At 62.9% G+C, this 57,671-nt stretch carries 48 protein-coding genes and 2 pseudogenes (1 of these 50 running past the window's edge); 23 read left to right on the top strand and 27 right to left on the bottom strand.

Annotation, left to right across the window (positions count from 1 at the left end; translation table 11 throughout):
• Together PHO31112_RS13260 and hpnC are read right to left on the bottom strand one after the other, a co-directional pair.
• Positions 1-886 carry the 5' portion of a DMT family transporter gene (locus PHO31112_RS13260; RefSeq protein WP_246178141.1) on the bottom strand. The gene continues 65 nt to the left of window position 1, outside the view, so 886 of the gene's 951 nt are visible here — the first part of the coding sequence; it begins with the start codon at positions 884-886; the stop codon falls past the left edge of the window.
• 172 nt (positions 887-1,058) lie between these two features.
• On the bottom strand, positions 1,059-1,922 hold the full coding sequence (hpnC, locus tag PHO31112_RS13255; protein WP_150620934.1) for a squalene synthase HpnC: 864 nt from the start codon (positions 1,920-1,922) through the stop codon (positions 1,059-1,061).
• A gap of 177 nt (positions 1,923-2,099) precedes the next feature.
• Here hpnC and hpnD point away from each other — a divergent pair, with 177 nt between their 5' ends.
• The 4 genes from hpnD (at position 2,100) to PHO31112_RS13235 (ending at position 7,103) form a co-directional block, all read left to right on the top strand.
• On the top strand, positions 2,100-2,948 hold the full coding sequence (hpnD, locus tag PHO31112_RS13250; protein ID WP_150620933.1) for a presqualene diphosphate synthase HpnD: 849 nt from the start codon (positions 2,100-2,102) through the stop codon (positions 2,946-2,948).
• The gene (gene hpnE, locus PHO31112_RS13245) at positions 2,948-4,201 is read left to right on the top strand and encodes a hydroxysqualene dehydroxylase HpnE (RefSeq protein WP_150620932.1); all 1,254 of its coding nucleotides are present in this window, start codon (positions 2,948-2,950) and stop codon (positions 4,199-4,201) included. The genes hpnD and hpnE overlap by 1 nt, the downstream gene beginning before the upstream one ends.
• A 228-nt stretch (positions 4,202-4,429) precedes the next feature.
• Positions 4,430-6,394 (top strand): squalene--hopene cyclase, encoded by a 1,965-nt coding sequence (shc, locus tag PHO31112_RS13240; protein WP_150621084.1) that lies wholly within the window; start codon positions 4,430-4,432, stop codon positions 6,392-6,394.
• Between the two features lie 13 nt (positions 6,395-6,407).
• Positions 6,408-7,103, top strand: coding sequence for a phosphorylase (locus PHO31112_RS13235; RefSeq protein ID WP_150620931.1), 696 nt, complete (start codon positions 6,408-6,410; stop codon positions 7,101-7,103).
• Between the two features lie 116 nt (positions 7,104-7,219).
• On the opposite strand, the gene PHO31112_RS13230 is transcribed toward PHO31112_RS13235, so the two are convergent.
• The 5 genes from PHO31112_RS13230 to PHO31112_RS13210 all read right to left on the bottom strand — a co-directional run bounded on the left by PHO31112_RS13230 (position 7,220) and on the right by PHO31112_RS13210 (position 12,526).
• Positions 7,220-8,422: a glycosyltransferase gene (locus tag PHO31112_RS13230; RefSeq protein WP_150620930.1), complete on the bottom strand. Its 1,203-nt coding sequence runs from the start codon at positions 8,420-8,422 to the stop codon at positions 7,220-7,222.
• Positions 8,419-9,414, bottom strand: a complete 996-nt coding sequence (gene hpnA, locus PHO31112_RS13225; RefSeq protein WP_150620929.1) for a hopanoid-associated sugar epimerase — start codon at positions 9,412-9,414, stop codon at positions 8,419-8,421. The genes PHO31112_RS13230 and hpnA overlap by 4 nt, the downstream gene beginning before the upstream one ends.
• On the bottom strand, positions 9,415-10,536 hold the full coding sequence (gene hpnH, locus PHO31112_RS13220; RefSeq protein WP_150620928.1) for an adenosyl-hopene transferase HpnH: 1,122 nt from the start codon (positions 10,534-10,536) through the stop codon (positions 9,415-9,417).
• Between the two features lie 23 nt (positions 10,537-10,559).
• The gene (gene ispH, locus PHO31112_RS13215; RefSeq protein ID WP_150620927.1) at positions 10,560-11,519 is read right to left on the bottom strand and encodes a 4-hydroxy-3-methylbut-2-enyl diphosphate reductase; all 960 of its coding nucleotides are present in this window, start codon (positions 11,517-11,519) and stop codon (positions 10,560-10,562) included.
• Positions 11,520-11,878: 359 nt separating this feature from the next.
• Entirely contained in the window at positions 11,879-12,526 is a 648-nt protein-coding gene (locus tag PHO31112_RS13210) for an MlaC/ttg2D family ABC transporter substrate-binding protein (protein WP_150620926.1), read from the bottom strand.
• Positions 12,527-12,765: 239 nt separating this feature from the next.
• Here PHO31112_RS13210 and hpnN point away from each other — a divergent pair, with 239 nt between their 5' ends.
• Entirely contained in the window at positions 12,766-15,399 is a 2,634-nt protein-coding gene (gene hpnN / locus PHO31112_RS13205; protein WP_150620925.1) for a hopanoid transporter HpnN, read from the top strand.
• Positions 15,400-15,470: 71 nt separating this feature from the next.
• On the opposite strand, the gene dxs is transcribed toward hpnN, so the two are convergent.
• The 8 genes and pseudogenes from dxs to PHO31112_RS28035 all read right to left on the bottom strand — a co-directional run.
• Positions 15,471-17,387, bottom strand: coding sequence for a 1-deoxy-D-xylulose-5-phosphate synthase (gene dxs, locus PHO31112_RS13200; RefSeq protein WP_150620924.1), 1,917 nt, complete (start codon positions 17,385-17,387; stop codon positions 15,471-15,473).
• 22 nt (positions 17,388-17,409) lie between these two features.
• Entirely contained in the window at positions 17,410-18,483 is a 1,074-nt protein-coding gene (locus PHO31112_RS13195) for a 2-aminoethylphosphonate aminotransferase (RefSeq protein WP_150620923.1), read from the bottom strand.
• Between the two features lie 42 nt (positions 18,484-18,525).
• Positions 18,526-19,716, bottom strand: coding sequence for a phosphonopyruvate decarboxylase (gene aepY, locus PHO31112_RS13190; RefSeq protein WP_150620922.1), 1,191 nt, complete (start codon positions 19,714-19,716; stop codon positions 18,526-18,528).
• Positions 19,709-21,418, bottom strand: coding sequence for a phosphoenolpyruvate mutase (aepX, locus tag PHO31112_RS13185; protein ID WP_150620921.1), 1,710 nt, complete (start codon positions 21,416-21,418; stop codon positions 19,709-19,711). Before aepX ends, aepY begins: the two co-directional genes overlap by 8 nt.
• A complete protein-coding gene (locus PHO31112_RS13180; RefSeq protein WP_150620920.1) occupies positions 21,415-22,179 on the bottom strand; it encodes a phosphocholine cytidylyltransferase family protein in 765 nt (254 codons plus the stop codon). Before PHO31112_RS13180 ends, aepX begins: the two co-directional genes overlap by 4 nt.
• Before the next feature lie 15 nt (positions 22,180-22,194).
• The gene (locus PHO31112_RS13175; protein WP_150620919.1) at positions 22,195-23,217 is read right to left on the bottom strand and encodes a flippase-like domain-containing protein; all 1,023 of its coding nucleotides are present in this window, start codon (positions 23,215-23,217) and stop codon (positions 22,195-22,197) included.
• A complete protein-coding gene (locus PHO31112_RS27415; RefSeq protein WP_425495190.1) occupies positions 23,218-23,967 on the bottom strand; it encodes a HalD/BesD family halogenase in 750 nt (249 codons plus the stop codon).
• 33 nt (positions 23,968-24,000) lie between these two features.
• Positions 24,001-24,615, bottom strand: a pseudogene (locus PHO31112_RS28035) (CDP-alcohol phosphatidyltransferase family protein); the annotation flags it as partial.
• 502 nt (positions 24,616-25,117) lie between these two features.
• Between PHO31112_RS28035 and PHO31112_RS13165 the strand changes: the two are divergent.
• Positions 25,118-25,873 (top strand): SDR family oxidoreductase, encoded by a 756-nt coding sequence (locus PHO31112_RS13165; protein WP_150620918.1) that lies wholly within the window; start codon positions 25,118-25,120, stop codon positions 25,871-25,873.
• Between the two features lie 127 nt (positions 25,874-26,000).
• On the opposite strand, the gene PHO31112_RS13160 is transcribed toward PHO31112_RS13165, so the two are convergent.
• The 7 genes from PHO31112_RS13160 to PHO31112_RS13130 form a co-directional block, all read right to left on the bottom strand.
• The gene (locus tag PHO31112_RS13160) at positions 26,001-26,348 is read right to left on the bottom strand and encodes a hypothetical protein (RefSeq protein ID WP_150620917.1); all 348 of its coding nucleotides are present in this window, start codon (positions 26,346-26,348) and stop codon (positions 26,001-26,003) included.
• Positions 26,349-26,501: 153 nt separating this feature from the next.
• On the bottom strand, positions 26,502-26,852 hold the full coding sequence (locus PHO31112_RS13155) for a cupin domain-containing protein (protein WP_150620916.1): 351 nt from the start codon (positions 26,850-26,852) through the stop codon (positions 26,502-26,504).
• Positions 26,853-26,911: 59 nt separating this feature from the next.
• A complete protein-coding gene (locus PHO31112_RS13150) occupies positions 26,912-27,751 on the bottom strand; it encodes a siderophore-interacting protein (protein WP_150620915.1) in 840 nt (279 codons plus the stop codon).
• Positions 27,751-28,398 (bottom strand): PadR family transcriptional regulator, encoded by a 648-nt coding sequence (locus PHO31112_RS13145; RefSeq protein WP_150620914.1) that lies wholly within the window; start codon positions 28,396-28,398, stop codon positions 27,751-27,753. Before PHO31112_RS13145 ends, PHO31112_RS13150 begins: the two co-directional genes overlap by 1 nt.
• Positions 28,399-28,758: 360 nt before the next feature.
• On the bottom strand, positions 28,759-29,556 hold the full coding sequence (locus tag PHO31112_RS13140; protein ID WP_150621082.1) for a transporter substrate-binding domain-containing protein: 798 nt from the start codon (positions 29,554-29,556) through the stop codon (positions 28,759-28,761).
• A 474-nt stretch (positions 29,557-30,030) separates the two neighbouring features.
• Positions 30,031-30,489, bottom strand: a complete 459-nt coding sequence (locus PHO31112_RS13135) for an HU family DNA-binding protein (RefSeq protein WP_150620913.1) — start codon at positions 30,487-30,489, stop codon at positions 30,031-30,033.
• 313 nt (positions 30,490-30,802) lie between these two features.
• On the bottom strand, positions 30,803-31,864 hold the full coding sequence (locus PHO31112_RS13130) for a hypothetical protein (protein WP_150620912.1): 1,062 nt from the start codon (positions 31,862-31,864) through the stop codon (positions 30,803-30,805).
• Positions 31,865-32,183: 319 nt separating this feature from the next.
• Between PHO31112_RS13130 and PHO31112_RS13125 the strand changes: the two genes are divergently transcribed.
• Positions 32,184-33,437, top strand: coding sequence for a sugar MFS transporter (locus PHO31112_RS13125; protein WP_150620911.1), 1,254 nt, complete (start codon positions 32,184-32,186; stop codon positions 33,435-33,437).
• Between the two features lie 22 nt (positions 33,438-33,459).
• Here the strand turns inward: PHO31112_RS13125 and pagP are convergent, their stop codons facing one another.
• Positions 33,460-34,122 carry a lipid IV(A) palmitoyltransferase PagP gene (pagP, locus tag PHO31112_RS13120; RefSeq protein WP_150620910.1) on the bottom strand — a complete coding sequence of 221 codons (663 nt, stop codon included), beginning with the start codon at positions 34,120-34,122 and terminating at the stop codon, positions 33,460-33,462.
• Positions 34,123-34,855: 733 nt separating this feature from the next.
• Between pagP and PHO31112_RS13115 the strand changes: the two genes are divergently transcribed.
• Both PHO31112_RS13115 and dmpG read left to right on the top strand, forming a co-directional pair.
• Positions 34,856-35,800: an acetaldehyde dehydrogenase (acetylating) gene (locus tag PHO31112_RS13115; protein WP_150620909.1), complete on the top strand. Its 945-nt coding sequence runs from the start codon at positions 34,856-34,858 to the stop codon at positions 35,798-35,800.
• 34 nt (positions 35,801-35,834) lie between these two features.
• Positions 35,835-36,854, top strand: a complete 1,020-nt coding sequence (gene dmpG / locus PHO31112_RS13110) for a 4-hydroxy-2-oxovalerate aldolase (RefSeq protein ID WP_150620908.1) — start codon at positions 35,835-35,837, stop codon at positions 36,852-36,854.
• Between the two features lie 85 nt (positions 36,855-36,939).
• Here dmpG and PHO31112_RS13105 read toward each other — a convergent pair whose 3' ends face one another.
• Together PHO31112_RS13105 and PHO31112_RS13100 are read right to left on the bottom strand one after the other, a co-directional pair.
• Entirely contained in the window at positions 36,940-37,731 is a 792-nt protein-coding gene (locus tag PHO31112_RS13105) for an IclR family transcriptional regulator (RefSeq protein WP_174995701.1), read from the bottom strand.
• Positions 37,731-38,672 carry a flagellar brake protein gene (locus PHO31112_RS13100; protein ID WP_150620907.1) on the bottom strand — a complete coding sequence of 314 codons (942 nt, stop codon included), beginning with the start codon at positions 38,670-38,672 and terminating at the stop codon, positions 37,731-37,733. Before PHO31112_RS13100 ends, PHO31112_RS13105 begins: the two co-directional genes overlap by 1 nt.
• A 480-nt stretch (positions 38,673-39,152) precedes the next feature.
• Between PHO31112_RS13100 and PHO31112_RS13095 the strand changes: the two genes are divergently transcribed.
• Together PHO31112_RS13095 and PHO31112_RS13090 are read left to right on the top strand one after the other, a co-directional pair.
• Positions 39,153-40,691 (top strand): hypothetical protein, encoded by a 1,539-nt coding sequence (locus PHO31112_RS13095; RefSeq protein WP_150620906.1) that lies wholly within the window; start codon positions 39,153-39,155, stop codon positions 40,689-40,691.
• A 304-nt stretch (positions 40,692-40,995) separates the two neighbouring features.
• Positions 40,996-42,057 carry a porin gene (locus PHO31112_RS13090; protein WP_150620905.1) on the top strand — a complete coding sequence of 354 codons (1,062 nt, stop codon included), beginning with the start codon at positions 40,996-40,998 and terminating at the stop codon, positions 42,055-42,057.
• A 126-nt stretch (positions 42,058-42,183) separates the two neighbouring features.
• On the opposite strand, the gene PHO31112_RS13085 is transcribed toward PHO31112_RS13090, so the two are convergent.
• Complete coding sequence (locus tag PHO31112_RS13085; protein ID WP_150620904.1) at positions 42,184-43,122, bottom strand: LysR family transcriptional regulator; 939 nt, start codon at positions 43,120-43,122, stop codon at positions 42,184-42,186.
• 114 nt (positions 43,123-43,236) lie between these two features.
• Here PHO31112_RS13085 and PHO31112_RS13080 point away from each other — a divergent pair, with 114 nt between their 5' ends.
• The 6 genes from PHO31112_RS13080 to PHO31112_RS13055 are packed head-to-tail and all read left to right on the top strand — an operon-like array spanning position 43,237 to position 50,911.
• Positions 43,237-44,088: a fumarylacetoacetate hydrolase family protein gene (locus PHO31112_RS13080; protein WP_150620903.1), complete on the top strand. Its 852-nt coding sequence runs from the start codon at positions 43,237-43,239 to the stop codon at positions 44,086-44,088.
• A 27-nt stretch (positions 44,089-44,115) separates the two neighbouring features.
• Positions 44,116-46,218: a hydantoinase/oxoprolinase family protein gene (locus PHO31112_RS13075; RefSeq protein ID WP_150620902.1), complete on the top strand. Its 2,103-nt coding sequence runs from the start codon at positions 44,116-44,118 to the stop codon at positions 46,216-46,218.
• Positions 46,215-47,996, top strand: coding sequence for a hydantoinase B/oxoprolinase family protein (locus PHO31112_RS13070; RefSeq protein WP_150620901.1), 1,782 nt, complete (start codon positions 46,215-46,217; stop codon positions 47,994-47,996). The genes PHO31112_RS13075 and PHO31112_RS13070 overlap by 4 nt, the downstream gene beginning before the upstream one ends.
• A gap of 8 nt (positions 47,997-48,004) precedes the next feature.
• Positions 48,005-48,376, top strand: coding sequence for a hypothetical protein (locus PHO31112_RS13065; RefSeq protein ID WP_150621080.1), 372 nt, complete (start codon positions 48,005-48,007; stop codon positions 48,374-48,376).
• Between the two features lie 58 nt (positions 48,377-48,434).
• The gene (locus tag PHO31112_RS13060) at positions 48,435-49,853 is read left to right on the top strand and encodes an MFS transporter (protein WP_150620900.1); all 1,419 of its coding nucleotides are present in this window, start codon (positions 48,435-48,437) and stop codon (positions 49,851-49,853) included.
• Positions 49,850-50,911, top strand: a complete 1,062-nt coding sequence (locus PHO31112_RS13055; RefSeq protein ID WP_150620899.1) for a CobW family GTP-binding protein — start codon at positions 49,850-49,852, stop codon at positions 50,909-50,911. The genes PHO31112_RS13060 and PHO31112_RS13055 overlap by 4 nt, the downstream gene beginning before the upstream one ends.
• Before the next feature lie 20 nt (positions 50,912-50,931).
• Here PHO31112_RS13055 and PHO31112_RS13050 read toward each other — a convergent pair whose 3' ends face one another.
• Positions 50,932-52,134: an ammonium transporter gene (locus PHO31112_RS13050; RefSeq protein WP_150620898.1), complete on the bottom strand. Its 1,203-nt coding sequence runs from the start codon at positions 52,132-52,134 to the stop codon at positions 50,932-50,934.
• A gap of 337 nt (positions 52,135-52,471) precedes the next feature.
• On the opposite strand from PHO31112_RS13050, the gene PHO31112_RS13045 reads away from it, so the two are divergent.
• From PHO31112_RS13045 to PHO31112_RS13020, 6 genes and pseudogenes are all read left to right on the top strand, one after another.
• Entirely contained in the window at positions 52,472-52,771 is a 300-nt protein-coding gene (locus tag PHO31112_RS13045) for an antibiotic biosynthesis monooxygenase family protein (protein WP_150620897.1), read from the top strand.
• Positions 52,772-52,924: 153 nt separating this feature from the next.
• The gene (locus PHO31112_RS13040) at positions 52,925-53,656 is read left to right on the top strand and encodes a FadR/GntR family transcriptional regulator (protein ID WP_150620896.1); all 732 of its coding nucleotides are present in this window, start codon (positions 52,925-52,927) and stop codon (positions 53,654-53,656) included.
• 49 nt (positions 53,657-53,705) lie between these two features.
• Positions 53,706-55,118, top strand: coding sequence for an FAD-binding oxidoreductase (locus tag PHO31112_RS13035; RefSeq protein ID WP_150620895.1), 1,413 nt, complete (start codon positions 53,706-53,708; stop codon positions 55,116-55,118).
• Positions 55,119-55,228: 110 nt separating this feature from the next.
• Positions 55,229-56,119, top strand: coding sequence for an amidohydrolase family protein (locus PHO31112_RS13030; protein WP_150620894.1), 891 nt, complete (start codon positions 55,229-55,231; stop codon positions 56,117-56,119).
• A 137-nt stretch (positions 56,120-56,256) separates the two neighbouring features.
• Entirely contained in the window at positions 56,257-57,486 is a 1,230-nt protein-coding gene (locus tag PHO31112_RS13025) for an MFS transporter (RefSeq protein WP_150620893.1), read from the top strand.
• A 78-nt stretch (positions 57,487-57,564) separates the two neighbouring features.
• Positions 57,565-57,671: pseudogene (locus PHO31112_RS13020) on the top strand (electron transfer flavoprotein subunit beta/FixA family protein); the annotation flags it as partial.

Raw genomic sequence — 57,671 nt, 5'->3', positions numbered from 1 at the left:
CGACGATCAGAACAAGGGCAAGCCAGACGTCCCATCCCAGCGACTCGCGCAGGATGAGGGCCGAGGCCAGCGTACCGACGACCGGTACGCCGAGCAATCCGAGCGAAGTGACGCCCGCCGGCAACCGGCGCGTGACTACGCCGGCAAGCCAGTACGCAATGCCCCCACCGATCACCCCGCCGTAGGCGAGCAATCCCGAGAACCCGCGCCAGCCGGTGATATGCGGTGCGCCCTCGACCACGAGCGCGAGCGCGCACATCACGCCGCTGGCGAGCAGCAACTGCCACGGGCTGAGTTCGAACGGGCCGTTGACCCAGCGGTGCGCTCGCGCGTGGACGATGGCCACCGCCCAGGCGAAGGCCGCCGCCAGCACCAGCGCGTTGCCGAACACCGCCTGGCGGTCGTGCCAGTCGAATGCGAGCGGGTTGAACATCACGGCCAACCCCAACAGGCCGCACGCGAGTCCGAGCACACGGCGCGGTGTGAGCGCTTCGCCCAGCCACACGCGTGCGGCCGGCATCACCCAGAGGGGCGTAGTGTAGGCGAGCACGGCAGAGCGTCCCGCGCTGACGTATTGAAGACTCAACGCGACGAGCAGTGAGAACACCGTCATGTGCAACAGGCCCACGCTCAGGATGACGGGCAAATCGCCCCGGCGCGGCAGCACGAGACGCCGGGTGAGGGCGCAGATGACGAAAAGCGTCGTCATGCCGATGACCGAGCGCAGCGCCGCGCTCCACCATGGCGAGACATGCAGGAGCAACGCCTTGCTCACCGGCCAGTTCACGCCCCACGCCACGATGACGATGGCAAAGAGCACGCCGGCGTGCGAGCGCACGGAGGAACGATTCGAGGCAAGACGTTGGAGACTGGCAGGCAGGTTCACGCGCACGGGCTTCCGGAGGTTGCAGATGGGCGTGCCGCGACAGACGGCACGCGCTATCCCGTCACGTTAGGACACCTGCGCAAGAGGGAGAAGCGCCAGAAGCGAGGCAATCGGTGGTGCCACGGTGCGCCGAACCCCGCGCGGCTAAGGGCCGCGACAGGGCGAAGCGGTATCAGTTGGCGCGCAACTTGGGCGGTGTGCCGCTCAGTTTCATACCGAGGCCGCGCAAGAACACGCGCAATCCGTCGGATTTGCCCAGTTGCGGGCGGTGGCGGAAGACGTCGTAGTTGGCCGTTTCGATCATGTCGAGAATGCGCAGGCCGCCATGCACCACGCAGCACAGTTCGAGCCCGAAACGCCCCGGCACCCGGTTGGCGAGCGGTGCGCCGCGCAGCATCATCTGACGCGCGAAGTCGACCTCGTAACGCATGAGCGCGCGCCAGCGGTCGTCGAACGTCTGCGCGCCGATATCGGCGTCGGTCACGCCGAAGCGGGCCATGTCGTCCTGCGGCAGATAGACGCGCGCCTTGCGCCAGTCGACCGCCACGTCCTGCCAGAAGTTGATGAGTTGCAGGGCGGAGCAGATATCGTCGGAGCGAGCGACGTTCTCGGGCGTGTCGAGCTTGAACAGACCGAGCATGATGCGCCCGACCGGGTCGGCAGAACGCCGGGTGTAGTCGCGCAAGTCGGCAAAGGTGGCGTAGCGCTTGACCTCGATATCCTGATCGAACGCCGAGAGCAGGTCGGAGAAGGGCTGAACGGCGAGGCGATGCTCGGCGATGACGCGCGCCAGGGCGGCGAACAGCGGCTTGTCGGGCGATGTCGGCTGTCCGGCGGCGATCTTGTCGAGTTCGGCCTGATAGGCGGCGAGGCCGGCGTGCCGCTCGGCGTTGGTCGCATCGCCCTCATCGGCAATGTCGTCTGCGGTGCGGGCAAAATTGTAGATCACACCGACCGGCGCGCGCATCTCGCGCGGCAGCAGGATACTGGCGACCGGGAAATTCTCGTAATGCTCGATCTTGGCGTCGGAAGTCATCGGGCTGGTGAGGCAATTGGGGCAACGCGGCTGCGCTGAGTGCCCCGAGATTCTATGCTATCGTTGCAAATTCTGGCGGGAAAGTCGCGCCAATCCCCGGTATACTTCCCTCCTTGCAAGAATCTCCTGAGTTTTTTCCGTGGTGTCACCCTGTTCCCCTGCACGACGAGGAGCCTCGTGAGCGTCGCCGAACCCATCGATATTTCGCCTGAGCAAAGCAGCGCACGTGTGGCGTCGGGCAGCAGCTTTTACGCTGCTATGCGCATCCTGCCGCCTGCGCAGCGCGAAGGCATGTTCGAGATATACGCCTTTTGCCGCGCCGTGGACGACATTGCCGACGACGGTGAAGACACGTCGGCGAGCCGTATGTCGCGTCTGGCCGCCTGGCGGCGCGATCTGGCCGATCTGTACGACGGCCGCCCCGCACCGTCGCTCGTGAAACTTGCCCGAGTGGTCAAGCAATTCGGTCTGAAGCACGAAGACTTCCTTGCCGTCATCGAAGGCATGGAAATGGACGCCTGCGGCCCCATCGTCGCGCCCGATCTCGTCACGCTCGATCTGTATTGCGATCGCGTGGCGAGCGCCGTCGGACGCTTGTCGGTCAAGGTGTTCGGTATGCCTGAGCAGGATGGCATCGACCTGTCTTATCACCTCGGCCGTGCCCTGCAATTGACGAATATTCTGCGCGATATCGACGAAGATGCCGGCATCGGCCGGGTCTATCTGCCGCGTGAAACGCTGGCCGACGCCGGTCTCGTGGGTGCGACACCCGAGATGGTCGTGGCCGCCAAGCTCGATCGCGCCTGCGCGCCGCTCGTGACACAGGCGCGCGAGCACTATGCGAAGGCGCGGGCGATCATGGTGCGGCATCCGCGTCGCAGGGTCGTCGCACCCGCCGTGATGGCCAAGGCCTACGGGGCGATTCTCGACAAACTCGTCGCGCGTGGTTTTGCCGTGCCTCGCGAGCGCGTGCGTGTGCCGCGTTGGCGTCTCATTCTGATGCTGCTGCGGCAGATGGCCTTCTGATGGCGGGCACGGTTCACGTCATCGGCGCCGGCCTTGCAGGGCTGGCCGCCGCGGTAAGGCTCGCCACGCGCGGTGTGCCTGTTGTGCTGCACGAGGCCGCGCCGCAGGCGGGCGGGCGTTGCCGCTCGTATTTCGACCGGCAGTTGAATGCCGTGATCGATAACGGCAATCATCTGGTGCTCTCGGGCAACACGACGATGCGCGAATTCACGCGCACCATCGGTTCCGAGCACACGCTGAGCGGCCCCGATCGCGCCGAGTTCGCGTTCATCGACCTCGATAGCGATGCGCGCTGGACCGTGCGTCTGTCGGAAGGGCGCCTGCCGTGGTGGATTTTTGATAAAGGGGCTCGCGTGCCGGGCACGACATGGTCGGACTATCTATCGCTCGCGCCGCTGCTGCGCGCCGGGCCCGACGCGACGATGACCGACGCCATGAATTGCCCGCCCACACTGTACAAGCGGCTGATTCACCCGTTGTTTCTCGCTGTGCTCAACGCCGATCCGGCGGAAGGCTCGGCGCAGATGGCCGCCGCCGTCATTCGCGAGACGCTCGCGGCCGGCGGCAAGGCTTGTCATCCGCTGATTGCGAGCGACGGTCTGGACGTGTCGTTCGTCACGCCTGCGCTCGCGTACCTGGAAGCGAAGGGCGCGTGCGTGATGATGCAGCACCGTGTGCGCGCCTTGGGCTATGCGCCGGACGGCAGCCGTGTCGAGTCGATCGATTTTGGCGACGGCCCGCAAGCGCTGGCGGCCGACGACGCCGTGGTGCTCGCCGTGCCGCCGAACGTGGCGGCTGCGCTGGTGCCGGAACTGACCACGCCGGATGAATACCGGGCCATCGTCAATGCGCACTTTCAGGTGCCGCCGCCGCCGGGCTGCCCGCCAATGATCGGCGTGGTGAACGGTGTGAGCGACTGGATCTTCGCGTTCGACGGCCGTCTGTCGGTCACGATCAGCGGTGCGGACCATTTGCTCGACGAATCGCGGGAATCGCTCGCGCTTCGCATTTGGGAAGAGGTCGCGCGCGCCTGTCAGGTGCCGTCCACGCCGATGCCGGTGTGGCAGTTGGTGCGTGAGAAGCGCGCCACGTTCGCGGCGACGCCGGCGCAGGACAAGCGTCGCCCAGGCACGCAGACACGCTGGCGCAATCTTGTGCTGGCCGGCGACTGGACGGCGACGGGACTGCCCGCGACCATCGAAGGTGCGCTGCGCAGCGGCAACCGGGCGGCCGACATGCTGCGTCCGGCTTGAGCCCTGCCGTATCGTCTTATGCGCCAGCCGGGCAGAAGAACCCGGCGCAATCGCAAGAGTGAATGTTTAACCGGCGCGTACCACGCGCCGCTCATACGCCTTTGAATAGGCAAGAACGCCATGGATACCATACGCGATGCTTCCGAAAAGGAAGCGCGACGCACGGCCACCGCCACGGCCGTGGACCTCAAGCTGCATACGGAGCTTGCCAAGAAGGTGAGCACGGCGATGGCCACGCAAACTCTCGAGACGGGAATCGACCGCTCGATCACGGCGCTGCTCGATCTGCAACAGGAAGACGGTCACTGGCTGTTCGAACTGGAAGCCGACTCGACCATTCCCGCCGAGTATGTGCTGCTTCGTCACCATTTGGGTGAGAAGGTCGACGCCGAACTCGAAGCGAAGATCGCTGCCTACCTGCGTCGTATTCAGGGCGAACATGGCGGCTGGCCGCTGTTTCACGACGGCAAGTTCGACATGAGCGCCAGCGTGAAGGCGTACTTCGCGCTCAAGATGATCGGCGAGCCGATCGACGCCCCGCACATGGTGCGGGCACGCGAGGCCATCCTCTCGCGTGGCGGCGCACAAAATTCGAACGTCTTCACGCGCATTCTGCTGGCGCTTTATGGCGTGCTCTCCTGGCGTGCAGTGCCAATGATGCCCGTCGAGATCATGCTGCTGCCGCAGTGGTTCCCCTTCCATCTGTCGAAGGTGTCGTACTGGGCGCGCACCGTGATCGTGCCGCTGCTCGTGTTGCAGGCCAAGCGTCCGCTCGCGCGCAATCCGAAGGGGGTCGGCATCGACGAATTGTTCATCGGCAGCCCCAAAGACGTGGGGCCGCCGAAGCGCGCCCCGCATCAGAGCCGTTTCTGGTTCACGTTCTTCTCGGGTGTCGATCATGTGCTACGTGCGCTCGATCCGTATTTTCCGAAGACGCTGCGCGAGAAGTCGATCAAACGCGCCGTCGATTTCGTCGAAGAGCGTCTGAACGGCGAAGACGGCCTCGGCGCGATTTATCCGGCGATGGCCAACGCCGTCATGATGTACGACGTACTCGGCTATCCGGAAGATCATCCGAGCCGTGCGATTGCCCGCAAGTCGGTCGAAAAGCTGGTGACGCCGGCCGATCACGAAACTTACGTGCAGCCGTGTCTGTCGCCAGTGTGGGACACCGCCTTGTCGGCGCACGCGTTGCTCGAAACCGGCGACAAGCGCGCCATCGAACTGGCGGGCAAGGGGCTCGAGTGGCTCATTCCGCTTCAGATTCTCGACGTGCGGGGCGACTGGATCTCGCGACGTCCGAATGTGCGGCCGGGCGGCTGGGCCTTCCAGTTCGCCAACCCCCATTACCCGGACGTGGACGATACCGCGGTGGTCGCCATGGCGATGGATCGCTACGAGAAGCTCGCAGGCATTTTCGAGAACGACAAGGTCGATGCGAGCACGCGTCCGATGCGCCATGCCATCGATCGCGGCACGGAGTGGGTGATCGGCATGCAGAGCAGCAACGGTGGCTGGGGCGCGTTCGAGCCCGAGAACACCCATCTGTATCTGAACAATATCCCGTTCTCGGATCACGGTGCGTTGCTCGATCCGCCAACGGTGGACGTCTCCGCGCGTTGTCTGTCGATGCTGGCGCAATTGCCGTCATCGCCGGAGCGCAAGGCATCTGCCGATCTGGCATTGAAGTACATCCTCGACGATCAGGAAGCCGACGGTAGCTGGTACGGCCGCTGGGGCATGAATTTCGTGTACGGCACGTGGTCGGCCATGTGCGGTTTGCAGGCGGCGGGTTTGCCGCCGGAGCATCCGGCGCTGGCCCGTTCGGCGCAGTGGCTCGTCTCGATCCAGAACGCCGATGGCGGCTGGGGCGAGGACGGCGACAGTTACAAGCTCGACTACAAGGGCTACGAGGCAGCACCGAGCACCTCGTCGCAGACGGCGTGGGCATTGCTCGGCCTGATGGCGGCGGGCAAGGCGAACGATCCGGCGGTCAAACGCGGTGTCGACTATCTGCTCAATACCCAGAATGAAGAGGGGCTGTGGGACGAGGAACGCTACACGGCGACGGGTTTCCCGCGTGTGTTCTATCTGCGTTATCACGGCTATCGCAAGTTCTTCCCGCTGTGGGCGCTCGCGCGCTACCGGAATCTGACGGTGCGCAACGATTGCCCCGTGCCCTGTGGCATGTAAGACGTAAGACGCCATGACCCCGCCCATCATCGTTGTGACCGGCATGCCTTTCGAAGCCCGCATTGCGCGCGGTGACGGCGTGCTCGTGGTCTGCGCGCAGAACGATACGCTTGCCGCAGACCTCGAAGCCGCAATGGCACACGGCGGTGCGCGCGGCCTCGTGAGCTTCGGTACGGCCGGCGGCCTGATTCCCGGCGTGAAGCCCGGTCAGTGGGTGATTGCGCACAAGGTGCTGGATATGCCTCAGCAGGCACGTGAGTATGTGTCGGCGATTGGTTGGGCGGATGCGCTGCGTCGCGCCATGCCGGGCGCCTTACGCGCCGATCTGGCCGGTGTGAGCGCACCCGTGGTGACCGCCGGGGACAAAGCCGCATTGTTCCGCGAGAGCGGGGCGGCGGCGGCGGATATGGAGTCGCATATCGTGGCGCGAGTGGCGCAGGCGCACGGACTGCCATTCGTTGCCGCCCGCGTGGTGATCGACCCGGCGGAGCGTTCGCTTCCCCCGGCCGCGCTCGCCGGACTTCGCAGCAACGGCTCGACTGACATTCTCGGCGTGCTGCGCTCGCTTGCCGTCAATCCGTTGCAACTACCAGCCCTGTTGCGCGTTGGGAAAGACGCGAGCCTCGCCAGGCAGGCCATGCGTCACGGACGTCAGATCGTTGCCCTCAAGCTGGGGGATGGATTCGGTGCGGTGGCCGCGGGCATCTGAGCGAGCGGTACTTCACGCGCCTGGTCAAACGCGGGTGTTACCCAAGAAAAAATACCAGCGCGTCTTCACAGACGGGCTGGCATTTTCATTTTGGGCAGATGCCCGTGTGTGTCGGATCACGCGTCCGACGATTGCTGTCCGCGCGCCTGAGCGCGTCCCTTCCACATGCCACCACGACCGCGCCAGTGTTGCAGCGCCGAGTCGAACGTGAAGACGGTGTAGAGCGCCGCGACGAGCGGCAGCAGCGGCCCGAAGCTCGACGGCTGACGATAGAAGCGCAGCATCGGCAGGTACGATAGCGTCATCGCTATCCAGGCGAAGAGCCCCAGCCACTGCGCAATGCCCGAGGCGAAGATCGTCATGGCCGGCGGCACGATGAACGTGAGCAGCAGCGACACGATGGTGCCCGCCAGCAGAACCGGCGAGTACTGCAACTGCGCGTACGCCGTGCGCGACACCATCTTGCGAATCTCGCCGAGGTTGTCGTACGGACGCACGCTTACCGCGCGCTCCGTCAGGCCTAGCCAGATCGCGCCTTGCTTCTTGAGCAGGCGTCCCATGGCGCAGTCGTCGATGATCTCGTCTCGAATGGCTTCGATACCGCCGCCGGCTTCGAGCGAGGCACGATGGATCAGCATGCATCCGCCAGCTGCCGCTGCCATGCGTTTTTTCGGATCGTTGACCCAGGCGAACGGATACAGCATCTGGAAGAACAGCACGAACGCAGGGATCAGCGTGCGCTCGAACCATGCCGTGCAGCGCAGCTTCGCCATGAGCGAGACGAGCACACGACGGTCGCCCGTGGCGCGGGTGACCAGCTGGCGCACGTTCTCGGGCGAATGCGCGATGTCCGCGTCGGTGTGCAGCAGGTAGTCGGGGGCGACGCTGTCGTCGTTCGTGCCGGGATCGCTGGCGAACGCTACGCCCTGGCGCACCGCCCACATCTTGCCAGTCCAGCCACTGGGCAGCGGCTGACCGCCGAGCACGTCCACGCGGCGCGTGAAACCGTCGGCCGCAGCGCGTGCGGCGGCTTCGCGGGCGAGATCGGCCGTGCCGTCCTGACTCTGATCGTCCACCACCACGATGCGTAGCCGTCCCGCATAGTCCTGGCGGCATAGCGATTCGACCACCTGTCCGATCGATTCGGCCTCGTTGCGCGCGGGAATGATAACGGCCACGGCGGGCCAGACATCGGGCACAGGCAAACGGTCTTCGTCCAGATCGTCGCGCTCACGCGCGCGCCAGAAGCCGCCCTGAGAACTCAGCAGATAGATCCAGATGGCCAGCGACAACGCGGCAATCCAGGCCAAAACAGTCATGACAGAAATCCGGCAGAACCGAACCAGGCGAGCGCATCGCGCAGGCCTTCGGGGTGGGGGCGGGTGGTGTAGCCGAGGTCGCGCTTCGCCTTCTCGGACGAGAAGAACATGTGATAGCGCGACATCTTCAGGCCATCAACGGTAACGAACGGCTCTTTGCCCGTGAAGCGCGCGACGCCTTGCGCTGCCATCGCGAGCGGATAGAGCGGCCAGCGCGGCAGGGCGATCGTCGGGGCCTTGCGGCCGACCAGGCCTGCAATGGTCGCGAGCATGTCGCGCAGCAGGACGTCGTCGCCGCCAAGAATGTAGCGCTCACCGATGCGGCCGCGTTCGAGGGCCAGCAGATGGCCTTCGGCGCAATCGTCGACGTGCACGAGATTCAGGCCGGTATCGACGAACGCGGGAATCTTGCCCTGTGCGGCTTCGACGATGATGCGCCCAGTCGGTGTGGGCCTGATGTCGCGCGGCCCGATGGGCGTGGACGGATTGACGATCACGGCGGGCAGACCGTCGTTCGCGATCATCCGTTCGACCAGACGTTCGGCCGCGACCTTGCTGCGCTTGTACACGCCGATGGTCGTGGCTTCGTCGTTCGGGGAGGTTTCATCGACGGGGCCAGCGGCGTCGTGCACACGCAGCGTGGCAACGCTGCTGGTGTACACCACCCGCTCGACGCCTGCGCGCAGCGCGGCCTCCATGACCGTGCGCGTGCCGACGATGTTGGCCCGCATGATGTCGTTCGGATCTTTCGCCCAGAGACGGTAGTCGGCGGCGACGTGGAGCAGGGCGTCCATCCCGGTGAGCGCGCGTTGCATCGATGCCGCGTCGCGCATGTCGCCTTCCACGACTTCCACGGGCAGGTCGGCGAGGTTCGCGCGCGGGCTGGTGCCACGCACCAGCAGGCGAACCTCGTGACCGCGCGCGAGCGCCGTGCGTGCCACTGCAGAACCGACGAACCCGGAGGCTCCGGTGACCAGCACACGCGAGCGCATTTACGCCTTGGCCCGGCGCAGTTCGTCGAGCTTGATCTCGACGTGCTTCGAGAACACGTACTCGGCCGGACGCTGCTTGGCGAACGAGACGTCTTCGGCCATCGGGCCATCGGTACGCACGCCCTTGAGCGCCACACCCAGCGCGCGCAGCGGACGCGTCAGCGTCTCGTTCACGGCCGTGGCTTCGAAACCGCTGTGCACCATGCAGTCGGCGCACTTCTCGTAGTTGCCCACACCGTACTTGTCCCAGTCGGTGGTGTTCATCAGTTCGGTGTACGTCTTGGCATAACCTTCGCCAAGCAGGTAGCACGGACGCTGCCAGCCGAACACGGTACGCGTCGGATTGCCCCACGGCGTGCAGTGGTACGAGCGGTTGCCGGCGAGGAAGTCCAGGAACAGGCTCGACTGGCTGAACGTCCAGTTCTTGCCGCCGTTGCCGCGTTTGAGAATGTCGCGGAACAGTTGCTTGGTCTTCGAGCGGTTCAGGAAGTGCTGCTGATCCGGCGCGCGTTCGTAGGCATAGCCCGGCGAGACGGTGATGCCATCGAGGCCCAGGTCTTTCGTCGAATCGAAGAACTTGGCGACCTTCTCCGGATCGGCGTTGTTGAACAGCGTGCAGTTGATGTTCACGCGGAAGCCGCGCGACTTCGCCAGCTTGATGGCCGACACGGCGCGGTCGTACACGCCTTCCTGCGACACCGCGGCGTCGTGCATCTCACGGTCGCCGTCGAGGTGAATCGACCAGACGAAGAACGGGCTCGGCTCGTAATCGTCGATCTTCTTTTCGAGCAACAGGGCGTTCGTGCACAGATAGACGAACTTCTTGCGCTCGATGATGCCCTTGACGATCTGCGGCATTTCCTTGTGCAGCAGTGGCTCGCCGCCGGCGATCGAGACCACCGGTGCGCCGCACTCGTCCACGGCGTCGAGTGAGTCCTTGAGCGAGACACGCTGATTCAGGATGGGGTCCGGGTAGTCGATCTTGCCGCAGCCCGAGCAGGCGAGGTTGCAGCGGAACAACGGTTCGAGCATCAGCACCAGCGGGTAGCGCTTGTTGCCCTTGAAGCGTTGCTTCATCAGGTAGGCGCCAACATACGCCTGTTGCAGGAAGGGGATGGCCAAGTTCGGCTCCTGTTCGTGTTGCGTTAGCCAGCGACCGCGTGTTGCGCGGCGACCGGCTCGTTTTTAATCAATTCCGACGGCAGGCGAAACTGGATGGTTTCCTCGATGCCGTCCATGAGAGTCACTTCGACGGTGTCGATACGACGCAGCGCGTCGATCACGTCTTCGACCATGCGCTCGGGCGCGGACGCCCCGGCGGTAATACCGATGCGGGCCTGGCCACGCACCCATTCAGGGTTCAACTCGGAGCCATCGGCCACGAGATAGCTCGGCAGCCCCATTTCGGAGCCGATTTCGCGCAGGCGGTTCGAGTTCGAGCTGTTCGTCGCCCCGACCACGAGCAGTACGTCCACACGCTCGCACAGCTCGCGCACGGCGGTCTGGCGGTTCTGCGTGGCGTAGCAGATGTCCTTGGTATTCGGACCAACGATGTTGGTAAAGCGACGTTGCAGCGCAGCAATGATACCGCGAGTCTCGTCGACCGACAGCGTGGTCTGGGTAACGTACGACAGCGGCGTATTGTCGGCGAGCGGCAATGCGTCGACATCTTCTTCGGTCTGCACGAGATGCACCGGACCGTCGATCTGGCCCATCGTCCCCTCGACTTCAGGGTGGCCGGCATGGCCGATCAGAATGACTTCACGGCCGGCAGACACATAATTCTTGCCTTGAATGTGCACCTTGGTGACGAGCGGGCAAGTGGCATTGAGCACCTTCAAGCCGCGCGCCTGCGCTTCCTGTTCGACGACGCGTGCGACGCCATGGGCGCTGAAAATGGTTACGGCGCCCGCAGGTGCTTCGGACAACTCGTCGATAAAACGCGCGCCCTTGGCCTTGAGCGAATCGACCACATGTTTGTTGTGGACGATCTCATGGCGAACGTAGACGGGGGCGCCGTATTTTTCCAGGGCGCGCTCCACGATCTCGATGGCACGTATGACACCCGCACAAAAACCGCGGGGTTGGGCAAGGAAGACTTGCATTCAGCTCTCCGGCTCAGGTCGGCCGGGATGGCGGTGCTATCGGGTGTCCATGTTGAGAAGCCATGGCCTCATGGAACGCGCGGCGCCAGTTTCGATGGCAAATCGCGCACACCCTCGGGGGGACCGCCGTCCGGTCGTTTGACAAGCAGCGATTGTAACCGCGGCAGCCAAATGTTGCTGACGACCTCCCATAGGAAGACGCCAGCGAGTGTTGCATAAATGCTGACGAATCGGCGTCTATCTGCCGCGGATCTGGGCCGAATCTGCCGATAAGTTGGCCCAGCCGCCGAGGGAGATGCCAGCGCTGACGTCCCCGGAGGAGCCCCGCCGGTCACGATGTCCCTCGTTAAGTTGTTGTTTTATTTGCCAAAACGATCGTTCTTCTCGCGTAGATAGGCGATCAGCCCGTCAATGCCGCCTTGAGCGATACGTGCCTTGAACTGCGGCTGATACAACTGGATGAGCCATGCGTCGGCTACGTTCTCACCCATCATGTTGATGTCGTAAATCTTCCAGCCCTTGTCGGTCTTGGCCAGACGATAGGCGACCGAAAGATTGTCGCCAGTCCCGCTGACCGTGGCGCCCACCATCACATCGGTGCTGTTCGCCGTGAGTTTGGCCGGGGCAAACTTGAATGAGATCTGCGTGCCGCGCACTTGCGAGAGTTGCAGTGCAAAGGTGTTCACGAGCAACTGCTGGAACTGCTCGAAGACCTGTTGCTGCTGGGCTGGCGTGGCGGTGTCGAATGCCTTTGCGCCCACGGCATAGCGCGTGGTGCGGTGGAAATCGGTGTAGGGTAGAAAATCGCGGGCTACGACACGTGCGGTTGCGGCGACATCGCCGTCGCGGGCGGCCGCGTCGGCCTTGGCATTCTTGACGACGGTCTCGACTGCCGTCTTCACCAGGTCGTTCGGATTCGCGCTGCTTGCCTGTGCCCAGGCGCTCGAGACGCTGCAGATGCTGCTCAATGCGACGGCGGCAGTTGCCGTCACCAGAAATTTGTTCATACCAGTTCGTCTTCGTCGGTTTTAGTCGGTTAAAACGAGTAGGCCCGTAGTGTAGTTCACGCGGCCTTGTATACTGCTGCGATTTCGTAAATTCACCGTTTCCTCGTTTTCCATGAACTGATCGACGGAATTTGTCCACGATTGGTTCCCCGGCGCATCGGATACATAGCGTTTCGTGACCTTATGAATCCAAGCGGCCGAAGGCGAGGGCGGCCTCCACTTTCTTTCGGAACCGCTACATGCTGACTTCGCTCGTCGTGCGCATCGTCCGTTTTTCGGCGAAGCACGCGTACCCAGTCATCTTCGCTTCGCTGCTCCTCGTTATCGCGAGTTCTGTGTACGTCGCCAAGCACTTTGCGATCAACACCGATATCTCGAGCCTGATCGATTCGAACACGCCCGCCGCCGAGCGCGGCCGTGAAATCGACCGTGCTTTCCCGCAGAAGGCCGACATCACGCTGGCCGTGGTGCAGGCCCCGGCCGTAGAGTTCGCCGACCGGGCTGCCGCCGAACTGGCCGAGAAGCTGTCGACCGAGACGGATGTGTTCCGCTCGGTGAGCCGCCCGGGATCGGGCGAGTTCTTTGCGCGCAACGCCCTGCTCTTCGCGCCGCTCGACGACGTGAAAACGCTCACCGGCAAGCTCGAAGACGCGAAGCCGCTGCTCAACCGTCTCGCACAAGATCCCAGCCTCACGGGCTTGTCGAATCTCCTGTCGGTCACGTTGCAGACGCCGCTGCTCACCGGGCAGGTGAAGCTGCCGGACATGGCGCGCCTGCTCGGCCGCGCGGCCGATACGACCGAGGCGGTGCTGGCGGGCCGTCCGGCGGGCATGTCGTGGCGAGCCCTCGTCGCGCCGGATACCGTGGCGCGCAGCTACGTGCAGGTGCAGCCCGTACTGGACTACGCAGCGCTCGAAGCCGGCGCCAACGCCGCATCGCGTATTCGCGATGCGGCAGCCGACCTGAAGCTCGCCGAGCGCTATGGCGCGACGGTGCGTCTGACGGGCCCGCGTCCACTGTCCGATGAGGAATTCGCGTCCGTGCGTCAGGACGCCGGGTCGAACGCCGTCATCACGCTGCTGGCCGTGCTCGTGGTGCTGTGGCTGGCGGTGCGCTCGGGCAAGATGATTCTCGCGGTGTTCATCACGTTGCTGGCGGGGCTGGTCGTCACGTTTGCGCTCGGCCTGATGATGGTTGGCGCACTGAACATGATTTCTGTGGCGTTTGCCGTGCTGTTCGTCGGCATCGGCGTGGACTTCGGGATTCAGTTCGGCGTGCGCTACCGCGAGGAGCGCCATCGTCTGGACAACGACGGCACGTCGTCGGCCGACGACGTGCTTCGCGGCGCGCTCACGGGGGCGGGTAAAGCGATTGCGATGCCGCTGTCGCTCGCCGCGGCGGCCACGGCGGCGAGCTTCTTCTCATTCTTGCCGACGGACTATCGCGGCGTGTCCGAGCTGGGGCTGATCGCTGGCGTGGGCATTTTGTGTGTGGCGTTCCCGTCGGCCATTACGTTGCTGCCCGCGCTTATCAGTGTGTTCAAACCGAAGGGCGAAGCCAGCCCGCCGGGCTTTCGCAGCCTCGGTCCGGTCGACGATTTCACCGACAAGTACCGCAAGCCGTTGCTGTACGGCACGCTCGCTCTTGTCATCGCGGGCCTGCCGCTGCTGGCGCATCTGCATTTCGACTTCAACCCGTTGCATCTGAAAGATCCGAAAACGGAGTCGATGGCGACGCTGCTGGATCTGGCCAATTCGCCGGAAGCCGGGGTGAACGACGTGCAACTGCTCGCCCCGAATCTCGACGCGGCCAATGCCGAGGCCGCGAAGCTGCGCGCTGTGCCCGAGGTTGGCCGCGTGGTCACGCTCACGACGTTTATCCCGGCGGAGCAGCCGGCCAAGCTCGCGCAGATCGGCACGGCTGCCGCGTCGCTACTGCCGGTGCTCTCGCAAACGCCGTTGGCCCCGGTGGCCGATGCGGCGCGGGTGTCGTCGCTCAAGACGGCGGCCGGCCAGTTGGAAGACGCCGCGCTCGATCATCCCGGCGAAGGGGCTAAGGAATCGCAGCGTCTGGCAACGGCCTTGCGCAAGCTCGCGGCGGCAGATGCTGCCACGCGCGACCGGGCGGATCGTGCGATTGCCGAGCCGTTGAAGCTCGCCCTCGGCCAATTGCGCAACGCGCTGCAACCGCGTGAGGTCACGCGCGAATCGCTGCCCAAGGACATTGTTTCGCAATGGGTCGCGGCCGACGGACGTGCGCTCGTGAACATCTCTCCGCATGTGGCGAAGGGCGCCGATCCGAGCGATGACGCGATGCTGCGCAAGTTCAGTGCGGCCGTGCTGGCGAGCGCGCCGGATGCCGTTGGCGGCCCGATCTCGATCCTGCGCTCGGCCGACACGATCATCCGCGCCTTCATCGAGGCAGGCCTCTGGGCGTTGCTTTCGATCACCGTGCTGCTATGGCTGGCGCTGCGCAACTTCGGCGACGTGCTGCGTACGCTGGTGCCGCTGCTGGTCTCGGCCGCCGTCACGCTTGAAATCACCGTGCTGATCGGCTTGCCGCTGAACTTCGCGAATATCATCGCGCTGCCGTTGCTGCTCGGCGTTGGTGTGGCGTTCAAGATCTATTACGTGATCGCCTGGCGAGAGGGGAAGACCCAGTTGCTGGCCTCGAGTCTGACGCAGGCGATTGTGCTCTCTGCTGCAACGACGGGCATCGCCTTCGGCAGTCTGTGGCTGTCGCACCATCCGGGCACGTCGAGCATGGGCAAGCTGCTGGCGCTCTCACTCGTGTGCACGCTGATTGGTGCGGTATTCTTCCAGCCGGTGCTCATGGGCAAGCCGCGCGAGAAGGAAGCGCCGGCGAAAGCCTGACAGCACCGACGCAATGAAAAACGGCACCGAAAGGTGCCGTTTTTCATTGTGAGCACGATGAAACGCGTTGCTCAGGGGGCCGACGGCACCGCCTCGACCTTGCCGCCAAGACGGTCGGTCAGTGCCCGGCGAATCGATGCCGCAATGCCCTGCGCGTCGAGCCCGACCGATGCGAGCTGCTGCGCGGCGGTGCCCTGATCGATGTACGTGTCGGGCAATCCCAGTTGCAGCACCGGAACCAGCACGCCATTGGCATTGAGGGCTTCGACACACGCCGTGCCGGCACCCCCCATCACAACACCTTCCTCGATCGTGACGACGAGGTCGTGCGTGCGGGCCATGTCGAGCAGCGTGGCTTCGTCGAGCGGTTTGACGAAGCGCATGTTGACCACGCTCGCGTCGAACTCGGTGGCCACCTGCTCACTCGGCGCCACCATCGAGCCGAACGCCAGAATAGCCACGCGACGACCTGCCGGGGCAGCGCTCCGGCGACGCACCTGGGCACGGCCCATGGGCAGTGTCGTCAAGCCGGCCTCGGTCTTCACGCCGGGGCCGGCGCCACGCGGGTAACGCACGGCACTGGGGCCGTCGATACCGAGCGCCGTCTGCAACATCTGACGGCATTCGTTTTCGTCGGCCGGGGCCATGACCACCATGTTCGGGATGCAGCGCAGGTAGGCGATGTCGTAAGCCCCTGCATGCGTTGCGCCGTCGGCGCCGACGAGACCGCCCCGATCGATCGCGAAGACGACCGGCAGGTTTTGCAGGGCCACGTCGTGAATTACCTGATCGTAGGCGCGTTGCAGGAACGTCGAGTAGATCGCCACCACGGGCTTGAGCCCCTCGGTCGCCAACCCGCCTGCGAACGTCACGGCATGCTGCTCGGCGATACCGACGTCGTAATAGCGCTCAGGAAAGCGCTTCTCGAATTCGACGAGCCCGGAGCCTTCGCGCATGGCGGGCGTGATGCCGACGACACGCTTGTCCGCTGCTGCCGCGTCGCACAGCCATTCGCCGAAGACCTGCGTATAGGTCTTGGCCGAGACCGTGCCCGGCGCGGCCGGGCGAATCCCTTCGCTCGGATTGAACTTGCCCGGGCCGTGATACAGCACCGGATCGGCTTCGGCGAGTTTGTAGCCGCGGCCCTTGCGCGTCACGACATGCAGGAACTGGGGCCCCTTGAGCGCCTTGATGTTCTCGAGCGCGGGGATGAGCGCGTCCAGATCGTGGCCGTCGATAGGGCCGAGGTAGTTGAAGCCGAACTCCTCGAACATCGTGCCCGTGGGCGAGACGATGGCCTTGGCGTGTTCCTCGAGCTTGTGCGCCAGTTCGCGCATGGGGGCGGGGGCATTGCGCAACAGATTGCGCACGCTCTCCTTGCCGGCCGAGTAGAACTGACCGGACATGAGTCGCGTGAGGTACTGATTGAGCGCGCCGACCGGCGGCGAGATCGACATGTCGTTGTCATTGAGCACAACGAGGAACGGCAGGTCTTCGTAGATGCCGGCATTGTTCAGGGCCTCGAACGCCTCACCGGCGGTCATCGCCCCATCGCCGATCACGGCAATCGCGTGCCGTTTCTCGCCCTTGACCTTGCTGGCCAGCGCCATGCCGAGCGCTGCCGAAATCGACGTGCTCGAATGCGCCGTGCCGAACGTGTCGTATGGCGACTCGTCGCGCTTCGGAAAGCCCGACAGGCCTTGCCATTGCCGAAGGGTCGGCATGGCGTCGCGGCGGCCCGTGAGAATCTTGTGCGGATAGGTTTGATGACCCACGTCCCACACAATGCGGTCGTTGGGCGTGTCGAAGACGTAGTGCAGCGCGATCGTCAGTTCGACGGTGCCCAGATTCGACGAGAGGTGGCCGCCGGTACGCGACACGCTGTCGAGCACACAGGCACGCAATTCGTCGGCCACGCGACGCAAGTCGGCGCGCGAGAGCGCGCGCAACTCGGATGGGGATTGGATGCTGGCTAGCAAATCTTTCATGGCTGAACGTCCGTCCCCGCGCTCACTTCACCAGCCTGGCGAAGGAAGCCAGCAGGCGATCGATGTCGGCGGCCGTGAGGTTGCCCATCGTCGAGATACGGAACAGCGCCTTGGACAAACCGCCTTGCCCCGCGTAGATCACAAAACCGTCGGCCTTGAGCCAGTCGTGCAGGCGCACGTAGTCGACACCCGCAGGCAACTTGTAGGCGCGCAGCACCACCGACGACTCACCCGGCGGCAAGACGCTGTCGATGCCCAGCGCGGCCAGACCGGCGCGCGCTTGCTCGGCGAGCGCGCCGTAATGGGTATGACGCTTTTGCCAGCCACCGGCGTCGTCGAGTTCGCGCAGTGCTTCGACCAGTGCGTAGTACGCGTGCACAGACGGCGTGAACGGCGTATTGCGCTCGGCCTGCAGCTTCGCGAGGCGTGCGATGTCGAGGTAATACGTGCGGCTGGCGGCCTTGGCGAGGGCGTCCTTGCGCACCATCACGAAGGACACCCCCGGCACACCGTGCAAGCACTTGTTCGCGGTAGCGGCAACGGCCACGATGCTCGAGTCGTCGAAATCGATGGCTTCGGCGGCGAAGCTGCTCACGCCGTCGACCAGCAGATCGATGCCGCGCTCGCGACAGGCGGCGGCGATACCGGCCAGATCGTTCAGGCGGCCTGTCGTCGTCTCGTGATGGATGATCGCCACGTTCGTGTACGGGCGGTCTCCCGCCGTGTCGAGCTTGTCGACGATCTGCGTCAGATCGGGCGCTTGCATCCATTCGAAGTGAATGACGTCGTGATCGATACGGTATTGCTTCGCAATCTGCGAGATGCGCTCGCCATACACGCCATTCTCGACGATCAGCAGGCGCCCGCCTTCCGGCACGAGACCTGCGGTCATGCTTTCGACGGCTGCCGTGCCCGAGCCGGTCATCAACACGGGGGCCCACACGGCCGGATCGAGGCCGTAGACCGCCGTCAGACGTGCGCGGGCTTCCTCTTGCAGATCGAAGAATTCGGGCTCGCGGTGGCACAGATCGGGTTGCAGCAGGCTCTTGCGGACGCGCTCGGTCAGGGTGACGGGGCCCGGATTCAGTAACAGCATGGCGAAGCTTCCTCGGCAGATTTCGTGAATGGGGGAGACCGCTCAGGCCGAAGCCTGTACGCGTTGTTGTGCAATATGGTCCATCAGGCGTGCCTTCACGGCTTCCGGCGTGATCTTCGGGCGCGGCAGTCCGTCAGGCGTGCCCGGACGCGTGATCAGGCAAGCGAAACGCGGACCCTCGCTCAACCCGGCGGTGCGGCTGTCGAACAACGGCTCGATGACGTCGAGCGTATCCCCTTCGAGCGCGAGCGCATAACCGCTTGCGGCAGCCACGCCCGCGAACGACACCGTCGGCGAGACCGTGGCCTGCGCGCCGGTCGAGTCGTGCGATGCGTTGTCGAGCAGCAGATGAATGAGATTCGACGGACCGTACGCGCCCAGCGTGGCAAAGGCGCCCATGCGCATGAGCGCGGCGCCGTCACCGTCGAGGGCGACCACGCGCAGGTCGGGGCGTGCCAAGGCGAGGCCCAGCGCCAGCGTCGTGACGCAGCCCATCGAGCCAACCATGTACAACTGGTTGGCGCGGTCGTCGAGCGCATACAGTTCGCGGCCGCAGAAGCCGGTCGATGCCAGCACGACAGTGTCTTCGAGCGGCGTGTGGGCGATCACACGGGCCAGCGCCTCGCGACGCGCTGGCAGCTCGGACGGGGAGACACCCTTCATGAGCGACACCGGCGCGGGCTGTACCGGACGCGCCGGGCGCTCGGCCGGTTGCAGCGGGTAGGGCGCCACGCTGCCTTTTTGCATCACGAGTGCGTAGGGGCGTCCGGTCTCGTCCATGTGACGGACCGCGCGCTCCAGCGCCGGCGCAATCGCCTCGGACTCGGTGGGGAACAACTCCCAGGGCACTTCCATCAGGTCGAGCATGGCCGGCGTGATCGGGCCCATGAGGGCGTGTTGCGGCTCATCGGTAATGCCCGGCTGGCCACGCCAGGTCACAATCAGCAACTGCGGCAGGCGGAAGGTCCATGTGAGCGAAGTCAGCGGGCTCACGGCGTTGCCGAGGCCCGAGTTCTGCATCATCGTGACCGAGCGTGCGCCACCGCCCTCACCGAGCGTGGCGCCGGCCGCGATGGCGACGGCGTCGCCCTCGTTGGCCGCCGACAGATAGTGCAGCGTCGGGTCTTGCAGCACGTAGTTGATGAACGGCGTGAGGAACGAACACGGCACGCCGGTGTACCAGGTGAAGCCGTGCTTGCGCGCGGCTTCGACGAACTGTCCGGCCTCAATCACCTTGGGCCTCCGGGGCGGCGCTGCTAAACGGCGTCTGACCATGGGCGAAGTCTGCCGCGCGGCGGAATTCCTCCATGTCGTTCACGCCACGCCAGTGGCCGTGCACGTATTGCACTTCGATCTTGGCGCCGTCCGCCGCGAGGGCGTTGATCAGTTCGGGTATGCCGAGCTGGTCGAAGTCTGGGCGTGCCTGCAATGCCGTGAAGACGCGTTGCAGTTGCGCACGGCCTTCGTCGCCACGCACACCGAGCAAGCCGATCCAGCGGCCATTGGGCGTGCGCCCGTCGTCCGCAGCGTTGCCGCTGATCTTCTCCAGCAGCACTTGCTGGCCAAACAGGCCACGGTCGTCGCCCGCCGAGCAGTACGCGAAGTCGCGCACGCTGGCGTTGGCGGCATTGGCCGTCGTCGCGGCCGTCGAGTCGACGACAACGGTGAAATCGGCGTTGCTCTCCACCAGATCGCGCACGATGTAGCTGCGGAACAGCAGGTCGCCGTAGGAGATCACCGTGTCGTGCGTGAAGGCATTAGCCACGCGGGCGAGTGAGGCGAGTTCGCCGGTTTCGGCATACCGTTCGTTGACGGCGAGCGTAATGCCTGCGGTCTCGATGGCGTCGGCGCGATAGCCGCCCACGACCGTGATGTCGTTCACATTCTGCTTCTTGAAACCGTCGACCAGCCAGCGCAGCAACGGCTTGCCAGCAACGGGCAGCATCACCTTCGGACGGTCGGTCGTCACGCTCTCGAGGTTCTTGCCACGACTGGCGGCGAGCACGATGGCCGAGCGCGGTGCGTTCGCAGCAGACAGGTAACGGTCTTCCGCTTCGGTGTATTCGTCGGCGTCTTGCAGGCGGAAGATCTCATCGACGGTCGCAATACGGTCTTCGACGTTGACGAGGGTCTCGCTGCGGTGGATTTCGGCGGCCACGGCCTGCATGGCCGACGTGGCGGAGCGAATCAGGTGGTTCGCCCAGATCACGACGCTGATGCCGGCTTCGCGGAACACATCGGTGGGCGTGCTGTAGTACTTGGTCGGCACGATCACCAGCGGGCAGCGGTTATCCCACTCGCGGGCGAATTGCACGATTTCGTCGGCACGCTTGAGTTTGCTGTGAATCAGGATGGCGTCGGCACCGGCCTGACGATAGGCTTCGGCCCGGCGCAGGGCTTCTTCCATGCCCCAGCCGGCGATCAGTGCTTCGACGCGCGCCACGATCGAGAAGTCGTCGTCGGCCTGCGAGTCCTTGCCTGCCTTGATTTTGCCGCAGAATTCGTCGATGTCCGCGAGCGGCTGGCGCTCGCCGCCGATGAAGCTGTTGGTCTTCGGGAATATCTTGTCTTCGATACACACGCCGGCCACGCCACGTTGTTCGAGCTTGCGCACGAGGCGTCGCATGTTGTTGAAGTTGCCATAGCCGGTGTCGCCGTCGAGCAGGATCGGAAGATCGCTGGCGTCGGCCATGAATTCGAGGTTCTCGACAACCTGCGTCCAACTGGCTTCGTTGTTGTCGCGCACACCGAACTGCGCCGAGATGGCAAGGCCCGATGCCCAGATGCCCTTGAAGCCTGCTTCACGCACGATACGTGCGGACAGGCCGTTGTGGGCTTCCATCAGGAATTCGAGTTGATTACTGCGCAGCATGGCGCGCAGTTGCGACGCGCGCGTGGCGGTCGGCGGCGGGGTGAATGCGTCGGGAGCGTTCATTCTGACACCATCGTGAGCGGTTCGAGTTGCGGCAGCACCTGTTCGGTGGCGCGCTTTACATCTTCAGGGTAGTCGATTTCGATCCACGGGAAGCCCGTGACATCGGCCGTTTCGAATTGCGCGCCGCGCTCGAGCAGCAGATCGCGCACGGCTTCTTCGTGCGGCATCTTGGCGCGGCTCGATTCGACGTAATCGCGGGCGATTTCCGCCAGACGTGTCGCCGTCGCTTCGTTGAAGCGGAAGAAGCCGACCGATTCGCCCACGGTGTCATATTCGAGACCGGCCATCACCTGTTTGCGCAGTTCGACGGGGACACCGTTGCGCAGGCACAACTTGACCGGCTCGTCGCCGACTTCGAAATCGCGGTCGATGAGCAGACGGTTCGCCGTCTCACCGGCCACCAGAGCGTTGAAGATGCGTTGGTCGTAGAGCACATCCGCGTCCATGACGAGCACGTCGCCGCCAGCGGTCATCGCATCGGCGGCCGTGTGCAGGGTCAGCACGCTGCCCAGATGGAACTCCGGGTTCAGACGGATCTGTGGACGCGGCGTCCAGTTCAGGCGATCGAGGGCTTCGCTCACTTGCTCGTGATGGAAGCCGAGCGCCAGCACGACATCGGTGATTCCCGCCGCCGCGAGCATGCGCAGGTGGCGCTCGAGCAGCGACATGCCGTCGAACGGCAGCAGGCACTTGGGCGACTGCTTATCTTCGGGCTGTAGCAAACGCAGGCCCATGCCTGCTGCGAGAATGATGGCCCGCATGATGAATATCCTTCTTTAGAGCGGTGCAGAATCCGTGGCGGCAGGCAGCGACACGCTTTGTTGCGAGGCACGCCGGCGGCGCCAGCCACGTTCGGAGAAATGCAGATAGACGAGGCCCGGCACGCCGAGCAGCAGCTCGCGCGTACGTTTGGCCAGGGAGAGAGCCAGCGCGGCGTCGGCCGGCAGACCCACGAGCGGGGCGAGCAGCAGGTAACCGCCTTCCTGCACGCCGAGCGAACCCGGCACGAAGAACGCGGCGCCGCGAATCGCCTGCCCGAGACTTTCGAGCAGCATCGCGTCGATCCAGCTCACCGGGTAGCCGATGAATTGCAGAATCAGCCAGACTTCCACTGTGCCGACGATCCAGCCAACAAGGCTGAGCAAAAAGCTTGCGAGCACCTGACGGCGCCGGCCGTACATCCGTTGCACGATTTCGTCGACGGCGTCCGCCCGGTCGAGCAGCGACGACCAGTCGCGCTTGGACGACATTCTGGCGAGCATACGGAATGCCCAGCCGAAGAGGCCGCGCCGTTGTGCGACGTAGAACGCGTAGAGCAGGGCGGAGATGAGCGCGGTGGCAAGCAGCATCGGCAGCCACAGGCTGTCACCGGCGCCTTGTGTCGCGCTGATGCCGAAGACGGCCAATCCCAGCAGCGCGAAAACGATCTGCGCCACCGCTTGCAGCGTTGTGCTCACGGTGATGGCGGCCGCCGCTTCGCGACCGGCCAACCCGCGTTGCTTCATTTGACGCACCATCGCGATCGGCCCGCCGATCTGACCGGCCGGCAGCAGGCTGTTGACCGACTCCCCAACCCAGCGCGTGAGCGTGGCGCGGCGCAGCGAACAGGATTTCGCCACCAGCACCTGAATGGCGGCGGCGTCAAGCACCAGCGGCACGAGGTGGAAGGCGGCGATAGGCAACAGTCCCCAGCCGGCGACCGCCAGCGTCGACATCACCGATCCCGTGCCCTGCCAGATGAGCAGGGCGACAAAAAGGGCGAAACCTAGGGTGAGAGATACGATGGCAGTCCGGTTCATTTAGCGTTTCGTCCGTCCTAATATCTGACGAAACACTTGGCGGAAACCGAAGTAGGCGATGGCATCTTTCATGTTCGAGATGAAGCGCTGCCACGTGCCCATACGCGGGTCGGTCACATACTCGAACGTGAGCGAGACGCGCTCCTCGTTTTCGCCGAGCGGCGTGATCCGGTGATGCAGTTTGTCCCCGTCGAAGAACACCAGCGCGCCGGGCGGATACGCCACTGCGCCTTCGACTTGCGCCACGCCGGGGTTGCGGGTGTGAAGCCGGTATTCGAGCTTGCAGCTCGATTGGTCCACCACGCCAAGCAGCAGCGTGTAGCGGCGGCCCTTGTAGTACGACGTGTCATAGTGCCAGCCGATGTGATCGCCCGGGCGCGTGTAGTAATACAGCGCATACGCGTGCGGGTCGTCTTGCGGCGACGGCAGCAGCTTTTCACCGGCCAGACGTTCCAGGAAGCGCATCAGGGCGGGCGAGCGGTACAGCTCGGCCACGAACGGGGCAAGCTCGTCGAGCGTATGGCGGCTCACGCTGCCGCCCTGTTTGTGACCGGGAAGGTAGTTGCGGTTGACGTTCGGTGTGACCGAACGGACCACGGCGATCAATTGTTCCGTGACCGTTTTCGGCAGGAACTTATCGAGATAGATGAATGCGTCCTGCGACTTGAACTCGCGGGTCGCGGCGTCGAAGTCGATGGCGTCCAGTGCACGTTCGATTTCGGCGTCTGCCGCGAACGCCGCAGGCGCCATCGGCTGGACTGCCTCGACTGCGGTGGCGGCCTCGGCCGTGGCGGCAGACTCGCCGGCCTCGACCGGCAGCGCGCGGCGCATGACGCGCACGTAGTCGGCGATCACGAGCAGTGCGAAGATCGGCGCGCCGATGGCGGCGGCGATCAGGAAGCCGCGCGTGCCGTCGAACAGCGTGACGAGCGGCATCAGATAGAGCACGTCTTCCGTCTCGAAACCACCGACGGACGCCTGCTTCGTGCCGGCCTTGCCCACGCGGTCTTCGATGCGCATGCGCAGGAAGAAGATCAGGGCCACCGCAATGCCGGCAATCCAGCCGAGCGCGGATGCCGAGAGCGGCACGGGCAGCGGGTATTGGTCCGGGGCGACAGCCGCCACGCCCATGCCGATACCGCCGAACAGCAGCACGGTCACCAAGGCGTCCGAGGCCAGGTCGTACAGGTGGCCAATGCGGCTCGTCTTGCCGCTGATGCGCGCTAGTTCGCCATCCGTATGATCGATGAAGTTCGACAGAACGAGCAGCACGGCGCCCAGATTGGCCATCGCGTAGCCCCCTTGCGCAAATGCCCAGGCGCAGGCCAGCCCGACGATCAGGCGAAGCGTCGTGAGGTGGTTCGGACTGACTCGGGTATCGACGAGCGGTGCGACCATCCAGCGCGCAAGCCGCGCATCGTATTGGCGCGGGCGCGGCGGCACGGGACGTGCAGTATTGCTTGTGGCCGGCGCAGCAGCAGGCGCCGAAATGATTTTCGGTATCGTTTCCATGAGGGGGGAATATATACCCATAAGGCGGTAATGTGCAGTGCACCTAAAACACCTGTACTTACCGCGACAACCTTGACGGTTCGGGGAATTGACGTGCGGTAAACCTCTCGCCGCGCGAGCATGCCGATCGTTCCGGGGGCCTCGCCAAATACGTTTTACTACCTTAGGTTATAAGCGCATTGAATTCGCAATTATATTCCGCAATACTCCATTTCGCTTGCAGGAACCCGGTGTCGTTTCGACGCACCGGTGGCGATCCGCGCAAGCCCTCACGCCCGGCTTGACTGGAAAATGCCGAGTGGCCGGGATAGCGGTGCCGGGACGATGCGCGGATAATGGCGTTCCCGTTAGTTCTTTTTTGCGGTGTTATCCGACCGCACATCTCCCCATGTCCCAAACGATTGCCATCCTTACCGGCGCATCCCGTGGTCTCGGCGCGGCGCTCGCACGCGGTCTGCTCGCCCCCGGCACCCATCTCGTGACGCTGGCACGTCGCACGGACGATGACCTCGCCGAATTGGCGAGTGCACAAGGCGTCACGCTCGAACAAATCGCCGTCGATCTGGCCGATACTCAGGCAACGGCGCAGGTCGCCGATCGAATCTTCTCCGTGCTGCCGCGCGACGCCGGCCGCTATCTGTTGATCAACAACGCGGGCACGGTCAACCCTGTTGCCAATAGCTCGGCCCTGACGGACCCGGCCGCGATCGGTGCGGCATTCGCACTGAACGTGACCTCGGTCATGTTGCTCACAGCCCGCTTTCTTACCGCCACGCAAGGGCTGGCCGCCAAACGGCAGATTGTGAATATCTCGTCGGGCGCCGGCCGCAATCCGAACGCTGGCTGGGCGGTCTACTGTTCGACCAAGGCCGCGCTGGATATGTATACGCGGGTGGTCAACGCTGAACACCGGGAACACGGTGTGCAGGCGGTGTCGCTGGCCCCCGGTGTGGTCGATACCGGTATGCAGGAGACCATTCGCAGCAGCAGCGCGGACAGTTTCCCGGCACTGGCACGTTTTCAGGACCTCAAGGCGAGCGGCAAGCTCGCTTCGCCGGAAGATGTGGCTCGCCGCATTCTGGCGCTGACCGAGCGTGACGATTTCGGTCAGACCGAGATCGACGACATCCGTAACTACGCCTGATCCAGCCCGCCGGGCGTGAGTGCTTGCCGCCCCCCGTGCGGCGGGTGACGCCCGAAAAAAAGGCACCAGCCGGCGTATTGCCGGCCGGTGCCGTCTTGGTGCAGCCGACAGCGGTGTGACGTGCCGCCTACTGCTCGGTGCTGGTGATGAAAACGCTGCCGTTGCGCTCCGGTGCGTACAGAATCAGCGTCGGCGTGTGAATGTCGAAAGCACGCTCACAAGCTTCCCCATACGAATCGAATTGCACGGCCCAGGCACCGTTACGCACGTAGCAATGCGTGATGGTGTCGGTACGCCGGTCAAACTCCTGACCGAGAAACACGCCTTGCGCGTAACACCAGACGACGAACCCGTGAAAGTCTGCCTGCTCTGGAGCGCGAAACACGCGCCAGCGGGCATCGTCCCGCCCCGTCTGACGCGCTGTCGCGCCCGCTGCCCAACGCTCGAAGCCGTCGTGTCTTTTGCGTTGCTCCATGTCGTCGTACCCCCTTGGGTGAACCGCCCTCCGGGTGCCGAGATTCGACATCCCCGGGCGCGTTTTCATAGTCGGAATTTGTTCCTGGCATTTCTATCAGGCAATTCCGAAATATGGCAGGGAATTTCTCCAAAGGGGACGGACGGACCGGCGTCAATCGTAGTGAATCGCCAGCCAGACGGTGGTTTCGCCTTGGGCTGTCCATGCCACACGATGACGCCGATGGGCGGCAATCGTCACCGCATCGCCTGCTCTCAGCACAAGCGTCTGGCCGGGCGTGTCGGCGAAAGCCAGACCCGCGGCGCCGGTGAGCAACACGACCCACTCGTGCTGCGCCTGGTCATACCAGAAGCCTGCGGGCGACGCCTGGCCGGTCGAGACGATGCGCTCGATCCGCAGCCCCGGCCGCGCGAGCAATATGTCGAACTGCTCGGCGGCCTTCGGATCGGGGTGCGAGGGCAGGCCGGCAAACAGGTTCGTGTCGGGCAACGGTGGCGTATCCATACGTACTAAGCGTTCTCTCTTGCGCAGAGGATAGAAAGCATACACGCGCTGCCACGCCTTCAATCGTCCAGATTCTCGTGCACGGCGGCGTCGCCGCGTCGCCAGTAGGCGGCCGCCTTCACCCATTTCGGGTTCAGGCCGCGAGTGTCGACGAGATGGCGGCGCACGGCCTTTGCCACGCCGGCTTCCGCCGCGACCCACACATGGATATCACCGCTGGGCAATGTGGCGACCTGAAGGGCGTCGAGCAGGGCAGTGCTTTCGCCAGCAGGCTTGCCTTCACGGTAGATCCATTCCACCACCACATCGGCGTTGCTCGCGAAGCGCAGACGGTCGGCCGGACTGTCGACTTCTGCGAAGACGAACACCAGTGCGCCAGCGGGCAACTCAGTCAGACGCCGCGCAATCGCCGGCAGCGCCGTGTCGTCGCCGATGAGCACGTAGCCGTCGAAGTTCATGGGAATGACGAACGAGCCACGCGGGCCGCCTACGCCGATGCGGTCTCCCGGCTTGGCTGTGCGCGCCCACTGGGTGGCCGGCCCCGATTCATGCATGGCGAAATCGATCGTGAGCGTTTTCGTCGCCGCGTCATATTGACGCGGCGTGTAGTCGCGCATGAGCCGGGGTGCGTCGCCGGGCGCCGGTTTGGTCACGCCCTCGACACCGATCTGCGGCAGCGCCAGTTCGCCGGTCTCGGGGTTGGGGAAGAAGAGTTTGACGTGGTCGTCGAAGCCGGGGCTGGTGAAGCCTTCGAGGTCGTTGCCGCAGAGCGTCACGCGCACCATGTGCGGCGTGAGTGACTCGACGCTGCGCACTTCGAGCAGACGCATGCGAAGTTCGTGGCGCACCCGTTGCGGCGTGCGATCGGCGATGGCGTTCGGTGCAGCGTTGTCTTGCATCAGAGTCGCTCCAGTTGTTGTGCGGCCGCGTCGAGAATCGCGGCGAACGTGTTGGCTTGTTCGGTCGTGAGCGGCTCGCCGCCCAGACGCAAATGCACGGCATATTTAAAATTGTGCAGCGCGCGCATGACTTGCGGCGGCATGTCTTCCGAGCGTTCGCGGCGCGTTGCGAGCCGCGCGAGCAGTTCCGTGATCGAGTCTTCGTTTTCGGCCAGATACTCGCGCCCGGCGTCGGTGATCTCGTAAGACTTGCGCTGGCTGTCGACCGTGCTTTCCTGCTCGCGGATGTAGCCCATTTCTTCGAGCAGTGTGAGCGTCGGGTAGACGACGCCCGGGCTTGGGCTGTACGTCCCGTTCACGCTCTCTTCGATGGCTTTGATGAGTTCGTAACCGTGACGCGGTTGTTGTGCAATCAGATGCAGCAGCACGAGTCGCAAGCCGCCGTGACTGAAAAGGCGGCCGCCACCGCGTCCGCCTCGGCCAGCTCGTTCACCGCGGACTTCGTCGTCGCGTCCGAAACGGCCGTCACCATAGCCCTCGCCACTGCCGCGCCGTCCGTAGCGTGCACCACGCCGCTCGTCGCCAAAATCCATTTTGTCCAGGTCCAATGGGCCACGGCCCATGAAATCGCCACGTGATCCACGCATGATGCGACTCCTTATCGATGTAATTGAGACATGTTTACGATATATCTAAATTGCATCGAAAGCAAAACTTTTCTTATGTTGCGATCCTATGGAAAATGGGCGAAATCCCTGTTTGGTGAGGGAGACGAGGTATTTTCTGAGGGAGGGGAAAGCGCGGAGACTATATCGAAATGCGCGTTTCGAAATGCCGATGCGGTACTCGCCCCCGGCCGCTGAGGGGCATTGATTCGTGGCGGCTATGGCGATTTATGTCTTATACGACTCGCTCGTTGCACCAGATCGCCGGGCTTGGTTTGGCGCCCAACGGTTCGAGGGACTGCCGCCGCGCTACGCGCAATGTGCGCGAATCACCGGCGGCGCTTACTCCAGCTTCGGAAGATCGGTCTCGAGCCACTTGCGATATCGCTTGTTCAACTCGCCGTTGGCCGTATTGCGTGTGACGAAGTCGTTGACCGCAGCCAGCAACTCCGGCTGATTGAGGCGCATCGCGATGCCCATCGCCTGTTGCAGCAAATTGAACTTCGGCTCGAATTGGCCCGGCGCGCGTTGACGAATCGCATTCGCGACCGTCACGGAGCAGCCGATGGCGTCGACCTGTCCGGTGAGCAGCGCTTGCATTGCGGAAGCATCGTCGTCGAAACGGCGGATCTCGGTGCCTTCGGGGGCCGTCTTGGTGAGCGCCATGTCCTGTGTACTTGCGCGCGCAACGCTCACACGTACGCCTTTCAGATCGGCGGCAGACTTGATGGGTGCGCCCGTTTTGCCGAGCAGCACGATGGTCGCGGCGGCGTACGGTTTGGAGAACTGGACCTGCTTGGCGCGCTCAGGCGTAATGGCGAGCGAGGCGACGAGAACATCCACCTTGCCGCTGAGCAGATACGGAATCCGGTTTGGCCCCGTGACCGGCATGATGTTGAGCTTCACACCCAGATCATTGGCCAGCAGTCTTGCGACGTCAGCGTCGTAACCGTCCGGCTGCGCTTGCGCATTCGTCGTGCCGTACGGCGGGAAGTCGATAAGCATGCCGACGTTGAGCGTGCCCTTCTTTTTGATGCCGGCAACGGTCTGCGCATGGGCGGGGGCGGAGAACAGTGACAGCGTGCTGGTGAGCAGTCCTCCGAGGGTGCCGCCGAGCGATCCGACGAACGCGGCCGGCATGGCGGCAACGCCGAGCGTGGCGAGAAAACTGCGGCGGGAACTGATATCCACGGTGCCCGGAGCGGTTCGCCGGCTGGCAGGGTGCGACGACACGTGTTGCGATTGCGCAGGGTGACGCGAAAACTTGCGAGTCATGCAGGGTCTCCTGAGGCCGCGAAGACATCGCCGAAAACGCCAGTTCGCGGTGCAAGGCGTGCTTCCTTTTGCTGGCTGACGGCTGTCCCCGAGCGATGGTAGCGGGCGACACAGGATGCGTCCACTCCGCACAAACCCCAGCGAAAACCCTGAGTTTTGGACGAGCGGTGTTTCGTCGCCAAAGTGATGAGGATGACGAAATCCGCCTCAGGCAGGGGGCGAAAACAAAATGAGGACGAAAAAAAACGGTGCCGGAAATCGGCACCGTACTCAGGCCTTGCCTGCCAGGTCTTTGCAATTCACGCTGCCGCAGATGCCACGGCGGCGCGACGGCAAGACTTACTGGGCAGCGTCCTTGACCTTCTTCAGCGGGCGAACCTTCACGCGTACCGAAGCCGGTTTGGCCGGGAACCAACGCTCCTGACCCGTGAACGGGTCTTTGCCGAAACGCTTCGCCTTGGCAGCGATTTGTTGCGACGTGACCTTGAACAGGCCATGCAGCGTGAATTCGCCAGCACCCTTCTTGTGCAGCGAGCTGACGATGGTGTTCTCGAGCGCGGCCAGCACTGCCTTGACTTCCTTCACGGCGACAGCCGATTGTTCGGCGAGGTGCGCTGCGAGCTGGGTTTTGTTGAGCGCTTCCTTGAGCGGCGAAACCTTGCCGCTGGCGGCTGCCTTCGGGGCGGCCTTGGGAGCTGCCTTCGGGGCTGCCTTTTTCGCTACCGGAGCCTTCTTTGCTGCCGGAGCTTTTTTCGCCACAGGGGCCTTCTTTGCTGCTGCTTTCTTTGCCGTTGCCATATCGATCCAATCGATGAGAATAAGAAAGTGCCGTCGGAGAACGGCCACCCGAATGATACGTCTTGCTGCGCCGACGATTCTACCTAAGAAATCGCTTTGTGAGAGTAGTGCGCGAATTATGTTGCGTGCTTGCCGCACAAGGCTGAGCGGTGATCGCGCTACATTTCGATTCGTTTCGTTCGCAACGTGCCGATTCGTTCCTGTCGCCGTGAATTCTCAGCGCGATTCCTTCGCGGGTTTCGCCGCAGTTTTTTTACGCGATTTTTGTGCGCGTCCGACGCATCGCCATTCACTCCCGACGGCCCTGAAACCCTTAGAAACGCTGCATTTCGCAGGTTTCGCAGCGGCCGTCGCTGTTGCACCAGGCGTCGGTGAGCGTCGTGCCGTCGGGGCCAAAAGTGACGTTGTGCCTCGCGCCATAGCTGCCTGCGAGTTGCAGACGATCACCCGCAAGCGTGCCCTGCACGGCGGTGTGAATGTTCGGTTCGACGTCGTCGATACTGCCGGTCACTTGCGCGCCGTTGAGCGCAAGCGCCATCAGCCGCGTCATCGGCGAACCCCAAAAACCCCACCACGGCGGTGCGTTTGTGCACAGACCACGCCAGCGGCCCGACGGATTCACGACGCGCACCGGCACCGTTGCGCCGGCCTGCGCGGCGGTGCCCGGGGCGATCGGTGGCGTGACGAGCGTGGCGCCTGCGGGCGGCGGCGCATCGATTGCCGCGACGTCGCGAGCGACGTCCGGCGAGCCGGCGCTCGAGGCGTTCACCGCATTCAGCCCCGATGTGTCGCCAATGGCGCTCGGCAGCGGTGTGCTGGTTTGGGGGGCCGTCGCCGCGATAGCGGCGTTTTGCGAAGCGGCGGCGGGCGGCGCGTAAGTGCTGGTGTTGCCGGGTGACGGCTGCACTGCGGCGGCGGGCGCCGCGCTGAACGTGCCGGGCGCACCGTCCACGCGCGCCATATCGGGTGGCAGGCCATCGTTCGGCACCGGTGCGGAGGCGGCTGCGCACACGTGACACGACATGTGAGAGAGGCTGTTGCGTGTCAGCGGACGTGTGCCGTAGAGCCGTTGCCCGCCCTGAGCGCCGTCGCGCAAAATCGTGACGTAAGGCGTGTCGTCGAGCTGATAGTCGACCTTGGCGCACGAGGGGGCGTCGGTTTGCAGCATGACGTCGGCGGAAAAAACGCTGTTGGTGGCGCGTGTCGGGACCACCGACACGGAGGCCGAACAGTCGGCAACGATCTGCGCGCAATTACACGCGGCGACCGGAGCGCGTGACGCGCCACCGGACTGTGCCTGCGCCTGCGCGGCCAGGCCGAGCAGGCCCGCGACGAGCCATCCCGTCGCGATCTTTAAAGAACTGAAACCCCGCATGATGTTTCCTCGAATGTGGCGGCATATCTTATGCCTGCGGATAGTCGATCAAAAGACGTCGGCTGACAAGCGCCGAAAACAGCGAAAAGCAAGGGGAAACGGGGAATCGAAGGCGTATCGCATGCCATTGCAGCGTCACGCAATTATGAGAATTCACCCGTATCCCGGCATCGATAGCGCGTTCTACACTGACGGGCATTGGCCCCTCATTCAATGAGCCACTGCCCGTTGGCTTCTGGAGACATGCATGCTTGTCGATCGCACGAATGCCCCCGGCCGTTCCGATTTACCCCCTCCCAATGACTCCCCTGCATCCCCCATGCCTTCCGTGAATCGCGTCCTTGCGATGCTCGCGACGCTTTTCTTCGCCGTGGGGCTCATTACGTCGCTGAACGATATTCTCGTGCCTCACTTCAAGGCGGCCTTCGACTTGACCTATCGTGACGCGGCGCTGATTCAATCCAGTTTCTTCGCTGCCTATTTCGTGGTGTCGTACCCGGCGGGGCAATACACCGCGCGTGTCGGCTATCGACGTGCGCTGGCCAGTTCCCTATGGCTGGCGGGTCTGGGCTGCGCACTGTTTTTTCCGGCGGCCGCGCTGACGTCCTATCCCTGCTTTCTTGCCGCGCTTTTCGTGCTGGCGAGCGGCATTACCCTGCTGCAAGTCGCCGTGAACGCCTATGTCGAGACCTTGGGTTCGCGCGGCGCTGCGGCAAGCCGTCTCACACTCGTGCAAGCGTTCAACTCGCTGGGAACGACCGTCGGGCCGCCGCTCGCCGCGCTCTGGATCCTCGCGCCGCAGGCAACGACAGCCAGCGCTCACGCCGTGGACAGCGTACGAGGTCCCTATGGCTTGCTCGCCGCAGTGCTCGCCATCGGCGGCGTGGTGCTCTGGCGATTGACGCTGCCCGAGCAGCGCACCGCCCATGCCACACCGCCGGGCTTGCTCGGTAACGTACATAGCTTGATGGCACACCGTCCATTGCGTTACGGCATCGTGGCGCTATTTCTTTATGTCGGGGCAGAAGTCAGTATCGGCAGCTTCCTGATCGTCTACCTGACGCAAACGGGCACGGGCATTCTCGACCACGCGCATGCGAGCCGTTATCTGGCGTTTTACTGGGGGGGAGCGATGGTGGGGAGATTCGTAGGAGCGTGGCTGCTGCGCAAGGTGTCGGCGGGACGACTCTTGAGCCTGTGCGCGCTCTACAACCTGACGCTGATTCTCGCGTCGCTGGCGTTGCACGCGTCGTTTGCAATGTGGCTGTTGCTGGCTTGCGGTCTTGGCAACGCAATCATGTTTCCGACGATTTTCTCGCTCTCCGTGGGCGGGCTCGGGGCACGCGTCAGCGAGGGCGGCGGGTTGATCTGCATGGCGATTGTCGGTGGCGCGATATTGCCGTACCTGCAAGGCGCGCTGGCGGACAGTGTCGGAATCGTGCTGTCGTTCCTTGTCCCGGCGCTGGCCTACAGTTACATCGCCGGCTTCGGTGCATGGTGTGCGCGGATCATGCCCGAATCGGAACCCGGCACCGATGTCACCGATGAGAAATCGGCCGTGACGCCGACGTGAGCGGCCTGTCGAAGGCGGGGACTCAGCCTGGTTTGCCGAACGTGTAGCGCCCGAAGATGAACAGCACGTTGCCGTTGCCTTTGCCGCCCGGCACGTAAGCGGTCGAGACGGATGCGCGCCCCACGCCGATTTCTGCGAGGGGCAGCGCGGCAGGGAAGGGCACACCGCGGAGCGTGTCGGAGCGCGACATCAGAAAGACGGTGTAGCCGAGGCCGAATCGCACGGGGCCGGCAGTCGCGACGTTCCAGATGCGCCCATAACCCGCCATCGGCGACCAGTCGTTGTGCGAATCTTTGAACGCCATGGCGTACAGCATGCGTGAGCCGTTCTTGCCGTCGGACAGCACGCGGCCGTAGCCGAGACCCCACGGGTTTTCATTGTATTGGGCGATCTTTTCGCGGGTGTACGCGAAGCGCAGGTGATGCGTACGCAGCGGCACGTACAGATCGCTTGCCCCCTGTGTCGCCACGTCGCGGAATTCATCGACGATGGCGCCGGCCCAGGTCGAAATGCCGCCGGGAGCGTCGTCGGCCTGCGCTGCGAGTGGCGACAGGAATATCGATGCGGCGCCGAGGGCAGCGAGCGAGCGGCGCCGAGGGTGTGGCGACTTCCGGCAGGGGGAGGCAAGCGGTGCGAGTCGAATCGAAAGCGCGAGCCGCCCGGTGAGTCGGGGGTTCGTAGGCATGGTTGAGTGCGTCTTTTTGCGAAAAACGTGTCGATGGTAAGTGTCGACATCGTGCGGACCATAGGGACATGGCGGACATCGGCGGTATCACCGCAATGCATCGCGTGACCGGCATTCAAGTCTCTAGACCTCACCACCACCGCAAAAGTTCGAAACGCCGCCTGTTTGCGCGAATGCTCACTCATGATGCATCGATTGACCGAACCTGTTGCGCGGCAAAGATGTCCTTTCGCGTCAATGAGATATCGCGGATATCGACGTGTTATTCACCGGGTTGTGAACATTTTCTGTGGATAACACCGAGCCGCGTGGACCCGGTCGCGCACGCCTCAGGCCGCGCGAAGACTGGCGCTCAATAGGATACCGAGAGGGCGCAGCAAATGCGCGCCGCATTTTTCCTCCACCCGATCAAGGACTTGAGTCGTCTATCCGCGAGTTGTCCACTGGCTTGTAAACAGATTCTGTGGATAACCCATCCTTGGCCAAACCCGCGCCACGCCTTGTTTTGCAGCACATGGCACAACTTTCGCGCGCGGCAATTCTTCCCTGTCGAATCAGCGACTTGTCATGCTTTTCCGCAAGTTATCAACGGGCTTGTGAACAAAAAGTGTGGATAAGCCATACTCGTCATTGATCTCAATATATGAGATCAATGTTTACATATTGACATTTAAGTTGTCGCGGAATTACGATGCGCCTCATACCGGCGGACGGACACGTTCAGGAGACGACAGTGACGGAACGACACAAACAGAAAGTGGCGATCATTGGCTCGGGCAACATCGGCACCGACCTGATGATCAAGGTGATGCGTAACAGCGAGCATCTGGAAATGGGGGCGATGGTCGGTATCGATCCGGCCTCGGATGGTTTGGCGCGCGCGCAGCGCCTGGGCGTGCCGGTCACGGCCGGCGGTATCGACGGTCTGTTGGCGATGCCGGGCTTCGAAGACATTCGCATCGTATTCGACGCCACGTCGGCCAAGGCGCATGCGCATCACAACGCGCTGTTGCAAGCGCGCGGCGTACAGGTGATCGATCTGACGCCTGCGGCCATCGGCCCGTATGTAATCCCGTCGATCAACCTCGACGCGCATCTGGACGCGCGCAACATCAACATGGTGACGTGCGGCGGTCAGGCGACGATTCCCATGGTGGCGGCTATCTCGCAAGTGGCGAAGGTGCATTACGCGGAGATCGTCGCGTCGATCTCGAGCAAGTCGGCAGGTCCCGGCACGCGCGCCAATATCGACGAGTTCACCGAAACGACGTCGAAGGCGATCGAAGTGCTGGGTGGCGCCTCGCGCGGCAAGGCGATCATCGTGCTGAACCCGGCCGAGCCGCCGCTCATCATGCGCGACACCGTGTTCGTGCTGTCGGAGCCGGGCGATCAGGCTGCCATCGAAGCCAGCATTCAGGCGATGGTCGACAAGGTGCATGCCTATGTGCCGGGTTACCGCCTCAAGCAACAAGTGCAGTTCGAGTTGTTCGACGCTTCGCGCGTGCTGAACGTACCGGGGCTGGGCAAGCTCACCGGCTTGAAGACTTCGGTTTTCCTCGAAGTGGAAGGTGCCGCGCACTATTTGCCGGCCTACGCGGGCAACCTCGACATCATGACCAGCGCCGCGCTGGCCTGTGCCGATCGTATCGCCGCCACCCGCCTGGCGCTTGCCGCTTGAGCGTCGCGCGCGCTATCAGGAGACATACCCCATCATGACGCAGAAAAAGCTCTATATCTCCGACGTGACGCTGCGCGACGGCAGCCACGCGATTCGTCACCAGTACAGCATTGCCAACGTGAAGGCGATTGCCGCCGCGCTGGATGCCGCCCGCGTCGATTCCATCGAAGTGGCGCACGGCGACGGCCTCGCCGGTTCGAGCTTCAACTATGGTTTTGGCGCGCACACCGATCTCGAGTGGATCGCCGCCGTGGCGGAGACCGTGACGCATGCCAAGGTCGCCACGCTGTTGCTGCCGGGCGTGGGCACTGTGCACGATCTGCGTGAAGCCTACGATGCCGGCGCCCGCGTGGTCCGTATCGCAACGCATTGCACCGAGGCCGACGTCTCCTGTCAGCACATTGCATACGCTCGCGAGTTGGGCATGGATACCGTCGGCTTCCTGATGATGAGCCACATGACCACGCCGCAGCATCTGGCCGAACAGGCCAAACTGATGGAGTCGTACGGCGCGACCTGCATCTATGTGGTCGATTCGGGCGGCGCACTGGGTATGAACGATGTGCGAGACCGCTTCCGCGCATTCAAGGAGGTGCTCAAGCCCGAGACCCTTACGGGCATGCACGCGCACCACAATCTGAGTCTGGGTGTGGCGAACTCTATCGTTGCGGTGGAAGAGGGTTGCGATCGCATCGACGCCAGCCTTGCGGGCATGGGCGCGGGCGCGGGCAATGCGCCGCTGGAAGTGTTCGTCGCGGCGGCGTCGCGTCTGGGCTGGAACCACGGCTGCGATCTGTACACGCTGATGGACGCGGCCGATGACATCGTGCGTCCGCTGCAAGATCGTGCCGTGCGGGTGGATCGTGAGACGTTGGCGCTCGGCTATGCCGGTGTGTACTCGAGCTTCCTGCGTCACGCCGAAGCTGCTGCGGCGCGCTATGACCTCAAGACCGTCGACATTCTTGTCGAGCTGGGGCAGCGTCGCATGGTGGGCGGTCAGGAGGACATGATCGTCGACGTTGCGCTCGATCTGCTCAAGCGTCGCGCTGCCTGACGTAGCATCTCCGACGCGGTAGCGATGCCGGCCCCTGCCCCCTTCAGGCAGGGGCCGGCTTTTTTTCGTCTGTCGATGAGGGGAGTCAGCGTGTGTTGCCGGACCACCCGAGCTGACGGCTGATCTGTGCCGCGGCGCTTTTCACGCGCGGCACGAGTTCCTGCATGCGCTCGCGGCTCATGTACTTGGTCGTACTCGAGACACTGATGGCGGCCACGATGTGCTGGCTTGCGTCGTACACCGGGGCCGCCACGCAACGGATCTGCGGTGTATCGTCTTCCAGATCGAAGGCGTAACCGAGGCGGGCATAGTCATGCATGCGAGCGAGCCATGCCGCCGTGTCGACCGGATGCGAGGGCTGTTGCGCTTGATAGTGCTTGAGCTGCGCTTGCCATTGCGCTTCGTCCTGATCGAGCAGCAACGCCTTGCCCACGCCGGTCACGCAGATCGGCTTGCGACCGCCGATGCGCGAGCTGATTTCCACGGCGCGTTGCCCCGGCAACTTGTCGAGGTACATCACCTCCCAGCCATCGGCGACGGCCAGATGTACGGTGTCCTGTGTCTCGCTTGCCAACTGCTCCAGCGTCGGCCGGGCGACACGCGGCAAGTCGATCTGACGATACGCGAGAAAACCCAACTCGATGAGCTTGTTACCCAGGCGATAACCGCGACGCGGTTCGAATCGCAGATACCCCGCGTGCACCAGGGCCGATGCAATGCGGTGCGTTGTCGACGGCGTGATGCCGGTGTGTGCGCACAGGGCCGGCACGGTGTCGATGCCGGCGGCGACCGCTTCCACGATATCGAGACCGCGGAAAAGTGTCTGACTGGCGAGTGTGCGGGGCCGCTCGGCTTGCACGGACTTCGGCTTTGCCATCAGGCCCCCCCGAGCGCGAGCAGGCGCTCATAGACGTAGCACTTGAGTGCGGCGTAATGCGAGGGTTTGAGCATGGGCAATTCGATGCCGTGAAGGTAGCTTCCGTCATCGCCTTGTTGAACGCCGCGAATCATGCCGGTGGCTTCGATGGGCATGTCGATTTCACCGACACGCACGCGAAATGCCAGTTGCATGCGCTCGCCGGGCGCGCCAAGCGGCGTGTCCGCCAGCAGTGAAACGCCTTCGGCGCTCACGTCCTGCAGCAATGCGAGGTGACTCGCCTCACCCGCGACGACCGACGCGACCCGCTTCGCGGACACGCGTTGAGAACGGCGCAGCACCTTGCGGCGAATCTGCGCGGGTGCCGAGAGAATGACGTAATCGAACGGCGCTCGCTCGGCACGTTCGACGGTACAGACGAAGTGGTAAATGTCTTCCTCCGAGAAAGTCCACAGTTCAAGTCGCTCGCTCGCTTGCAAGGCGGGAGGTGCAGTGCGGCCGGTCGGCACCGTGACGAACAGCATCTGATTCGGTGCATGACCAATGACGCGCGTGCGCACCCGCTGCGATCCGGCCCCTGGCGGCAATTGAATCTGTAGCCAATCGCCGGGGCGCAGATTGAGGTCGGTGAGCGCGTACTGCGCTGGGGGCATCCCAGCGGCGGACGTGGGTTCGCCGGTGGCCGGTGCCGGTGACGGAGCAATGTCGGCCAGCGCCGCGTCGTCTTCGCCGAGATTGGCCATCCGGTGCGGCGCGAACGAGGTGAAGAGCCAGTCACGTCCAGCCTGCGTGGGAACCATGTCGCCTTCGGCGAGCAACGGTTCTCCGGTTTGATCGACGATAGCCCAGGGCAGGGCGTCCCCCAGCGGTATCTCGTCGGGCGTGAGCGGGACGAGGGGAAGCGCGGTGGTGGCAGACGCTTGAGAAGGGGTGTTGGGCATAGAAGCTAGGTGTGCGCGACAGGCGCGCTCGCGTTGGGGCGTCGAAAGGTCGTGGATCGTTGGCCGGTTGGCAGGGGTGGCATCGGCACACTGGCTTCGCGTCAATGTCAGCGAAGTGGGTACTCGCCAAAGCGTGCAAACAGAACCGCAGACGTCAGGGTTGGCGAAAGTCTACCGCGCCGCATTGGCACTTGGCGAGAGGGGATGCATTCCCGCGCCTGTGCAAGCTGCGTAAGTGGGCACTCGCTGGGGAGGGCGCTGTGCGTGACGTTCATTGCCGTTGAGACCGGATTGCCGGGGCCGGCGTGCGTGTCCGCTCGACGGGGTGCTACGCGTTCGGTGCCGCCTGCCTATAGTCGACAGTTTGCCGGCGCGCCCGGCGACGATTATGTGGGGGGAGCGATGTGGTACCCGAACGGTGTAGGCGAAAACGGTTGGAACGTTGGCAGGTGCACGACGCCAGACATTGAGTTAGCAGACATGCATGAGGCGTCGGCGCAGCATCGCGCCGGGGCAAACGGGCTTGGTGAAGGTCTGGCGCGAACGGCCAACGCGGCCTGCGATGCAGGGCGCAACGGCATCGACACGTCGCGTCGTATCGATCCTGAGCTAGCGCGTGCATTTGCCCTGGCGTGGGCGGGCTTGTGGGTGAGTACCGGGCCATGTCAGCACTTCTATCGCAAGGAGTTCGATCTTGCACATCAGCGAGATGCGCGTCTGGGAGATACGCTGGTGCAGGTCGAAGCGATGTTGGCGCCCACTCACGGTGACGGCGCGCTCACCGCTCCCGACCTTTTCGTCCCCTGCGGCATCGCGGTCGAGCAGGTGCACCGCGATATCGCGCAATGGCTCGAGACGATCGCCGCGACGGGCGACCGGGGGTGGCGCTTCCGAGGAGCGCGCGACGCGTTGTCCCTTGTCGGCAATCTGTCGATGCTCGCGATCATTGCCGCGTGCTTCCATCAACAGGGGGCAACGGAGGGTGACGGCCCGCAAGCTACCGTTCGCGGCGCGTCGGCAGCGAACACGCCATTCGGGGTGCCGTGGGCCGACTGGACGCTGCTGGCGTTCGAGGGCGCGAAGGGGGTCATCACGCAGTCGCTCGGTTCGCCGACGTTGATTCGCCATCATGCGGTCGACGAAGTGCTCAAACGCATGGACGCGGGATGCCGGTTGCTGGAGGCGTGCGTCGCGATGCCGCCGCCGGCGGCGCCCACGTCGGGGCGCAACACGTTAGGCACGCTCACGCGGGCTCGCGACGTGGCGACGCTTTTCACATTCGCCAATACGGCGATACCGCCCGCGCGGCTGGGGCTCTGGGTGCCATCGTGGTTCACGAGTCCGCCAGCCGAAATCAATGGCTACCGGGGCGTCTTGCGCGTGGCGGGTCTGATGCTCGATTCCTGTCGCGCAGTGACGAGTTTGCTGGGCACATGGGCGCGCAATACTGCGTTCACGCTTGACGCGCAAGATTTGACGCATCGGTGGCAGTTGCTTTGTGCGCGGCTCGCAGACGTGCCTGCTGCGGACCAGACGGCGGTGCTTGACCGCGTAGCGCGCATGACGCAGCTCTGCGCGCACTGCGACACGCCGCTTCTGACGAAGATCGCATCGCATGACGTGCTGCGTGAGCACTTACTCGCTTCGTGCGAGTCGTTGACGGCAAGCGAGATCGATGGCGTTTGCGAGCGGTTCGGCGTGCTATGCCATACGTCGTGCGTCGACGGTATCAGCTATCTGAGCCTGAAACCGGGGGAGAGTCCTTGGGGACATCGCTGGACGGGCGACGCGTGGCGGTGGGGCGTTGCAACCCCGGCGCGCGCGTCGTATCGGCTATTGCTGCTGTATCAGCACTGGAGTTCGGCGCTGCTGGAGCGGGCGGTGTCGTCGTCGTCGTTGTCATCGTCGTCGTGCGCGGGAGCGGCGCACGATGTCGAATCGCCGCCGGACGACCCGGCGGGTGTGACGCGCACACGGTCCAGTGTTGCGCACATCGACGTCGAATCGACTCGGGTCTGAGCGTGTCAAAGCGTGCCGTTTTTCTAACACGTCTTCCGCGAACGAAGACATCTCTTGCCGGGCATATCAGAAATCACTGATATGCGCCTATCTGCCGGTTCTGGTGATTCATAGACTTGCCTTGGAAATCTGACGCCAAAAATGTCACAACCACCGAAAGAAGAGGGCGGAGGCATTGGTGCCGAAAAAATGGGCCGAAATTCGCGGTTCCCAGTTTCGGCCATGAAGTCATATTTCTTTAAGGCCACGAGCGCACACGACAGGGATGTGTCGCACGAAGAATAATGATCACGGAGACGAAGAGATGGGCTGTTTCAAGAAAGCGGGTACCCGCTATTTGGGATATTGCGGTCGCTTGGCCGTCGCGTCGCTGGTGCTTTACGGGACGACGGCATCTGCGCAATCAAGGCAGAGCGGGCTTTCGTCTGTCGAGCTATACGGGCTTATCGGCATGTACGTCGACCAATCAAAGGTCAGTACAACACGGCAGGGAAGCGTGCAAGCAAGTGGAGGCGGGATGCAGACGTCTTTCTGGGGGATGCGGGGAAGGGAAGATCTAGGAGGAGGGAACACTCTGATCTTCGTACTTGAGAGTTTTTTTCGCCCCAATACCGGCCAGATGGGGAGAAATTCAACGGACGGGCTTTTCTCGAGAAATGCCTATGTAGGTCTGTCGACGGCATATGGCACGTTGAAGTTGGGGGAGCAAACGACTCAAACTTATCTGAACCAAATTCTCCTCAACCCGTTCGGCTCATCGGTGGTGTTTTCGCCGCTGGTGGCGCAGTCATACACAGCGTCATATAACAATACCGTTATCGGCGATACCGTCTGGAGTAACGCCATTAGCTATGCCAGCCCATCGTTCCAGGGGCTGACGGGGGTCGTGCAATACGGCGTAAGCGGCGTCGCAGGGCAGCAGGGGCGCGATAATCTGGGCTTGCATTTGAACTACGAAAACGGCCGCCTGCAGGTTGCGCTTTCTGCGCAGCGCGTGCGCGCTGCGGTGGCGTCACCCGGCGCTGTACAGTATTTGTATCTGGCCGGTGCAACTTACGACGCAGGCTTTGCGAAGTTCTACGGTGCAATGCAAACAACCAATACAACGACCACTCAGGTCGGCACCCACACCTATGAGACCGGCATGTCGATCCCGGTTACTCCGGTGTCCACAGTGCTGGCCGAGTGGGCGTTCACGAAGCAAAGCGGCCCGCCTCGCAGTGACGCGATCCATAACACTGGGTCGATTGCCTACGATTACTATTTGTCGAAGCGTACCGACGTGTACGTTGTATATTCGTACGACAAAATCGCTGGGAGCCCTTCTGGAAGCAGCTATGGTCTTGGCGTAAGGCACGCGTTCTAACGGAAACCCGCCTGACGACTTGCTTTCCCGGCGACGCTATGCGATGCCCCGATTGGCTCGGGGCCGCTTTATTTGCGGCTTTTTGGGGGAACTTTGAGTTTGGCCTGCTGGAGCCAACGCTTTCTTTCAATCAGCGTTGTCGTGAAGCGCGGGCGGTTCTGTCAACTGATATCCCCATTGGGCGATGATCTGCTGAATTTCGTCTGCGACAACCCGGCAGGCCGCAGAGTGCTTGCCATGTCTGGGCATCGCAAGCACCACGTGACGACAGAGGTCGGGCTTGATAATCTGAGACGCCCGTAAGTGGCCGCGGGCCACCTCTGACGTAAATGCGTACGGTCCAAGCACCGCGTACAAGCCTGGCGTATGCGCGACCAACTCTTTTTGAGTGGTGAGTGAATCGGCCTCCACTGCCGATTGCAACTGGAATCCAATCCCTCGCGCGGTTTCGTCTAATGCCTGTCTCCATTGTCCCGGACGTCTGGGAACTACCAGGCGTAGACCTCGTAACTTCGCAAAATCCACCGTGGGTTCGTTCGTCAGGGGGTCATCGGGGGCCGACACGAGATACGTGTGAGCTTCGCAGAGGAGCTTTTCCTCTCGCCCGCTAGGACGCCGGAAACGAAACAGAATGGCTAGGTCGACTGCGCCACCATCAAGCATGGCGTCGAGTTCGGCACCCTGCGCTTCGGAGATGCATAGATGTACGCTCGGATGCTTCTCCTGAAGTCGATGGAAGAGACGCGTCATGAGAGGGTGGGCTGCGGACGGAAGGATGCCGAGTCGTACCTCGCCCATCACATGCCCGGCATCGGATTTCAGCTCTTCGGATAGCTGCTCCGTCTCATGCAACCAGACACGAAGCCGGGTGGCTGCGCGCTCGCCCAATTCTGTCAAGACGACCCCACGACCCGTGCGGTGAAACAGTCGGCCTCCACAGGAAATTTCGAACTCGGCAATCTGCCGGCTGATGTGCGATTGCACGGTCTGCCGACGTGCGGCCACCTTGCTCAGGCTCCCGGCATCAGCCACTTCGAGGAACAGGCGAACAGTTTCAAGGTTCATCCGAACCTCCCAATTGGATATCTCTTTTTTAGCATATCTGTCATCTGTGATTTCTGTCTAGGCTGAGGGCTTGGCGGTTCCTATAGTGGTGGCAACACTAAACCGGAGACAGCCTTGAAACTCGCTAGCTTTCAATTCAAAGGTCATGCCATCTACGGATGCGTGGATGGTGACCAGTACCTCATCCCGTCCGCCGCCTTTCTCGAGCGCCATCCCGACCTCGCCTCGGTCATTCGTGACGGCGCGTTAAAAGAACTGCGCGAGAATGCCGGCAGCCAGGGCGGGCGTGTGGCCTTCGCCGATACGATCCCTCTGCCCGTGATCCCCAATCCGGGCAAGGTCATCTGTGTGGGGTTGAACTACAAGAGCCACGTTGCAGAGACGAAACGCGCAGATAGCGAATATCCGTCGCTATTCCTTCGATTCTCAGACACGCTGGTCGCCGACGGCGCCCCGGTGCTCCGTCCGGCGTTTTCCGATCGTTTCGACTGGGAGGGGGAGTTGGCGTTTGTCATCGGCAAGGGGGGACGCCACATTCCTAAAGCTCAAGCCTTTGAGCACATTGCGGGTTATGCGTGCTTTAACGACGTGACAGTGCGCGACTGGCAGCGTCACACACATCAGTTCACGCCGGGCAAGAATTTCCCTGACACCGGAGCCTTTGGCCCTTATCTCGTGACCGCGGAGGACGTCCCCGATGTCGGCACGCTCACGCTCGAGACTCGTGTCAACGGCAACGTGATGCAACGGGCGAGCGTCGGCGACTTGATCTTCGACATCCCCGTCCTCGTCGAATACATCTCGGCATTTACGCCGCTCTCTCCTGGTGACGTGATCGCAACCGGCACCCCCGGTGGCGTCGGTGACCGACGTGAGCCCCCGCTCTACATGAAAGATGGTGATGTGGTCGAGGTTGAAATCACCGGTCTTGGAATCCTGCGTAATCAGGTCGGCATTGCCGGCTGAAGCATCACTTCTATACGAATCGATATCATGGCAAAAACATCCAATGTCGCCCGCGCGACTGAGGGCCGACTGCGCATCGCCGTAGACATCGGCGGTACCTTCACCGACATGGCGGCCTTCGACGAGGTGACCGGAAAGTTGCTGTTCGGCAAGGCGCTCTCTACTCATGGCGAACTGGTCAAGGGCATCCAGGCAACGATCGACAGCGCGAACCTCGACTGGCGCGACGGTCATCTGTTTCTTCACGGCTCGACCATTGCGATCAATACGCTTCTGGAGCGAAACGGCGCCAATACCGCGCTTCTGATCACCGAAGGCTTCCGTGATATCTACGAGATCGGCCGGGTTAATCGTCCTGATGCCTACAACTTGTTCTTCAACAAGCATCAACCGCTAGTTCGGCGATCCCTCCGATACGAAGTTGCCGAGCGACTGCGAGCAGACGGCAGCACGCACAAACCGCTGGACGAAGCCGCAGTGCGCGAGTTGGCCCGCGAATTGCGAGGCAATAACGTTGAGGCTGTTGCGGTCCTTCTCCTGCATTCGTATCGCAATCCGGCGCACGAACAGCGAGTCAAGGCGATCCTTCAAGAGGAGATGCCGGGGGCGTTCATCTGTGCATCCCACGAGCTAAGTCAGGAATATCGCGAGTTCGAACGCGTCTCGACGGCCGTGGCTAACGCCTATGTCGGGCCGCGTGTTTCGGCATACCTCGGGGAGCTGGAAGCGCACCTTTCCGGCAAAGGCTTCAATGGCGACTTCTACATCGTGCAGTCGACGGGGGGGCTGTTCCCGGTCGAGCACGCCAAGGTTGGATGCGTCAGGATGCTCGAATCGGGCCCGGCGGCAGGCGTCATTGGCGCGCAGGCGATCTGTGCGCAGCTCGGCATGGGGGACGCTATCGCGTTCGACATGGGAGGCACGACCGCCAAGGCGGGCGTGATTAGCAAAGGTCGACCGTTGACGACGGGTTCGGCACTGATCGGTGGCTACGAACGAGCCTTGCCGATTCAGATACCTATGATGGACATTCACGAGGTCGGTACGGGGGGGGGCTCGATTGCTCGCATGGAAACCGGCAACGCGCTGCGAGTCGGGCCACAAAGCGCGGGGTCGATGCCAGGGCCTGTCGCGTATGGGCGCGGCGGCAAAGAGCCCACCGTGACGGATGCCAACTTGTTGTTGGGGCGGTTGGACAAAGATCATTTCCTGGGGGGCGAGCTTAAGCTCGACCTCGACGCCTGCCAACGTCAGATGGCGGAGCGGATCGCGGGACCGCTGGGACTTGACGCCACGGAGGCGGCAGATGGCATTTTGCGCATTGCGGTGACGCAAATGTCGCACGCGGTAAAGGCTGTGACCACTGAGCGAGGTCTGGACGCGGGCAGTTTCACGATGGTGGTTTATGGCGGCGCAGGTCCGTTGCACGCCTCTGCGATTGCGCGCGAGATTGGTATTCGCCGTGTACTGATTCCGTATGCGCCGGGATATTTCTCCGCGTACGGCATGCTTTTCTCAGACCTCCGGTACGACTACGTGCGTTCTGTGTTCCGCAAGCTCAACGAAGTCTCGTTCGACGAGATCGAGGCGGCGTATCAAAGCATGGAGGATGAGGGGCGAGCCGCACTCGCGCAGTCCGGCGTGAAGGCAGATGGGATCGTCATCGAGCGCGCGGCCGATATGCGCTACGTTGGCCAGGAACATGCGGTCACCGTCGATTTGCCGATGGCGTTCTTCGCCGACAGGGATCGTGCCTCGATCAAGCAACAGTTCGACGAATTGCACAAGGTGCGCTATGGAACATCGGCCCCGAAGGAGCCTGCGGACCTCGTCAGCCTGCGGGTAACGGTGTTGGGCACCATGAAGAAGCCTCCCAAGCACAGTGTGGAGAAAGGCGAAACCACGCCCGATCCGTTGGCAGTTCGTGCCGTCAAGTCCGTGTACTTCCGTGCTACCGGTTGGGCCGAAACGCCCGTTTTCATCCGTGATCGTTTGCTGACGGGTAACGAGATCGTCGGACCGGCGCTGATTGAAGAGCACGCATCTACGACAGTCGTGCAGCCGGGTGACTCGCTGCGCGTAGACGAACTTGGCAACCTTCAAATCGCCATCGGGAGCGACAGAGCATGAGCACGACCTCAACCATCGAACAAAAGACCGTCGATCCGGTCACCGTTGAAATCATCCGCAATGGCCTGTACGCCGTGACGGAGGAAATGAAGAGCAACCTTACGCGCACGGCATACAACCTCATCATTTACGAGGCGCTGGACTTTACGGTCGGCCTGTTCACCAAGGAAGGGGACACCGTTTCCATTGGTCTCGGACTGCCGATGTTCATCCGTGGCATGTCTGAGACAGTGAAGGCGAAGATCAAGCACTTCGGTTACGAGAATATCAAGCCCGGCGATATTCTGGTCACGAACGATGCCTACACGACAGGCAGCCACCTCAACCACTTCACGTTCACGATGCCGGTGTTTCATGACGGCAAGCTTGAGGGTTTCACATGTTGTATGGCCCATTGGCTTGACGTGGGCGGCACCCTCGGTAACGTGACGACCGATATCTTCAGCGAAGGGATCCAGATTCCCATCATGAAGTATCAGCGCGAAGGTGTCGTGAACCAGGATCTGGTGGACATCATTGCGATGAACGTTCGCCTGGCGGAAAGGGCGCTGGGTGATTTGCGTGCGCAAATTACCGCTATTACCACCGGTGAGCGGCGCTACGTCGAGCTTCTGCAGCGCTACGGTGCGCAAGAGGTGAAAGCCGCGATCCGGCAAATCATGGATTCGAGCGAGGCTGTCGCGCGCAAGAACACGTTGTCGATTCCGGATGGTGTCTATGAAGCGGAGTCGTTCATGGACGACGATGGCCTTGAAATCGGCAAGCGCATCCCGATTCGCGTCAAGGTCACGGTTGCGGGGGACGAAATGACCGTCGACCTGTCCGATGTATCGAAACAGGTGCGCGGCTTTTACAATTCCGGCTTCACTACCGGCATTGCGTGCGCGCAGGTGGCTTACAAATGCTTGACGACGCCGACGGATTATCCCGTCAACGACGGAAGTTTCCGCCCGCTCAAGGTCATCATGCCGATGGGGACGGTCATTAGTGCGGAGCGGCCGTACCCGATGCGGGTGTGGATGACGTTTCCGATGACGGTGATCGACACGATCTTCAAGGCGCTGGCCCCCGCGATTCCGGATCGCTCGATCGCCGGTCATCACGCAGACCTGGTGTTCCCGAACATCCACGGCATCTCGCCTGAAGACGGGCGCCTGTTCATCGTCGGCATCGGCCCGCTTGGCGGCGGTTGGGGGGCCAAGAGTTCCGAGGATGGCGTCTCCGTGACGGTGTGTATCAACGACGGCGACACGCACAACAGCCCCACTGAGCAGCTTGAAGCCAAGTACCCCGTTCTGGTTGAAAAGTACGAGATCCGGCAGGACTCCGCTGGGGCCGGCAAGCATCGGGGTGGCCTGGGTGCGGAGATGGTGGTGCAGGCGCTGTCCCCGTTCACCGTAACAACGCGCATCGACCGGGTTCACTGCAAGCCTTGGGGACTCGAGGGCGGCGGTGACGCTATGGGTAACGGCCTTGCGGTGCGACACAAGGGTGTGTGGAAGACCGATCATCCCAATGCCAAGATCTTCAACGTGCGCCTTGAGCGCGGCGACGCCTACAAGATGCTATCCGGCGGTGGTGGCGGCTTTGGCAGCCCATTGGATCGCGATGCAGAGAAAGTTGCCGAGGACGTGCGCGAGGGATACGTAAGCGAGCAAGTCGCGCGGGAAGTCTATAAAGTCGCGCTGGACGCCACGACACATGTGGATCACGACGCGACCCGAGAGTTGCGACGCCGCGCTGACGGGGCCGTGAGTCCGACTTGGGCAATTCAGTGAGCACCGTTGTGGCCGACGACCTGAACGCCCGCGCCAGTGCACTTCTGGATCTCTGGAGTGCACTGGCGCTGAATCACGTCGCGCTGGGGGGCGCATGTGCTTGCGGTGCCGGTGGCGTGAGCCTCAGGTTGGATGACTTCGAGTTGGATATCGTGGACTACCTGCAAGATTGCGGGGAACGCTGCGAGGTCGCTGAAATCGCGGCTTGGTTTCGGAGGCGTCCTGGGGCGGCGGCCTCCGGCCCGCAGCCGCTGCGTCAACTGCTTGAGGACGTGCAGGAGGCGCGAATTCAACAGCCTGTAGCCGACTGGATCGTGTCGCGTCTTGAGCGAACGTTGAATTCGTTCGCGGAGCTTCATGGATCCGGTTTGTCCAACTAACGCACACAAAATATACACATAGGACGTGGGATACGACCCCCGGCCAGGAGACAAATTGATGAAAGCGGATGCCTTTACCGCCGTTACAGACGTTGCCGACGCGCAACGCAACGCCCAACTGCTGTTTCGCATGGAGAACGTGCCATTTTGCCGCTGGCATACGAAAGCGCGGATCGTCATGGGAAGCGCCACGTTCTTTGACGCGTTTGATGCGTTGTCGCTGGCATTCGTGTTGCCGGTGCTCGTCGGCCTCTGGCATTTGACTCAGGCTGAGGTGGGTTTGCTGATCGCTGCGGGTTACGCCGGACAAGTGATTGGTGCTTTGTTTTTCGGTTGGCTGGCCGAGCGCATCGGCCGCGTTCCCAGTATTTCGATGACTGTGGGCCTCATGTCTGTCATGAGCATTGCGTGCGCGTTCGCGGGGAATTTCCACATGCTCTTTGCCCTGCGTTTTCTGCAAGGCATTGGTGTCGGAGGTGAGGTGCCGATCGCGGCGACATATATCAATGAGCTGTCGCAAGCAAAAGGGCGTGGGCGCTTTTTCATTCTTTACGAACTCATTTTTCCCCTGGGGCTTTTGGCGGCTGCGCAAGTGGGTTCTTTCGTGGTTCCCACTTTCGGATGGCACTACATGTTCCTGGTCGGCGGAATCCCAGGGATGGTGATCCTGCTCTTTCTGCTCAAACTGCCGGAGTCGCCGCGTTGGCTGGTTTCCAAGGGGCGTTACGAAAGCGCTGGACGGGTAATTGACGGGTTGGAAGCCAGTACAACGCGTCGGACGTTGGACGTGCAACGAGATCATGTCGAGATCGAAAAGCGGATGAAGGCGCTTGTCGATGTGCAGGCGGCTGGAACGAAACGTAAAGGATCGTGGCGTGAGCTCTTTTCGCCGATATTCCGTAAGCGCACATTTGTGGTTTGGGTGCTGTGGGGGGCATCGTACTTCGTGGCGAACGGCATCAATAACTGGCTGCCCACGCTGTACAAGACCGTCTATCATCTCCCGCTTCAGCAGGCGCTGCGAATGGCGTCAATTACGAATGTGCTGAGCACTTGTGCGGTGCTTGTCTGCGCGCTTCTGGTGGATCGCATTGGCCGGCGCCGCTGGGCCGGGGCCTGCTTTTTCGTCAGTTGCGCTCTGCTGACGTTGCTCACGGTGCTGGGCGCCGACAACGTGTGGACCGTGGCCATCCTGGCATCTTCCGCCTACGCCGTCATGGGTACCACAACCGTTCTGTTGTACTTGTACACCCCCGAAATCTATCCCACACGCATGCGAGCCATCGGTACCGGCCTGGCCACTTCCTGGCTTCGCCTGGCGTCGGCTGCGGCGCCAATCTTGACCGGGATGGTTCTGTCTGCGCACGGCATTGGATGGGTGTTTCTGATGTTCGCCGCTTCCGCCGCGGTTGGACTTATTACATCCAGGTTCATGATAGAGACCAGTAACCGCGCTCTGGAGGAGATTTCGTCATGAGCGCCGGCGCGGGGCATTTTTCGTCGCTGGTGATGGCGCAAAGCCGGGATGATCGCATTCCGGTCACTGTGCTGACAGGCTTTCTGGGTAGCGGGAAAACGACGCTGCTCAATCGCTTGCTCGCACTGCCCGATCTGCACGGCACCGCCGTCATCGTGAATGAGTTCGGTGAGGTGGGCATTGACAACGACCTGATCGCCAATGCGACGGACGGCACGGTCCTTCTCTCGAACGGGTGCATGTGTTGCGCGATGCGTGGCGATCTGGTCGATGCGCTGGCGCGATTGGGCCAGCGCTCGGCACCACCGGTGAGGCAAGTTCTGATTGAAACAAGTGGACTTGCCGATCCGGGCCCAATCTTAAGAACGCTGATGGGGGACGCGTCGGTTCGAGCGGTCTTTTCGCTGACGGGGGTGGCTTGTACCGTTGACGCTGTGCTCGGGCTGGATACGTTGGCGCGAGAGCCGGAAGCCATGCAGCAACTTGCTGTCGCGGATGCGTTGTTTGTGACGAAGACCGACTTACTTGACGGCCCGGCGCCGATCGCGTTGCTCGAGCGTTTGCGCGAGCGCACTTCTCAAGCATCGATACACGGAGATCCCAGCGGGCAACCGGAAGCGCTTCGCGCACTTGTGCGTGCTAGCCAGGGCACTGCGCCCGGCGATTTTTCGCACGTATATCGCTTGGGTACTCGTCATACGCAGGACCCCGCCGAGAGGACGCCTATCCATAGGGATGGGATTACGTCGTTTGTCATTGTGCGCGATGAGCCGCTTCCGGCCGAAGGATTTGCAAATTGGCTTGATACCCTGATCGCAATGCGCGGAAAGGACTTACTCCGCGTAAAAGGTATTGTGAATCTGGTTGAGCATCCGGACCGTCCGATGATCATTCATGGCGTGCAGCACCTCTTTCAACCTCCTGAGTTACTTCCTCAGTGGCCCGGCGCCGATAGGCGCACGCGGATGGTGTTCATCGCACGCGGTGTCGACGCCGAGGCACTTGATGTGTCGCTCAGTGTGCTCGCACGGCGCCGGTCACGTGCCGGGGCACCTTGATATCGGCTTTTTTTCGCGGCTCACCAGTTCGTCTCGCGTTCCGGCGTCGCGGTGATCTTGTGGATCGAGAGGTCGGCGCCGTAGTACTCCTGTTCGTCGTCGAGCCGCAGACCGACGGTGCGCTTGATGACGCCGTACACGACGTAACCGCCGGCGAAGGCAATGGCCACCCCCATCACCGTCCCGGCAACCTGCGCGACGAAACTCACGCCGCCCAGTCCGCCGAGTGCCGTCTGTCCGAAGATGCCTGCCGCCAGTCCTCCCCAGATGCCGCACACGCCATGCAACGGCCAGACGCCGAGCACGTCGTCGATGCGCAACCGATTCTGCGTCACCGTGAAGAGCCACACGAACAGACCGCCCGCGACGGCGCCCACGACGAGTGCGCCGAGCGGATGCATCACATCCGAACCGGCACACACGGCGACTAGCCCCGCGAGCGGGCCGTTGTGAATAAAGCCGGGGTCATCCTTGCCGATCCACATCGCCACGAGAGTGCCGCCGACCATCGCCATGAGCGAGTTGACGGCGACCAGCCCGGAGATGCCCCCCACACGCTGCGCGCTCATCACGTTGAAACCGAACCAGCCGACGATCAGAATCCACGCGCCGAGGGCAAGGAATGGGATCGACGACGGCGGATGCGCGGCCACTTGCCCCTGCCCGTTGTAGCGTCCCCGGCGTGCGCCGAGATGCAGCACTGCCGCCAGCCCGATCCAGCCGCCGACCGCGTGCACGACCACCGAGCCTGCGAAATCGTGGAAGGGCGCGCCCAAGACGCGCGTGAGCCAGTCCTGAATGCCGAGATGTCCATTCCACGCAATGCCCTCGAAGAACGGATAGATCACGCCGACAAGAAAGAAGGTTGCCACCGACTGGGGGTGAAACTTCGCACGTTCGGCAATGCCGCCCGAGACGATGGCGGGAATCGCGGCCGCAAACGTCAACAGGAAGAAGAAGCGAATCAGCGCGTAGCCGTTGTGTTCGGACAGCACCGTGGCGCTCGACCAGAAGTCGATACCGTACGCCAGCGGATAGCCGATAAAGAAGTACGCGAGTCCGGAGACGGCAAAGTCGGTCAGGATCTTGACGAGGGCGTTGACCTGATTCTTCTTGCGAACGGTGCCGAGTTCGAGAAACGCAAAGCCGGCGTGCATGGCAAGCACCAGGATCGCGCCGAGCAGAAGGAACAGCACGTCGCCGGGTGTATTGGAATTGGGCATGAATGTGCTCTTTTGGTGCAAACATAAAGAAGAAAGAAGATATGCAAGAGCAATGCCAGCATTTTTCAGATGATTGATTTTTATCGATGTTTTGTCTGGTGAAGTCAAAATTTGGCGGCGGGCTGCACGCTCATGGTGCCGTGCGGCCGGTGGATGACCGAAGTCCGTGCGCAGATGCGAGGTACGTAAGCGGAAAAACGCCGAAAGGTGAGGGCGCGTCGCATGCGGTGCATCACACGAACGTGCGGTATAGAATCGAGCGTTCTTGCGGCGCCATCGCACGACGACAACAAGATCGACACCCGCACCACTACACCCAAACCCTCTAGGAAATCCGATGATCTTTGAAATTGCCCAGATCGAAGTGAAGCCCGGCAGCGAAGCCGCGTTCGAGCAAGGTGTGGCGAAAGCCGCACCGCTGTTCAAGGGCTCGAAAGGCTGCCACGGCATGCGTCTGCTCAAGTCCATCGAACAGCCGACCCACTACAGCCTGGTGGTGACGTGGGAAACGCTCGAAGACCACACTGTCCACTTCCGCAACTCCGATGCCTTCCAGCAATGGCGCGCACTCGTGAGCGATTGCTTCGCCGCACCGCCGAACGTGAGCCACGTCACGGAAGCGCTGATCGGTTTCTAAGCGTCGTAACGCAGTAAAAAAGGCGGCGGTGGAGCAAGATTCCCCGCCGCCTTTGTCATTCATGGTGTGGCAGTCTAAGGGTTAACTCGGAAGTGAATGTTCAGAGTTTTCATATAACATGCAAACCAGAAAAATATGAGATGACGCGAGAGGATGACGACCAAGCCCAAGACCCTGACCGAGCAGGTTGCGCAGCAGTTGCAGGACGCTATCCGGCAGGGCACCTATCCCGTCGGCACCAAGTTGCCGACCGGCAAGCAACTCTCCGAAACGTACGGTGTGAGTCAGGCGGTGATCCGCGAGGTGACGGAGCGTTTGCGCTCGCAGGGCCTGATCGATAGCCGGCAGGGGGCGGGGGTGACCGTAAAGGCGCGCACGCCGTCCAGCGGTTTTCAGGTTCCCGTTGGGCAGGACGCGGCGGACCTCGCCAGCGTCTACGAATTGCGGCTCGATCTGGAGAGCACCGCCGCGGCGCTCGCTGCGGTTCGTCACACCGACGAAGACATTCGCCGGCTCGCCGGCATTCTGGAAAAGCTGGAAACGAATCTGTACCACGCGGACAACGGTGTGGAGTACGACACCGCGTTCCATGCCGCCATTGCGCGCGCCACGCATAACCGTTACTACGCCGATCTCTTGCAGTATCTGAACCTGCAAATCCGGCAGGTCGTGCAGGCGGCGCGCACGAACACTCTGCGTCACGAGGGGCTCGCCGCGCAGGTGCATCAGGAGCATGTGGCCGTGTTCAACGCCATCAAGGCGCGCGACCCGTTGCTGGCGCGCGCGGCGTCGCTCTCGCATCTGCTGCGTGCCTCGGCGCGTTTGGGGCTGACGCTGCCTGGGCGCGACGTCATCACTGGCGCCATTGCGCCGACTCGGGCCTGACCCTCGTCAGATGCCATCTTCCGCACCGTAACCCCCGACGCGTGACCCTATGACTATCTCCGCTTTTGCTCAACGTCTTATCGACGCTGTCGGTGCCGACAGCGTGTTCACCTCGTCCGACGACGTGGCCCCGTGGCTGGCCGACTGGCGCGGCATGTATCGCGGCAACGCTCAGGCCGTCGTGCGTCCGCGAACGACGGAGGACGTGGCAAAAGTTCTCGCGCTTTGTCAGAGTACGGCGACGCCGGTCGTGCCGCGCGGCGGCAATACGGGCCTGTGCGGCGGCGCGACGCCTGACAGTTTTACCCAGAACGTGGTGCTCAGCCTGGATCGCATGAATACCGTGCGCAGTCTGGACACCATCGCCAACACGCTGGTCGCTGAAGCCGGCTGCATTCTCGAAGACCTTCAACGCGCGGCACGCGACGCGAATCGTCTGTTGCCGCTCAGTCTCGCGGCCGAAGGCTCATGTCAGCTTGGCGGCAATCTGGCGACGAACGCCGGCGGGGTGAACGTCGTTCGCTACGGCATGACGCGCGAACTCGTACTCGGCGTGGAGGCCGTGCTGCCGAACGGTGAAATCCTGCATGGCCTGCGCACGCTACGCAAGGACAATACCGGCTACGACCTCAAGCAGTTGCTGATCGGCTCGGAAGGCACGCTGGGGGTGATAACGGCGGCGGCGCTTCGTCTCTATGCGCCGACACCCGTTCGTCAGGTCGTGATCGCGGCGGTGACGTCGCCGCGTCAGGCGCTGGAACTGTATGAGTTGCTGTTCGCGGAGTGTGGCCCACGTATGCAAGCGTTCGAGTTCTTCACGGGTGAATGTGTCGATCTGGTGATGGCCCATGTGCCCGGCGTGCGTGCGCCGTTCGCCGAGCGTCATGCCGGTTATGTGCTGGTCGAACTGGCTGATACGACCGACGAACAAGCGCTGGCTGCCTTGCTCGAGCGTGTGATCGAGACGGCCATCGAGCGCGATCTGTGTGCGGATGCCGTGGTGTCGTCCACGTTGGGGCAGGTCGAGGAAATGTGGAAGTTGCGCGAGGAAATCTCCGAGGCGCAACGTGCAGACGGCCAGCATCTCAAGCACGATATCTCGCTGCCGATCGAAGCCATTCCGGAATTCATGACGAGCGCCGAGGTGCGCGTGCGACGTGTTTGTCCGCAAGTGCGGCCGTTCATCTTCGGTCACTTTGGCGACGGCAATCTGCATTACAACCTGTCGCGCCCGGCGGGCGAAGTGGCGGACTTCATGGCCAGACATGGCGAAGCGATCACTGCCGAAGTGCTCGACGAAGTGGCGCGCTTCGGTGGCAGCATCAGCGCCGAGCATGGCATCGGGCAACTCAAACGCGAGTACTTTGCGAAGTACAAGTCGCCGCTGGAGCTGCGGCTGATGCGTGAGATCAAGGCCGTATTCGATCCGGCCGGCATCATGAATCCCGGCAAGCTGCTGTAAGCGGTTGCCTTCTGACGGGCGCTGGCAGTAGCGGTGCCCGATCTGTTTTACCCCCCCCGGCGTGAGCCCGACGTTGCGACTGTCGCCCTCGCGCCTCCTGAGGAGTCGACATGACCGTAACGCCCGCCGCCGGAGCGCCGCTGTGCCTTGGCCCGCTGCCGGAGATTGATCCACCCACCTTCGACGTGCCGTTCGGTGCCGTTGACACACATGCGCACGTGGTTGCCGCAAGCGACGCGTATCCCATGGTGCCCGAGCGTAGCTACACGCCGCCGCCCGCGCCCGAAGACAAGTACCTTGCGATGCTCGACGCCACGGGCATGACTTACGGCGTGCTCGTGCAGATCAGTGTCTACGGCACGGACAACCGCTACATGCTCGAGACGCTGCGCCGTCACAACGATCGCCTGCGTGGCATCGCCGTGGTCTCGCCGGACGTGACCGATGCCGAACTCGAAGCGATGCACACGGCGGGTGTTCGCGGTTTGCGCATCAACGTGCTGTTCGGCGGCGGTATCGGCTTCACGGCGATGGAAGCGCTGGCGCACCGTATCAAGGATCTCGGCTGGCATATGCAGTTCTTGATGGATGTGAACGCGTTGCCCGAACTCATGCCGCGCATGACGAAGCTGCCGGTGCCGGGCATTGTCGATCACATGGGGCACACGCCGGTTGCGCAAGGGCTCGAAGCGCCTGGCTTCTCCGCGCTGCGCTCGCTCGTTCGCGACCATGGATATTGGGTCAAGCTCTCGGGGGCCTATCGCATCAGCGAGCGTTTCCCGACGTTCGATGACGTGACCCCCTTCGCGCAAGCCCTGATCGAAGACGCCCCTGACCGTATGGTCTGGGGAAGCGACTGGCCGCACGTGTCGCTCACGCGCATGCCGAACACGGGCGCGTTGCGCAATCTGTTGCCGCAATGGGCGCCTGATGCCGATACGCGGCGTCGCATTCTGGTGGACAACCCGGCACGTCTGTACGGGTTCCCGGTAACGGTTTGACGATGCACCGGCGTATGCGGCGTCGCGGGCGGCGGTATTGCCGCCTGATGTACTGACGTTTTTCGCCACTGATTTTTATCCTATCCGGGCGCACGTCGCGCCCTCGCAATTGAGCAGGGACAAGAGGAGGAGACAAGATGGATTGGTATCGCCAGATGAACAAGACCGAGCGGCGCACATTTGTTGCGGCGTTTGGCGGCTGGGCGCTCGACGCGCTCGACTTCATGGTATTCACCTTCGTGATCACAACGCTGATCACCGTGTTCAGTATCGACAAGGCGCAGGCCGGCATGCTGGCCACCATTACGCTATTGTTCTCGGCCATCGGCGGCTGGGTGGCGGGCGTGCTTGCCGACCGCTTCGGCCGTGTGCGCATTCTGCAAGCGACGATTCTGTGGTTCTCCGTCTGCACGGTCCTGATCGGCTTTGCGCAGAACTTCGAACAGATTTTCGTGCTGCGTGCATTGCAGGGGCTGGGCTTCGGCGGCGAATGGGCAGTCGGCTCGGTGCTCATGGGCGAAATCGTGCGCACCGAGTATCGCGGACGTGCCGTCGGTACCGTGCAAAGCGGCTGGGCTATCGGCTGGGCGGTGGCTGCGCTGTGTTACACGGCGTCGTTCTCGTTGTTGCCAGAGGAGTACGCTTGGCGCGCGTTGTTCTGGATTGGTGTGATTCCGGCGCTGTTCGTGCTCTTCATTCGTAAGAATGTGCCGGAGCCGGAACTGTTCGAGCGCACGCGCAAGCAGGAGGAGCGCGCGACCAAGCGCACGTCGGCCTGGGCGATCTTCTCGCCGTCGCTCATCAAGACTACGGCGCTCTCGGCGTTGCTGTGTACTGGTGTGCAGGGCGGGTACTACGCCGTGACGACGTGGCTGCCGACGTTCCTGAAGACCGAGCGTCATCTCTCGGTCATCGGCACTGGCGGCTATTTGCTCGTGATTATTCTGGGGTCGTTTATCGGCTATCTGACGGGCGCGTATCTGACCGATCGTCTGGGACGACGCGCGAACCTGCTGATCTTCGCCGTGCTGTCGGGGGTGAGTATCTATGCATACACGCAGTTCCAACTGAGCAACGACCAGATGCTGATTCTCGGTTTCCCGCTGGGTTTCGCGGCATCGGGCATCTTTAGTGGCATGGGCGCTTATCTGACCGAGCTGTTTCCGTCGGCGGTGCGTGCCAACGGGCAGGGCTTCGCGTATAACTTCGGGCGCGGCATCGGCGCGCTGTTTCCGAGTCTGGTCGGCTATCTGGCCAAGACCAGCGGCCTGGGAACCGCCATCGGCATGTTCGCCGGCGGTGCCTATCTTGTCGTGCTGGTCACCGCATTCTTGCTGCCCGAGACGAAAGGGCGCGAGATCGAGTAAGTTCGTATCTTCTCAGGGGGGGGCGAGCGCCGTCGAGTCGGCCTGCCTCCCGGTTTTTCTGATTCAAGGGAGTTGCGCATGAAGGTCCTGGTGCCGGTCAAACGGGTGGTGGATTACAACGTAAAGGTTCGCGTGAAGAGCGACGGCAGTGGCGTCGACATCGCGAACGTGAAGATGTCGATGAA

The organism is Pandoraea horticolens (assembly GCF_902459555.1).
GTDB lineage: Bacteria > Pseudomonadota > Gammaproteobacteria > Burkholderiales > Burkholderiaceae > Pandoraea > Pandoraea horticolens.
The sequence above is the reverse complement of the archived record's forward strand: the minus strand, read 5'-3'. Positions and strand labels throughout refer to the sequence as shown.

Bases quoted from the DNA above. Each gene is read 5' to 3' on its own strand.
- pagP (WP_150620910.1), bottom strand. From the start codon at position 34,122: ATGCCTACGAACCCCCGACTCACCGGGCGGCTCGCGCTTTCGATTCGA.
- aepX (WP_150620921.1), bottom strand. From the start codon at position 21,418: ATGAACGCTCCCGACGCATTCACCCCGCCGCCGACCGCCACGCGCGCG.
- PHO31112_RS13235 (WP_150620931.1), top strand. From the start codon at position 6,408: ATGACCCCGCCCATCATCGTTGTGACCGGCATGCCTTTCGAAGCCCGC.
- PHO31112_RS13180 (WP_150620920.1), bottom strand. From the start codon at position 22,179: ATGCGGGCCATCATTCTCGCAGCAGGCATGGGCCTGCGTTTGCTACAG.
- PHO31112_RS13150 (WP_150620915.1), bottom strand. From the start codon at position 27,751: ATGCAAGACAACGCTGCACCGAACGCCATCGCCGATCGCACGCCGCAA.
- PHO31112_RS13105 (WP_174995701.1), bottom strand. From the start codon at position 37,731: ATGGCAAAGCCGAAGTCCGTGCAAGCCGAGCGGCCCCGCACACTCGCC.
- PHO31112_RS13060 (WP_150620900.1), top strand. From the start codon at position 48,435: ATGAAAGCGGATGCCTTTACCGCCGTTACAGACGTTGCCGACGCGCAA.
- PHO31112_RS13160 (WP_150620917.1), bottom strand. From the start codon at position 26,348: ATGGAGCAACGCAAAAGACACGACGGCTTCGAGCGTTGGGCAGCGGGC.
- PHO31112_RS13030 (WP_150620894.1), top strand. From the start codon at position 55,229: ATGACCGTAACGCCCGCCGCCGGAGCGCCGCTGTGCCTTGGCCCGCTG.
- PHO31112_RS13085 (WP_150620904.1), bottom strand. From the start codon at position 43,122: ATGAACCTTGAAACTGTTCGCCTGTTCCTCGAAGTGGCTGATGCCGGG.
- hpnE (WP_150620932.1), top strand. From the start codon at position 2,948: ATGGCGGGCACGGTTCACGTCATCGGCGCCGGCCTTGCAGGGCTGGCC.
- PHO31112_RS13050 (WP_150620898.1), bottom strand. From the start codon at position 52,134: ATGCCCAATTCCAATACACCCGGCGACGTGCTGTTCCTTCTGCTCGGC.
- PHO31112_RS13045 (WP_150620897.1), top strand. From the start codon at position 52,472: ATGATCTTTGAAATTGCCCAGATCGAAGTGAAGCCCGGCAGCGAAGCC.
- PHO31112_RS13040 (WP_150620896.1), top strand. From the start codon at position 52,925: ATGACGACCAAGCCCAAGACCCTGACCGAGCAGGTTGCGCAGCAGTTG.
- ispH (WP_150620927.1), bottom strand. From the start codon at position 11,519: ATGCAAGTCTTCCTTGCCCAACCCCGCGGTTTTTGTGCGGGTGTCATA.
- PHO31112_RS13130 (WP_150620912.1), bottom strand. From the start codon at position 31,864: ATGCGGGGTTTCAGTTCTTTAAAGATCGCGACGGGATGGCTCGTCGCG.
- PHO31112_RS13210 (WP_150620926.1), bottom strand. From the start codon at position 12,526: ATGAACAAATTTCTGGTGACGGCAACTGCCGCCGTCGCATTGAGCAGC.
- hpnC (WP_150620934.1), bottom strand. From the start codon at position 1,922: ATGACTTCCGACGCCAAGATCGAGCATTACGAGAATTTCCCGGTCGCC.
- hpnN (WP_150620925.1), top strand. From the start codon at position 12,766: ATGCTGACTTCGCTCGTCGTGCGCATCGTCCGTTTTTCGGCGAAGCAC.
- PHO31112_RS13035 (WP_150620895.1), top strand. From the start codon at position 53,706: ATGACTATCTCCGCTTTTGCTCAACGTCTTATCGACGCTGTCGGTGCC.
- PHO31112_RS13195 (WP_150620923.1), bottom strand. From the start codon at position 18,483: ATGCTGTTACTGAATCCGGGCCCCGTCACCCTGACCGAGCGCGTCCGC.
- dxs (WP_150620924.1), bottom strand. From the start codon at position 17,387: ATGAAAGATTTGCTAGCCAGCATCCAATCCCCATCCGAGTTGCGCGCG.
- PHO31112_RS13070 (WP_150620901.1), top strand. From the start codon at position 46,215: ATGAGCACGACCTCAACCATCGAACAAAAGACCGTCGATCCGGTCACC.
- PHO31112_RS13100 (WP_150620907.1), bottom strand. From the start codon at position 38,672: ATGCCCAACACCCCTTCTCAAGCGTCTGCCACCACCGCGCTTCCCCTC.
- dmpG (WP_150620908.1), top strand. From the start codon at position 35,835: ATGACGCAGAAAAAGCTCTATATCTCCGACGTGACGCTGCGCGACGGC.
- PHO31112_RS13095 (WP_150620906.1), top strand. From the start codon at position 39,153: ATGCATGAGGCGTCGGCGCAGCATCGCGCCGGGGCAAACGGGCTTGGT.
- PHO31112_RS13140 (WP_150621082.1), bottom strand. From the start codon at position 29,556: ATGCCGGCCGCGTTCGTCGGATCGCTCGGCGGCACCCTCGGAGGACTG.
- PHO31112_RS13230 (WP_150620930.1), bottom strand. From the start codon at position 8,422: ATGACTGTTTTGGCCTGGATTGCCGCGTTGTCGCTGGCCATCTGGATC.
- PHO31112_RS27415 (WP_425495190.1), bottom strand. From the start codon at position 23,967: ATGGCGCCTGCGGCGTTCGCGGCAGACGCCGAAATCGAACGTGCACTG.
- PHO31112_RS13055 (WP_150620899.1), top strand. From the start codon at position 49,850: ATGAGCGCCGGCGCGGGGCATTTTTCGTCGCTGGTGATGGCGCAAAGC.
- PHO31112_RS13165 (WP_150620918.1), top strand. From the start codon at position 25,118: ATGTCCCAAACGATTGCCATCCTTACCGGCGCATCCCGTGGTCTCGGC.
- PHO31112_RS13135 (WP_150620913.1), bottom strand. From the start codon at position 30,489: ATGGCAACGGCAAAGAAAGCAGCAGCAAAGAAGGCCCCTGTGGCGAAA.
- PHO31112_RS13155 (WP_150620916.1), bottom strand. From the start codon at position 26,852: ATGGATACGCCACCGTTGCCCGACACGAACCTGTTTGCCGGCCTGCCC.
- PHO31112_RS13175 (WP_150620919.1), bottom strand. From the start codon at position 23,217: ATGAACCGGACTGCCATCGTATCTCTCACCCTAGGTTTCGCCCTTTTT.
- PHO31112_RS13090 (WP_150620905.1), top strand. From the start codon at position 40,996: ATGGGCTGTTTCAAGAAAGCGGGTACCCGCTATTTGGGATATTGCGGT.
- hpnA (WP_150620929.1), bottom strand. From the start codon at position 9,414: ATGCGCTCGCGTGTGCTGGTCACCGGAGCCTCCGGGTTCGTCGGTTCT.
- PHO31112_RS13075 (WP_150620902.1), top strand. From the start codon at position 44,116: ATGGCAAAAACATCCAATGTCGCCCGCGCGACTGAGGGCCGACTGCGC.
- shc (WP_150621084.1), top strand. From the start codon at position 4,430: ATGGCCACGCAAACTCTCGAGACGGGAATCGACCGCTCGATCACGGCG.
- PHO31112_RS13145 (WP_150620914.1), bottom strand. From the start codon at position 28,398: ATGCGTGGATCACGTGGCGATTTCATGGGCCGTGGCCCATTGGACCTG.
- PHO31112_RS13125 (WP_150620911.1), top strand. From the start codon at position 32,184: ATGCCTTCCGTGAATCGCGTCCTTGCGATGCTCGCGACGCTTTTCTTC.
- PHO31112_RS13025 (WP_150620893.1), top strand. From the start codon at position 56,257: ATGGATTGGTATCGCCAGATGAACAAGACCGAGCGGCGCACATTTGTT.